Annotated in this window: 46 protein-coding genes; 9 read left to right on the forward strand and 37 right to left on the reverse strand. The window is 41.5% G+C overall.

Features of this window, described 5'->3' with window-relative positions:
* The first annotated feature begins 153 nt into the window (after window positions 1-153).
* On the forward strand, window positions 154-462 hold the full coding sequence (locus IEX94_RS07480; RefSeq protein WP_188856685.1) for a hypothetical protein: 309 nt from the start codon (window positions 154-156) through the stop codon (window positions 460-462).
* 374 nt (window positions 463-836) lie between these two features.
* Window positions 837-1,481 carry a GntR family transcriptional regulator gene (locus tag IEX94_RS07485; RefSeq protein WP_188856686.1) on the forward strand — a complete coding sequence of 215 codons (645 nt, stop codon included), beginning with the start codon at window positions 837-839 and terminating at the stop codon, window positions 1,479-1,481.
* 218 nt (window positions 1,482-1,699) lie between these two features.
* Here IEX94_RS07485 and brnQ read toward each other — a convergent pair whose 3' ends face one another.
* The 6 genes from brnQ to glgB all read right to left on the reverse strand — a co-directional run bounded on the left by brnQ (window position 1,700) and on the right by glgB (window position 11,940).
* The gene (gene brnQ, locus IEX94_RS07490; RefSeq protein ID WP_188856687.1) at window positions 1,700-3,061 is read right to left on the reverse strand and encodes a branched-chain amino acid transport system II carrier protein; all 1,362 of its coding nucleotides are present in this window, start codon (window positions 3,059-3,061) and stop codon (window positions 1,700-1,702) included.
* A 745-nt stretch (window positions 3,062-3,806) separates the two neighbouring features.
* Window positions 3,807-6,233, reverse strand: coding sequence for a glycogen/starch/alpha-glucan phosphorylase (locus tag IEX94_RS07495; protein WP_373290807.1), 2,427 nt, complete (start codon window positions 6,231-6,233; stop codon window positions 3,807-3,809).
* A 1-nt stretch (window position 6,234) separates the two neighbouring features.
* Complete coding sequence (locus IEX94_RS07500) at window positions 6,235-7,683, reverse strand: glycogen synthase (RefSeq protein ID WP_188856689.1); 1,449 nt, start codon at window positions 7,681-7,683, stop codon at window positions 6,235-6,237.
* Window positions 7,684-7,766: 83 nt separating this feature from the next.
* The gene (glgD, locus tag IEX94_RS07505; protein WP_156857102.1) at window positions 7,767-8,870 is read right to left on the reverse strand and encodes a glucose-1-phosphate adenylyltransferase subunit GlgD; all 1,104 of its coding nucleotides are present in this window, start codon (window positions 8,868-8,870) and stop codon (window positions 7,767-7,769) included.
* Complete coding sequence (locus IEX94_RS07510) at window positions 8,870-10,036, reverse strand: glucose-1-phosphate adenylyltransferase (protein WP_229782618.1); 1,167 nt, start codon at window positions 10,034-10,036, stop codon at window positions 8,870-8,872. The genes glgD and IEX94_RS07510 overlap by 1 nt, the downstream gene beginning before the upstream one ends.
* Window positions 10,033-11,940 (reverse strand): 1,4-alpha-glucan branching protein GlgB, encoded by a 1,908-nt coding sequence (glgB, locus tag IEX94_RS07515; protein ID WP_188856690.1) that lies wholly within the window; start codon window positions 11,938-11,940, stop codon window positions 10,033-10,035. The genes IEX94_RS07510 and glgB overlap by 4 nt, the downstream gene beginning before the upstream one ends.
* A 508-nt stretch (window positions 11,941-12,448) precedes the next feature.
* Here glgB and pulA point away from each other — a divergent pair.
* The 3 genes from pulA to IEX94_RS07525 all read left to right on the forward strand — a co-directional run bounded on the left by pulA (window position 12,449) and on the right by IEX94_RS07525 (window position 15,838).
* The gene (gene pulA / locus IEX94_RS07520; RefSeq protein WP_188856691.1) at window positions 12,449-14,545 is read left to right on the forward strand and encodes a type I pullulanase; all 2,097 of its coding nucleotides are present in this window, start codon (window positions 12,449-12,451) and stop codon (window positions 14,543-14,545) included.
* A gap of 70 nt (window positions 14,546-14,615) precedes the next feature.
* Window positions 14,616-14,750 (forward strand): hypothetical protein, encoded by a 135-nt coding sequence (locus IEX94_RS19990; protein WP_255454397.1) that lies wholly within the window; start codon window positions 14,616-14,618, stop codon window positions 14,748-14,750.
* Between the two features lie 101 nt (window positions 14,751-14,851).
* Window positions 14,852-15,838, forward strand: a complete 987-nt coding sequence (locus IEX94_RS07525; RefSeq protein WP_156857099.1) for a diaminopimelate dehydrogenase — start codon at window positions 14,852-14,854, stop codon at window positions 15,836-15,838.
* A 199-nt stretch (window positions 15,839-16,037) separates the two neighbouring features.
* Here the strand turns inward: IEX94_RS07525 and IEX94_RS07530 are convergent, their stop codons facing one another.
* From IEX94_RS07530 to IEX94_RS07555, 6 genes are all read right to left on the reverse strand, one after another.
* A complete protein-coding gene (locus tag IEX94_RS07530; RefSeq protein WP_229782619.1) occupies window positions 16,038-16,646 on the reverse strand; it encodes a class I SAM-dependent methyltransferase in 609 nt (202 codons plus the stop codon).
* Window positions 16,646-17,755, reverse strand: coding sequence for a 3-phosphoserine/phosphohydroxythreonine transaminase (gene serC, locus IEX94_RS07535; protein WP_156857098.1), 1,110 nt, complete (start codon window positions 17,753-17,755; stop codon window positions 16,646-16,648). The genes IEX94_RS07530 and serC overlap by 1 nt, the downstream gene beginning before the upstream one ends.
* A 138-nt stretch (window positions 17,756-17,893) precedes the next feature.
* Window positions 17,894-18,562 carry a uracil-DNA glycosylase gene (locus IEX94_RS07540; protein WP_156857097.1) on the reverse strand — a complete coding sequence of 223 codons (669 nt, stop codon included), beginning with the start codon at window positions 18,560-18,562 and terminating at the stop codon, window positions 17,894-17,896.
* Between the two features lie 14 nt (window positions 18,563-18,576).
* A complete protein-coding gene (locus tag IEX94_RS07545) occupies window positions 18,577-18,723 on the reverse strand; it encodes a hypothetical protein (RefSeq protein WP_156857096.1) in 147 nt (48 codons plus the stop codon).
* An 88-nt stretch (window positions 18,724-18,811) separates the two neighbouring features.
* Window positions 18,812-19,954, reverse strand: a complete 1,143-nt coding sequence (locus IEX94_RS07550) for an ABC transporter permease (protein ID WP_156857095.1) — start codon at window positions 19,952-19,954, stop codon at window positions 18,812-18,814.
* Window positions 19,944-20,645 (reverse strand): ABC transporter ATP-binding protein, encoded by a 702-nt coding sequence (locus IEX94_RS07555; RefSeq protein WP_156857094.1) that lies wholly within the window; start codon window positions 20,643-20,645, stop codon window positions 19,944-19,946. Before IEX94_RS07555 ends, IEX94_RS07550 begins: the two co-directional genes overlap by 11 nt.
* Window positions 20,646-20,759: 114 nt before the next feature.
* Here IEX94_RS07555 and IEX94_RS07560 point away from each other — a divergent pair, with 114 nt between their 5' ends.
* Complete coding sequence (locus IEX94_RS07560; protein WP_188856692.1) at window positions 20,760-21,071, forward strand: DMT family transporter; 312 nt, start codon at window positions 20,760-20,762, stop codon at window positions 21,069-21,071.
* Window positions 21,072-21,338: 267 nt separating this feature from the next.
* Entirely contained in the window at window positions 21,339-21,695 is a 357-nt protein-coding gene (locus IEX94_RS07565; RefSeq protein WP_156857115.1) for a DMT family transporter, read from the forward strand.
* Window positions 21,696-21,742: 47 nt separating this feature from the next.
* On the opposite strand, the gene IEX94_RS07570 is transcribed toward IEX94_RS07565, so the two are convergent.
* Entirely contained in the window at window positions 21,743-23,236 is a 1,494-nt protein-coding gene (locus IEX94_RS07570) for a peptide MFS transporter (protein WP_188856693.1), read from the reverse strand.
* Between the two features lie 45 nt (window positions 23,237-23,281).
* Entirely contained in the window at window positions 23,282-23,428 is a 147-nt protein-coding gene (locus tag IEX94_RS07575) for a hypothetical protein (RefSeq protein WP_188856694.1), read from the reverse strand.
* 191 nt (window positions 23,429-23,619) lie between these two features.
* Between IEX94_RS07575 and IEX94_RS07580 the strand changes: the two genes are divergently transcribed.
* Window positions 23,620-24,696 carry an NAD(P)H-dependent flavin oxidoreductase gene (locus tag IEX94_RS07580; protein WP_188856695.1) on the forward strand — a complete coding sequence of 359 codons (1,077 nt, stop codon included), beginning with the start codon at window positions 23,620-23,622 and terminating at the stop codon, window positions 24,694-24,696.
* Between the two features lie 40 nt (window positions 24,697-24,736).
* Here IEX94_RS07580 and IEX94_RS07585 read toward each other — a convergent pair whose 3' ends face one another.
* From IEX94_RS07585 to IEX94_RS07625, 9 genes are all read right to left on the reverse strand, one after another.
* Window positions 24,737-25,222 (reverse strand): competence protein ComK, encoded by a 486-nt coding sequence (locus tag IEX94_RS07585; RefSeq protein WP_188856696.1) that lies wholly within the window; start codon window positions 25,220-25,222, stop codon window positions 24,737-24,739.
* A gap of 158 nt (window positions 25,223-25,380) precedes the next feature.
* On the reverse strand, window positions 25,381-27,117 hold the full coding sequence (locus IEX94_RS07590) for an ABC transporter ATP-binding protein (RefSeq protein ID WP_188856697.1): 1,737 nt from the start codon (window positions 27,115-27,117) through the stop codon (window positions 25,381-25,383).
* Between the two features lie 41 nt (window positions 27,118-27,158).
* Window positions 27,159-27,959 carry a DUF4097 family beta strand repeat-containing protein gene (locus tag IEX94_RS07595; RefSeq protein ID WP_188856698.1) on the reverse strand — a complete coding sequence of 267 codons (801 nt, stop codon included), beginning with the start codon at window positions 27,957-27,959 and terminating at the stop codon, window positions 27,159-27,161.
* Window positions 27,952-28,515 carry an HAAS signaling domain-containing protein gene (locus IEX94_RS07600; RefSeq protein ID WP_229782620.1) on the reverse strand — a complete coding sequence of 188 codons (564 nt, stop codon included), beginning with the start codon at window positions 28,513-28,515 and terminating at the stop codon, window positions 27,952-27,954. The genes IEX94_RS07595 and IEX94_RS07600 overlap by 8 nt, the downstream gene beginning before the upstream one ends.
* Window positions 28,516-28,833, reverse strand: coding sequence for a PadR family transcriptional regulator (locus tag IEX94_RS07605; protein WP_188856699.1), 318 nt, complete (start codon window positions 28,831-28,833; stop codon window positions 28,516-28,518).
* Between the two features lie 302 nt (window positions 28,834-29,135).
* Complete coding sequence (gene htpX, locus IEX94_RS07610) at window positions 29,136-30,014, reverse strand: protease HtpX (protein ID WP_188856700.1); 879 nt, start codon at window positions 30,012-30,014, stop codon at window positions 29,136-29,138.
* 179 nt (window positions 30,015-30,193) lie between these two features.
* The gene (locus IEX94_RS07615) at window positions 30,194-30,742 is read right to left on the reverse strand and encodes a DUF1648 domain-containing protein (RefSeq protein WP_156857084.1); all 549 of its coding nucleotides are present in this window, start codon (window positions 30,740-30,742) and stop codon (window positions 30,194-30,196) included.
* Between the two features lie 110 nt (window positions 30,743-30,852).
* Entirely contained in the window at window positions 30,853-32,142 is a 1,290-nt protein-coding gene (locus tag IEX94_RS07620; protein ID WP_188856701.1) for a molybdopterin molybdotransferase MoeA, read from the reverse strand.
* 293 nt (window positions 32,143-32,435) lie between these two features.
* Entirely contained in the window at window positions 32,436-32,996 is a 561-nt protein-coding gene (locus IEX94_RS07625) for a hypothetical protein (RefSeq protein ID WP_188856702.1), read from the reverse strand.
* Window positions 32,997-33,153: 157 nt separating this feature from the next.
* Between IEX94_RS07625 and IEX94_RS07630 the strand changes: the two genes are divergently transcribed.
* The gene (locus tag IEX94_RS07630) at window positions 33,154-35,331 is read left to right on the forward strand and encodes a DNA topoisomerase III (RefSeq protein ID WP_188856703.1); all 2,178 of its coding nucleotides are present in this window, start codon (window positions 33,154-33,156) and stop codon (window positions 35,329-35,331) included.
* A gap of 282 nt (window positions 35,332-35,613) precedes the next feature.
* Here IEX94_RS07630 and mnhG read toward each other — a convergent pair whose 3' ends face one another.
* The 14 genes from mnhG to IEX94_RS07700 all read right to left on the reverse strand — a co-directional run bounded on the left by mnhG (window position 35,614) and on the right by IEX94_RS07700 (window position 47,190).
* Entirely contained in the window at window positions 35,614-35,982 is a 369-nt protein-coding gene (gene mnhG, locus IEX94_RS07635; RefSeq protein WP_308425589.1) for a monovalent cation/H(+) antiporter subunit G, read from the reverse strand.
* Entirely contained in the window at window positions 35,960-36,235 is a 276-nt protein-coding gene (locus tag IEX94_RS07640; RefSeq protein ID WP_188856705.1) for a Na(+)/H(+) antiporter subunit F1, read from the reverse strand. The genes mnhG and IEX94_RS07640 overlap by 23 nt, the downstream gene beginning before the upstream one ends.
* Window positions 36,235-36,717 carry a Na+/H+ antiporter subunit E gene (locus IEX94_RS07645; RefSeq protein ID WP_188856706.1) on the reverse strand — a complete coding sequence of 161 codons (483 nt, stop codon included), beginning with the start codon at window positions 36,715-36,717 and terminating at the stop codon, window positions 36,235-36,237. Before IEX94_RS07645 ends, IEX94_RS07640 begins: the two co-directional genes overlap by 1 nt.
* Before the next feature lie 5 nt (window positions 36,718-36,722).
* Window positions 36,723-38,207, reverse strand: a complete 1,485-nt coding sequence (locus IEX94_RS07650) for a Na+/H+ antiporter subunit D (RefSeq protein ID WP_188856707.1) — start codon at window positions 38,205-38,207, stop codon at window positions 36,723-36,725.
* Window positions 38,200-38,538 (reverse strand): Na(+)/H(+) antiporter subunit C, encoded by a 339-nt coding sequence (locus IEX94_RS07655; protein ID WP_188856708.1) that lies wholly within the window; start codon window positions 38,536-38,538, stop codon window positions 38,200-38,202. Before IEX94_RS07655 ends, IEX94_RS07650 begins: the two co-directional genes overlap by 8 nt.
* On the reverse strand, window positions 38,538-38,972 hold the full coding sequence (locus tag IEX94_RS07660; protein WP_188856709.1) for a Na(+)/H(+) antiporter subunit B: 435 nt from the start codon (window positions 38,970-38,972) through the stop codon (window positions 38,538-38,540). The genes IEX94_RS07655 and IEX94_RS07660 overlap by 1 nt, the downstream gene beginning before the upstream one ends.
* On the reverse strand, window positions 38,969-41,386 hold the full coding sequence (locus IEX94_RS07665) for a Na+/H+ antiporter subunit A (RefSeq protein ID WP_188856710.1): 2,418 nt from the start codon (window positions 41,384-41,386) through the stop codon (window positions 38,969-38,971). The genes IEX94_RS07660 and IEX94_RS07665 overlap by 4 nt, the downstream gene beginning before the upstream one ends.
* 398 nt (window positions 41,387-41,784) lie before the next feature.
* On the reverse strand, window positions 41,785-42,729 hold the full coding sequence (arcC, locus tag IEX94_RS07670; protein WP_188856711.1) for a carbamate kinase: 945 nt from the start codon (window positions 42,727-42,729) through the stop codon (window positions 41,785-41,787).
* Between the two features lie 361 nt (window positions 42,730-43,090).
* Window positions 43,091-43,741, reverse strand: a complete 651-nt coding sequence (locus IEX94_RS07675) for a B3/B4 domain-containing protein (protein ID WP_188856712.1) — start codon at window positions 43,739-43,741, stop codon at window positions 43,091-43,093.
* Window positions 43,742-43,900: 159 nt separating this feature from the next.
* The gene (locus tag IEX94_RS07680) at window positions 43,901-44,332 is read right to left on the reverse strand and encodes a VOC family protein (RefSeq protein ID WP_188856726.1); all 432 of its coding nucleotides are present in this window, start codon (window positions 44,330-44,332) and stop codon (window positions 43,901-43,903) included.
* A gap of 20 nt (window positions 44,333-44,352) precedes the next feature.
* Window positions 44,353-45,216, reverse strand: coding sequence for a putative RNA methyltransferase (locus IEX94_RS07685; RefSeq protein ID WP_188856713.1), 864 nt, complete (start codon window positions 45,214-45,216; stop codon window positions 44,353-44,355).
* A 153-nt stretch (window positions 45,217-45,369) separates the two neighbouring features.
* Window positions 45,370-46,233 (reverse strand): MBL fold metallo-hydrolase, encoded by an 864-nt coding sequence (locus IEX94_RS07690; protein ID WP_188856714.1) that lies wholly within the window; start codon window positions 46,231-46,233, stop codon window positions 45,370-45,372.
* 154 nt (window positions 46,234-46,387) lie between these two features.
* The gene (locus IEX94_RS07695; RefSeq protein WP_188856715.1) at window positions 46,388-47,032 is read right to left on the reverse strand and encodes a DsbA family oxidoreductase; all 645 of its coding nucleotides are present in this window, start codon (window positions 47,030-47,032) and stop codon (window positions 46,388-46,390) included.
* Window positions 47,032-47,190: a hypothetical protein gene (locus tag IEX94_RS07700; protein ID WP_188856716.1), complete on the reverse strand. Its 159-nt coding sequence runs from the start codon at window positions 47,188-47,190 to the stop codon at window positions 47,032-47,034. Before IEX94_RS07700 ends, IEX94_RS07695 begins: the two co-directional genes overlap by 1 nt.
* Window positions 47,191-47,583: the final 393 nt, after the last annotated feature.

Consider the following 47,583-nt stretch of genomic DNA (forward strand, 5'->3'; position numbering starts at 1 on the left):
TTTGATAGTATCCCCGACTCATTTGCTACCAGTCCCTTTATTGTTTCTTAACATCATCCTAATTCTTAAAAAGAAATATTCCCATCCGAAAAATGTCATCTTTTGTTCGTAGTATTTCATGCTATAATGAATTCAATCAGGGAGGTGATCAAGATGAATAAGGAAGAACAAATCATTGAAATGCTTGAAAAAATCATGGATAAGCAGGACGAGCACAGCCATATTTTAGAAAACCACGACTCTCAACTTAAGGAACACGGACAATTATTAACCGCGCTCCGTGCTGGCCAAGAACATTTAAAAGCAGAAATCGATGGTATGAAAATATCAAATGCTAAAGAATTCGGAGGCCTGAAAGAAGAAGTAAACACGTTCCTAATCAACCAGGAACTTTTACGTAATGAATCATGGGCAAATAAAGTCGATATCCAGCGTATTAAGAAAACGATGGGAATGGCCTAGTAAAATTCAGCTAATCTCCAGACATTCCCTCATTTTTTAACTCCATAGAATCTAACCTCAAAAAATAGGTCAGCATCCGTGTTTGACCTGTTTTCTTTTTATCTGCTAATTAAATTGCGTTCCTTACCTGGTATTCGTAAAATCAACTGAAAAGTCACCTGGCATTTCTGTAATTGTTTCAAATAACGGACCCGGGTAATTCATCGCTCGTCCGTTCACTCTAAATGGGGACTTCCATAAAAACACATTTCCCTCATTTGTTGCGTTTTCTGCTCTAACTGATATGATCCCTCCCGGAGCAATATATTGTATATTTCTTTTCTTCGTTCATTCCTATATACTAGTACTACTAGAATGTATAAGGGGGTAAAAGGATGCCGATACCTGAAAATCATTCCATATCGGTTCGTTTAACTGCGAAAGACCACGCTTACAATCAAATACAACAATGGATTATTGACGGTACCCTCCTGCCCGGGGAGAAAATAAATGATACCGAGCTCGCACAAGCCCTCGGTGTCAGCCGGACGCCAATTAGAGAAGCCTTGCAAATTCTTGAAACGGAAGGGTTTGTCAAGATGTTTCCCGGTAAAGCTACCCAAGTTACTGAAATTCATCGGGAATCCATTCATGAGCTGCTTCCCCCACTTGCATCTTTACAGGTTCTCGCAACAAAGCTTGTAAGTGAAGAGATTGAAGAGAATATAATTATGGAATTGGAAGACATCAATCAACGTTTCCAAGCGGCGATCGAGACGGAGAACTATTATTCTGCGCTCAAAATTGATGAATTGTTCCACCAAGTAATTGTCGATGCAGCTGACAATACATATATCAAGCAGCTTGTCCGCTCCTTGCAGGCGCATGTAAGAAGGCATTTCTTCCATAATGGAATCGTTCTTACCAAGGCTTCGATTGCCGACCACCGGAACATTATCCATTACCTTAAGAAGAAAAAACCGGAAGAGGCTGCAGATATAATGGAGAAAAATTGGTTGAGGACATTAGATATTCTATAGATTAATAAAAAAACTGAACCCCCGTATAAGTGCTTCATACGGGGGTTTGTTTGTTTATCACGCATTAACGGTCTGTAATACCCCCATCTCTAAACATAAGGGAAGCTCGAGACGAGAAGGTGGGGGATATACAGTCCGTCAATCCCTGATTCTGTTCAACTAACATTCAGTGGGGAGGTAAGGAACCCCCCTGAATGAAGTTTCACTTTATCAAGTTATTAATTTGTCTCTGTCGCTGCAGCACTGCCTGTAAACTTTGCAATAATTCCTGTAACGAGGATAACAATTAGCGCCGGGGCTAACCAGCCAAGTCCTTGATTATAAAGCGGTAAAAAGGACTCATAGAAATCGAGTACTGGTACCATAAATGCGAAATCGGCAATTTCAAGTGTATCTGTAAGAGTTTTTAAACCATCGAAAATACTGATTAAGAAAGTTACTCCGATTGTTGCCACGTATACAATACGGGCGTGATTAAATAGTGGTGATAAGAATGTTAAAATGATCAATACAATCGCTAATGGGTATAAGAACATCAACACCGGAACCGAAAAGGATATGATATTCGTTAAGCCAAAGTTCGCAACAATGAAGGTAATCGTTGAGAAAAAGACAACTAAAACTTTATAACTGATTTTCGGGAATAAAGTATTGAAATACTCCGCATTTGCAGTCACTAAGCCAATTGCCGTCGTTAAACAAGCAAGAATAATCATGACTGCGAGTAACAAGGAACCGACATTTCCAAAGTAATGGGACGCCGCACCACTTAATACCGGTCCTCCATTGTCAAATAAGCCTAATGAGCCAACCGAACCCGCACCTAAGATTGCAATTCCGATATAAATGGCTCCAAGTAGCGTGATCGCAATGAATCCAGATTTTGTAGCTGCAGATAATATTTGGCCTTTATCTTTAATGCCCAATGCTTTAATCGCATTAATTACAATAATAGCAAATACTAGTGACGCAAGGGCATCCATTGTATTATAACCTTCCAAAAATCCTGTAACAAATGCTCCCTCAATATATCCTTCCTGAGCCTCGCCAATTGCGCCCATTGGATTAAAGATTGCTACAATTAATAGTATTGCCAGCAATAGAACTAGAGCTGGAGCTAGAATTTTACCAACGTTATCTACTATTTTCGCTGGGTAAAGCGAGAATATTAAAGTAATTGCAAAGAAAATTAATGTAAAAATAAGAAGTCCAGTTTGTTCGGAACCATTCGGAACGAACGGCATAATTCCCACTTCATAAGCAACTGTACCTGTTCTCGGCGCTGCAAAGAATGGCCCAATCGTTAAATAAAGTAGTGCTGTAAAAAATACTCCATAAACTGGGTGTACCCTGCTCGATAGTTCTTGCAAGTTGGCACTTCCTGAAAAGGCAATTGCCACGACCCCTAAGAGCGGTAAACCAACTCCGGTAATCAAAAATCCGATAACGGCCGGCCATAAATTCTCTCCTGCATACTGTCCTAGCTGAGCTGGGAAAATTAAGTTCCCTGCTCCAAAGAATAATGCAAATAACATAAAACCTATTGCGACATATGCGGATACTGATATTTTATCTCTCATCTTTCTTCCTCCTAGATGTTCTTTAATTAATTCTTTAGTTAGTCCTTTTGATAGAATTATCAAACAATTTAATAGAGTTCGAGCTATATGCAATATATCGGCTGGAATCTACTATACTATCTTTTAATACAAAAAACAATAGCTAATCTACAAATTTTTCGACTTTTTCCGCTAAAAGGAAAATCTGGACAAGCGAGGATGTCTGGGGGTTATCTTGTCTGCGAACCTAGAAAGGCGATATGGAAGTTATGGGAGGACTAGTTAAAGCCTGAGGGAAGCGGAAGTAGAGACGTTCGTCGAATTAGAGGCCTTATTACCGATCGAAGCATGTGGAATTGTAGTTGTTTGGCCGATTAGAGAATCTCTATTATCAAACGAAGCTCATCAAGTTGAAGAATTTGAGTGATTAAAGGTGCGATAAACGACTGTAGCACACACGAGACCCCGCTAAGAGAAACCAAAAAGAAAGAGAGCAGAACATAACCTGATATTTTACAGTTATGTTCCACTCTTCTAAACTGGGACAGTGCCTCTGACCCCGATGTCCCACTCCCAAACCGAGACAGTGCCTCTGACCCCGATGTCCCGATCCTAAACTGGGACAGTGCCTCTGACCCCGATGTCCCGATTCTAAACCGGGACAGTGCCTCTGACCCCAATGTCCCGATCTCAAACCGGGACAGTGTCTCTAACCCCAATGTCCCGATCCTAAACTGGGACAGCGTCTCTGACCCCGATGTCCCACTCAGGTTGGGTTTATTTTCCATATGTCGTTTACATATTCTTGGATGGTGCGGTCGCTGGAGAATTTGCCGGAATGGGCGATGTTGATGAGGCTCATACGCTGCCATTTCATTTTATCCCTGTAGACACTTTCCGCGTATTCATGGGCTTCAATATATGGCTCGAAATCTTTCAAGACGAAATAGGGATCATTATGATAAAGAATATTGTAATAGATATCTTTAAATTCAATATCATGGGTACCAAATTCTCCATTATTCAACTGATCAAGAATGCGCCTTACTCGATCATCCTTGTTATAAATATCACGGGCATGGTACCCGCCGTGCTGATAATAATCCAGTACTTCCTCTGCTCTTAGCCCGAAGATAAACATGTTCTCTTCACCGACCAAATCGTAGATCTCCACATTTGCTCCATCCATCGTCCCCATCGTCAGGGCCCCGTTCATCATGAATTTCATGTTCCCTGTTCCGGAAGCTTCTTTGCTCGCTGTTGAAATCTGTTCACTAATCTCTGCGGCCGGTATGATTTTCTCCGCTAAGCTTACATTATAATTCTCTAGGAAGATCACTTTCAGCTTGCCCTTAGTATCTTTATCATAATTGACAATCGATGCGACTGTATTGATGAGCTTAATGACTTCCTTTGCTAAATGATAGCTAGGCGCAGCTTTGGCCCCGAAAATGAACGTCCGCGGTGTCATATCAAGATTCGGATTTTCCTTCAACTCATTGTAAAGGTAAATGATATGGAACACATTGAGCAACTGCCGTTTATATTCATGCAGCCGTTTAATTTGTACATCAAAGATCGATTGGTCGTCAACAGTTATCCCCATTTGCTGGTGGATAAAGTTGGCAAGTGCAAGCTTATTTTCATTTTTCACTTTCGCAAATTGTTCAAGTACATCCTTGTCATGTTGGAATCGGAGCAAGCTGATCAATTGTTTTGGCCGTTTGACCCATTGATCGCCAATTATGTCTTGGATGAGGGAGGTGAGTTTCGGATTCACCTGCATGAGCCAGCGCCTATGGGTAATTCCATTTGTCTTATTATTGAAGCGCTCCGGATAAAGCTCGTGGAATTCTTTCATTTCCTTTTTCTTCAAAATTTCTGTATGGATATTGGCGACCCCGTTCACACTAAAGCTTGCGACGATTGCGAGCCGTGCCATATGTACCTGTTCATCGGCAATAATTGCAAGCTCGGGAATTTTATCCCGTTTTTCCTTATGGTCAAACCATATCCCCTGACAAAAGCGTTCATTAATTTCATCGATGATCATATAAATCCTTGGAAGTAACTTCTGCATCATTGCTATTGGCCATGTTTCTAATGCTTCACTTAATGTTGTATGATTCGTGTAGGCAAATACTCGTGTCGTAATTTCCCACGCCTCATCCCAGCCAAGATCCTCTTCATCCATTAAAATACGCATCAACTCTGGAATACTTAAGCTTGGGTGGGTGTCGTTAATCTGAATGACTATCTTTTCCGGAAAATGTTTTGAGGAAAGCCGGTAATTTTTCTTAAACTGCTTGATCATATTCTGCACGCTTGCTGAGACAAGAAAGTATTGCTGCTTTAGCCGTAGCTCCTTTCCTTCATAACTGGAATCATCAGGGTAAAGAAAGCCTGAAAGCTGTTCAATCGAATGCTCGAAATCAAGATGATGATAAAATTCTTCTTGATCCCCGGAATTGTCCGGCGCCCCGGATACAGGTTCGGCACTCCAGAGCCGGAGCGTGTTCACCGTCTCATTCTCATATCCGATAACTGGAACATCATAAGGCACGGCTAAAACTTTATCTGTATGTTCATGATTGATTTCGAGTGAACCGTTACGCCTCTGATGCATTCGGACAATCCCCTGAAACTGGACAACACATGCTTCTTCCTCTCTCCGCACTTCCCATGGATAAGGTTTTTTCAGCCAATAGTCTGGGAGCTCGACCTGGTTTCCGTGGATAATGCGCTGCTCGAACAATCCGTAACGATACCTGATTCCGTAACCATGCCCAGGATAATTTAAAGAAGCGAGGGAATCAAGAAAACAAGCAGCTAGCCGGCCGAGACCGCCATTCCCGAGCGCAGCGTCTTGTTCCACTGTAAAGACGTCTTCTGCTTGGAAGCCAAGTTCTTGAAGCGCCTGATTTGCTTCCTTGAGCATACCGAGGTTCAGTAAATTACTTTCGATTAGTCTTCCAATTAAAAATTCCATGGAAAGGTAATAAACTTGTCTCGTTTGCTCCGATTTATAACGTTCATTTGTTTTATCCCAAAGCGGCTTCACCTGTTCATTGACGACAGCTGCTAAAGCGTAAAACACTTCTTCCTCCGTCGCTTCTTTTACATCAAGACGATATGTCGTGTTTATATACGTTGTCATGCGTGCTTTCAGGTCTTCTGCAGTTAACCGCTTCAAATTAATTCGCTCCCTGCTCATTTAACTGATTTGTCGGTGATACTATATCCTTATAAAGCTCTTTATACTGTTTCGCTGACTCCTTCCAAGTATAAGCACCTTTATTTACATTTTTAATAAGCTGCTTCCATTTTTCTGTATCACGATAGATTTCGAGGGAGTAATCGAGCACATGAAGCAGTTCATGGGCATTATAATTGGTGAAACTGAAGCCATTCCCTTCCCCTGTTTCCTTGTTGAAGGCGGTCACCGTATCTTTCAAGCCGCCCGTTTCTCTTACAATTGGAACGGTGCGGTATTGGAGTGCAATCAACTGGGATAACCCGCAAGGCTCAAACTTCGAAGGCATCAGTAAAAAGTCGGCACTCGCATAAATTCTCCGAGCGAGCTGTTCACTGAACGTAAGCAATGTTTTCACCTTATCTGGATATGCCCCTTCAAGATACGTAAAATAATCCTCAAACTCCTGCTCCCCGGTACCAAGAACAAGGAATTGAATATCTTTTTGTAAAAAATCATCTATGATCCGCTGAACGAGGTGAAGCCCTTTTTGTTCCACGAGCCTTGTCACCATCACATAAAGCGGCCGATCCGGGTGATAAGTGAAGCCAATTTCTTCCTGAAGCAGCTCGCGATTTCCAAGTTTTTTACTTCGAGCTGTCCGGTAATTAATTGGCAGATGCGGGTCTGTCAGTGGATGATATTCCGTGGTATCAATCCCGTTCAATATGCCGATGACATCCGCTTCCCGTTCGCGGATCATTTGATGCAGCCCTTCACCGTAGTACGGTTCTTTTATTTCTTCCGCATAGGTTGGGCTTACCGTTGTAATTTTATCCGCATGAAACAGAGCTGCCTTCAAGCTATTAATCATCCCGTCCCATTCCATCCCCGCTAAATGTCCGCGGTCTATTTGAAAGAAATCTTCGTAAACATCTGTTGGCATCAGCCCTTGATATTTTAAATTGTGGATGGTGAAAACTGTTTTTAAATTCGGCAACGGCTGCATGACTTTCGCTAACAGGACGGCAAGACCTGCTTGCCAGTCATGGGCGTGCAGAACGTCTGGTGTGAAATCAAGCAGGGGAAGCGCTGTAATCACCGCATGACTGAAAAAGACAAATCGCTCTCCGTCATCATAATAGCCGTAAATACCTTTTCGACTAAAATAATAGTCGTTTGAAATAAAATAATAGACACAGTTTTCATGGGTTAACGTATAAAGCGCAGCCTGCTGTTTTCTCCAGCCGACTTGGACGTCATACGTCGTAAGATATTCCATTTTCTCCTGCCATTCCTCACCGATCTCATCATAATAAGGTAACATCACCCGTACTTCCAGCTCCTCATGAGCTTGAAGCGCCTGTGGCAATGAACCAATTACGTCCGCCAGCCCCCCAGTCTTAACAAACGGCACACCCTCTGAAGCAACAAATAAAACCCTCTCCATTTGCACTTACCTCCTATCATTGGGACATGGGGTCAGAGCATTTGTCCCACCACTGGGACAAATGCTCTGACCCCAATGTCCCGCTAAACGATTTGTCTTTTTGCTACGACGTATGGTTTGTCGCTTGTGCCAATGATGCGTTGGCCTTTTTTCACATGGACGTCTTTATCTAAGATTACATTTTCAAGGTAGACATCTTCTTCAATTTTACAGCGCTGCATGATGATGGAATTTTTGATTGTAGAATGGTCACTTACTTCCACCCCACGGAAAAGGATACTGTTTTCCACCTGACCATTCACGATACAGCCATTTGCAATAATCGAATGATTAACGAGTGCCTGGGCTTGGTATTTCACAGGCGGGTTGCTTGATGCTTTCGTCCGGATGAACGGTTTCGCAAATAAATTAATGAAATTCTCTTCCGTCAATAGTTTCATATTTTCCCGGTAAAAGCTTTCAATCGTATTTATAAACGCATGATATCCATCATATTTATACGCCCGGACGTCCAATTCATGGAGCTGGTCTTTGATTCCATCGGCAAAAAGATTCTCCTTATGGTAAGCGATGCAATAATTGACGATCTCCATCAGTAAATCCTTCTTAATGATATAGACACCCGTGAATACATTAGGATTCTGCTCATCATTCGTTATGCCGATTACCCTAGCGTCTTCCCCTTCTTCAATCCGGAAATAAGCTTGATGCTCCGGTCGGATCTCATCAACCGGCGTATAAATTACCGTCACGTCCGCGTCCGTTTCAAGATGCTGGCTGAACGCTTCTTTATAATCCGTATTCGCAATGAACTGACTGCCGCTAACTAGGACATGGTTCGCCTTCCCCCGATTAAAATAATCTCGATTATTATGGAAAAAGCTCAAATCACCACGTGAGCGATCACTAGGATCATTCCAGTCCGGCGGTAAAATAAATAACCCGCCATGTCTCCGGTCGAGATCCCAACTTTCCCCCGACCCAAGATGATCGAGCAGGGAGCGATATTTATGCCGAACAAATACTGCCACTTCCTCCATTCCAGAATTGGTCATATTTGATAAAGCAAAATCGATCAGACGGTATCTTCCGGCAAATGGAATTGATGCATTATTGCGGAAGTAGGTGAGTTCATTGAAAACATGATATTCCTGATCAAGATTAATTAGCCCCATCATCCGGTCCATTAGTTCATACCCTCCATTTCACTAAAATGCTCCCTTATATTTTCCTGATTAAGGACTAATGGTTCTGCGTGCTTCGTCGCGTAAACCTGCACCCCGTCCGGAACCTCCGTATTTTCCATGACGATAACCCGTTCCAGGACGACATTTTCTCCGATAGTCACTCCAGGATGCAGGATCGATTGATGGATTGATGCATGCTGTTTTACGAGCACATTTCGGAAAAGGACGGAATTCGATACATCTCCATAGATAAAGCAGCCGGTATTAATGAACGAATTTGTCACCCGACCGGTTCCTCCAATATATTGCGGCGGGAAATTGGCTTCATTTGTATAGATTTGTTTACTCCGGTCTTCTCTTGCTACTGAAAGCGGACTACCGGAATCTTCGTCCAGTAAATCCATCGTAGCTTCCCAGTAACTCTGAATCGTGCCAACGTCTTTCCAGTATTCGGTAAATAAATAAGCGAAAAGCCGTTTATCCTGACCAAGCATTGCCGGAATAATATCTTTGCCAAAATCATGGCTGGAATCCGGATCAGTCGCATCTTCTATTAAAAATTCCCGGAGTGTTTCCCATGTGAATATATAAATCCCCATTGATGCAAGATTACTTTGCGGGTTAGCAGGTTTTTCTTCAAATTCATAGATTTCAAGTGTCTCGGTAGTATTTAAAATTCCAAACCGGGAAGCATCCTCCCACGGAACTTCAATGACCGAAATCGTTGCATCGGCATTCGTCGCTTTATGCTGCGCGAGGACAGATTGATAGTTCATTTGATAAATATGATCACCGGAAATAATGAGCACATATTTCGGATCATATTGATCGATGAAATGAATGTTCTGGTAAATTGCATCAGCAGTTCCAGAATACCAATCCCCTCCATGCTTGCCGGTTGCCGGCGAAAGCATCGTCACACCGCCATTCCTCCGGTCCATATCCCAAGCTTTGCCGTTACCGATATGCTGATTTAAATTGATTGGCGAGTATTGTGTCAATACGCCAAGTGTTTGAATCGAGGAATTTGCACAGTTGCTTAATGTGAAATCAATAATCCGGTACTTCCCGCCGAATGGAACAGCAGGCTTCGCGTTCTCATTCGTAAGTAAACCGAGGCGTTTCCCCTCTCCTCCTGCTAATAACATTCCAACACATTCTTTCAATTCGCATCCTCCTCGTCTCTTCTCTTAAAAATCATGACAGCAAGTGGGGCAACTTTTATTTTGATATGCTGCTCTAAGCCATGCCATTTCTTGGGAATACTGAAATGTTCATCATTATATTGACCCGAACCGCCGAAATTCTCTGCGTCCGAATTAAAAATCTCTTCATAAACGCCTGGTTCCGGCACTCCGATTTTATAATCATAATGGACATTCGGTGTAAAATTACAGACGATAACGAGTTCTTCCTTCTTACATTCCGCCCGTCTTCTAAAAGCAATTACGCTTTGATCAATCTGATGCGGGTCAATCCAAGCAAAGCCTTCCGGTTCATGGTCAAGCTCATACAATGCCGGCTCACCTTTAAACAGGCAGTGTAAAGCTTTGATATAATCGAACATTCCTTTATGTAATGGATAATCCAATAGATGCCAATCAAGCTCCTCTTTATCCTTCCATTCAGAATAGAGGGCAAGCTCTGCACCCATGAACAATAATTTTTTCCCCGGGTGGCTGAACATATAGCCGATGAGCAAACGTAATCCGGCGAATTGCTGCCACTGGTCGCCAGGCATTTTGGATAATAAAGATTTCTTTCCGTGGACGACTTCATCATGCGATAGTGGCAATAAGAAGTTTTCCGTGAATGTATACATGAAGGAGAATGTGACCAGATTATGATGCCACTTGCGGTAGATTGGATCCATCTCCATATATTCAAGCATGTCGTTCATCCAGCCCATATTCCATTTGAAATTAAAGCCGAGACCTCCAAGATAAGTCGGTGCGGTGATGAGCGGATAATCTGTACTGTCTTCCGCCATCATGAGCGCATTCGGCCGGTATTGGAAGACTGTTTTATTCAATTTACGAAGAAAGGCAGTTGCCTCGAGATTCTCTTCCCCCCCGTAAGAATTAAAGATTTTCCCCTCGTGCTCGGGCCGGTCAAAGTTAAGATAAAGCATACTTGCGACCGCATCGACACGGATTCCATCTATATGAAATTCCTCCAACCAGTAAATGGCATTCGAAACAAGGAAGCTCTGTACTTCTGGACGCCCGAAATCAAAGGCTAGGGTACCCCAGTTATGTTTCTCCGCTTTTTTCAAATCACGGTATTCATAGAGGGCTTCCCCGTCGAACTGACGTAAACCGAAATCATCTTTACAAAAATGTCCCGGAACCCAGTCCATAATGACACCGATTCCCGCCCTGTGGCAGGTATCAACGAACGCTTTGAATTCTTCCGGGGTGCCGTAACGGGATGTGATCGCATAATAGCCGGTTATCTGATAGCCCCATGATAAATCAAATGGATGCTCTGCTAGTGGCAAAAGTTCAATATGGGTAAATCCGAGATTTAATACATATGGAATAAGTGCTTCTGCAAGTTCTATGTAGGTTAGATGATCACCATTCTCCTTCAATTTCCATGAACCAAGATGCACTTCATAAATGGATATCGGAGAGGTATGAGGATTATAGGTCCGCATCTCTTTCAGCCAGGCAGTATCTTTCCACTCATAGACTTCTAGGGAAGGTGTCAATGAGGCAGTGCGTGGACGGACTTCCGCTTGCCGGGCATAGGGGTCTGCTTTTAGAATCATTTCGTTGTCTGCTGTAGTTATATGGTATTTATAAGCAGTGTTAGGAGGTATATCGCTGAAGAAACCTACCCAAATCCCTTCGTCATTCAAGCGCGTCAACTCATGAGTCTGTCCCTTCCATTCATTGAAATCGGCAGCAATAGCGACACGCCTTGCGTGAGGAGCCCAGACAGCAAATCGAAAGCCTTCCTCACCTTCCCATTCAATGAAATGGCAGCCAAGCAATTGATACACTTGATAATTCGTTCCTTGATGAAATAAATAAATTGCATCTTCATTCATGCCATACAACAACATTCACCTCCTTTATTACAACAGAAGATTATCACTAATTCAAGATAAAGGCAAGGAAGATTTTGAATATTTTTTATACATTTTTGTCGAAACCTAGCGAATCGATGAAAAAATATAAAATAATATTCGTTAATTCATAAAACCTAATCCCTTCACCGTTCGCATGATGTCTAATACTATAGTATAAATACGGTTATATGATTGACGAATATCAATATTTTTGGAAAGACAAAATAAATTTAACAAAGCTGTAACAAGTATTTTCACAGTTAACTGTCTATACTAAAAGGCATATATTTGTTTAACTGTTTATCACGTATTAACGGTCTGTAATACCCCATCCTCTAAACATGAGGGAAAACCAATATGTGAAGGGGGTAAACAGTCCGTAAATACCTGATTCTGTTCAACTAACATTCAGTGGAAAGGGAAGGATTCCCCACTGAATGAAGTTTCACTTTATTAAAAGGGTTACGATGCTGCTAAGGCGAGCGATAAAGGAGGCAGGTTCATGAGCAATTATACGGCATGGATGGATGACGTTCATCTCATTACAATTTCAGTTGATGAGCTGGACCCATTAAGAAAGAGGCTTGATACTCCACCGATCATCTATTGGGAGAAAGAACAAACCTATTTTCATACTGAGTTCCATCAAGCACCAAATCCACATACCCTACATTTCTCCCATCAAGAAGCACTTCCAATTGGCGAGGAATTGACCTTATTATGGGGAGAAGCGGAAATCCCTGTCTATCCTAGAGACATTGTCCGGAAAGAGGCTTTTGATGAAAGATATAGCGCACCCGACACGACATTGGGACCGATTTGTACGGAGGCTGAAGCAACTTTTCAACTATGGACTCCTGTTGCAACTACCGTGGAAGTAAATGTTGACGGTAAGTTGTACCCCATGAACCGGACCGAGAACTTCGTATGGACGCTTACATTAGCCGGCGATTGGCACGGTTCACCTTATCATTTCGAAGCATCCATCCACGGCAAAAGGGTACGTGTAAAAGACCCGTATGCAAAAGGCATGACCCCAGACAGTGAAACTTCTGTTTTGATCGACCTTTCCCGTACGATGCAATTGAAAAACACGAAACTTCCTGTTCAGTATCCGACAGACGCAATCATTTATGAACTTCATGTGAGGGATGCAACGATTCACCCGAACAGTGGTGTGAAAAATAAAGGCCGATTTTTAGGACTCACGGAGAAATATACGACAACGGAAAATGGATATTCAACCGGGTTATCCTATCTAAATGAATTGGGTGTGACCCATGTACAGCTTCTCCCTGTTAATGACTATGCCCGCGTTCCTGAAATGGAACCAGAATTAGGATATAACTGGGGATATGACCCGCTTTACTTTCAAGTACCTGAAGGCAGTTATTCCGTTCTTCCCGATCAGACACTTGCCCGAATTAATGAGCTGAAAAAGATGATTCAAGCATTCCATGAAGAAACAATTGGAGTCATTCTTGATGTTGTATTTAATCATGTCTTCGTTAGGGAAGAATCCGATTTCGAAAAATTAGTTCCTGGCTATTACTTCCGTTACGATAACGAAGGAAACCCGAGTAATGGAACCGGTGTCGGGAATGACTTTGCCTCGGAAAGGAAAATGGCAAGGAAATTTATTGTCGATACGATTGATTATTGGCTAACAGAATATAAAGTTGATGGGTTCCGTTTTGATTTAATGGGGAATATCGATATCGAAACAATTCGGCAAATTAAAGAACGCTGTCTGCAAGAAGAGCGAATGATTCTTTTACTCGGAGAAGGCTGGGATTTACCAACCGCACTAGATCGGGAGAAAAAAGCGATTACTGCCCATGCAGCTCAATTAAAAGGGATTGGCTTCTTTAATGATTATTTTCGAGATACTTTGAAAGGAAGGCTATTTGACACCGGGGACAAAGGCTTCATCAATGGATCCGGGCGTTTTCATGAACGACTCGGCGACCTTGTGAAAGCTGTGACGTTAACGGAAGGAATTAGTAACCACGAAATTCAGCAAAGCGTAAATTACGTAGAATGCCATGATAATCATACCCTTTGGGATCGGCTTGCCCTTACAAATAAAGAAGACTTTTCCACACGGAAGAAAATGCATCAACTGGGAACAGCACTCACATTGCTTAGCCAAGGTATTCCCTTCCTTCATGCCGGGCAAGAATTTTTCCGGACGAAATATGGAGTGGAGAATAGTTACCTGGCCGGAGATGCTATCAATGCAATGAATTGGACCCGTCGGGAAACAGAGAATGAAACAGTTGAGTTTGTTAAAAAACTGATTCAGTTGCGGAAAAATCATTCCGTATTTCGTATGCGCAGTCAAGAGGAAATCGCCCAGCGCCTGCACCTGTTAGAGGGACATAATCCATTATTTGGCTTCACCTTACTAGAAGATGGAAAAGATATTACCATCTTCATCAATCCTACTCGTGAAGTAAGGCATATACAGCTTCCAGCACCAGGCAATTGGAAAGTTACGGTTACGAATCACCAAGAGAGACCGGACAAAGTTGTTCAAGGTGACTTGTTCCACGTTTATGAGTATGAAGTTGCTGTACTGGAGAAAGACCGTTTTTAGAGTCAGCTGGTTTTTATTATACTACTGGAAATTGAAAGTATTAGAGAAATGAAAGATTAGAAGGTTTCATATGGTAATCGGCCTCGGAGCAATCGGGGCCGTTAAAAACGTAGAACTAGGGCGAGCGAATACTGAAATGCAGCATCATACCGGTCCGGATACGATTATTCTTTCCCTCCTAACGGTGTTTCCAGTGAAGAAATAATTGAGATAAGACTATTAATAAGATAAATTAATATTTGAGCTATATACTATTTTTCTGTATGATTAAATCTATACTATTTTGACAAAAAGAGGAGGATGTTCATGGATAACCCAATTAGAATAGGCATTTTAGGATACGGTAATTTAGGACGAGGTACAGTAAAAGCTGTTAAACAATCCTCCGACATGGAAATTGTAGCGGTATTCACAAGAAGAGATCCAGCAGATCTAGAGTTGGAGGATGCCTCCATTCCGGCATTACATATTGATGAAATAACCGATTATCAGGATAAGATTGATGTGATGATCCTCTGCGGTGGTTCAGCGACAGACTTGCCAGATCAAGGACCAGCATACGCTCAACTGTTTACGACCGTTGATAGTTATGATACCCATGCTAAGATTCCAGATTACTTTGAAGCTGTTGACGCAGCAGCGAAGGAAGGTGGCAATACTTCCATTATCGCAGTCGGCTGGGATCCGGGTCTATTTTCTATCAACCGGCTTGTAAGCGAATCAATCATACCAAATGGGGAAACGTATACGTTCTGGGGGAAAGGATTAAGTCAGGGACACTCCGACGCTGTCCGCCGCGTAGAAGGAGTTAAGGCTGGTGTCCAGTACACGATTCCGTCGGAAGATGCAATGGACCGCGTTCGCAGTGGAGAGAACCCGACATTGGAAACAGCAGAAAAGCACCGCCGTGTCTGCTATATCGTGCCAGAAACTGGCTATGATGAGGCAAAAATTGAGCATACGATTAAAACGATGCCGAACTATTTCGCAGATTTTGATACAGATGTTCACTTCATTACCGAAGAGCAACTGGCTAAAGAACATGCGAAAGCACCTCATGGCGGCTTCGTGATCCGCTCCGGACAGACTGGAGAAGACAATAACCAGCTAATCGAGTTCTCACTCAAACTGGACAGTAACCCGGAATTCACTTCAAGTGTGCTTGTCGCCTATGCCCGCGCAGCATACCGCTTGAACCAAGCAGGCACGACCGGAGCCAAAACCGTATTCGATATCGCACCAGGACTCCTCTCTCCACGCCCGGCAAGCGATTTAAGAAGAGATTTATTATAATATTGAGAGGCAAAATCCCAAGTCTTTGTTATGACTTGGGATTTTTTGTCACGCATTAACGGTCTGTAATATCCCCACTTCTAAACATAAAAGAAACCCAACATATGAAGATGGGGATAAACAGTCCGTAAATCTCTGATTCTGTTCAACTAACATTTCAGTGGGGGATAAGGAAACCCCCACTGAATGAAGTTTCACTTTATATTCGATAAATTAAGATACGATCGTCGGAATCATTTTTGTAGAAAATATCAATCGTTATTTCCTGAACTAATTCAAAGCTCGTATTCTTTTCCAGATAATAAATATATTCCGCATGCGGATAGTAAATCAGAAGATCGATCGAACGCGGATACTCCTCCACCGACTTTAAAATATTATGGACGACTTTTTGAAAAATCTTGACCGAAAATGGATTGAAAAAATAGAACCGATTATCCTCTGGTGCAATTTGATACTCTTGTGCCGGACAATTTAAAAATTCAATCCTTTTTAAACGATCCGGGTGCTGCATTTGATAGCCTGCTAAATTCTCAATTGCATCTGCCAATAAGTCATCCTCCATTTCCACACCTTTCACCGAAGCACCGGTAAAATGATGAAGATAGAAATTAATCCGCCCTTTCCCGCAACCGAAATCAACAAAACAATCATTCTCCGTTATTGGATAATGCTCAATCAACGTTTCCAATGTTTCATAAGATGTCGCTTCATATGGATTATTATGGTAGGAAACAGGGAGCTTTACAAACCTGTTCGCTCCCGTGCGGATCCCAAGTAATTTATCATACTTATATTGTTTCAACATTATCTTCCCTTTTCTACTTCTGCCGCTGAATCATGATGCTTCTTTTCAAATTCTCGCATTACATCGACCAGTAATTCTACCCCTTCCACCGGCATTGCGTTATAAATGCTCGCCCGCATACCGCCAACGGAACGATGACCTTTCAACGTTTCAAGTCCCGCCGCTTTTGCTTCTTCAATGAATGCAGCATCAAGCTCTTTGGATGGCGTGACAAAAGGAATATTCATAAAGGAGCGGCTTGCCTTGTCTACTGGAGTCGTGAAGAAATCAGACTCGTCCAGAAAATCATAGAGAAGTTGCGCCTTCTTTCGGTTCTTCGCCTCCATCGCTTCAATACCGCCAAGACCTTTTAACCATTCAAATACGAGGGATGCCATGTAAATGCCAAAGGTTGGTGGTGTATTATATAATGAATTGCTTTCGCTATGTGTCTTATAATCAAGCATAATTGGGCAATCCGCCTTCGCTTTACCGATTAGGTCTTCACGGATAATAACAATTGTAAGCCCAGCTGGACCAATATTTTTCTGAGCACCGGCATAGATGATACCGAACTTATTCACGTCAATTGCTTCAGATAAAATATTGGAAGACATATCAGCAACTAACGGAATGTTGCCTGTGTCCGGGATATCCGTAAAAGCGGTCCCTTCAATCGTATTGTTCGTCGTAATATGTATATAATCTAACTCCGGATCAAATTCCACCTCGTCAAGATTAGGGATATAGTTGAACCCGCGGTCTGCACTTGAAGCGATAACTTCCACTTCACCGAATTTCTCCGCTTCTTGGATCGCCTTTTTCGACCAGGAACCAGTATGGACAAAGCCCGCTTTCCCATTTTGCATCAAATTCAGCGGTACCATGGAAAACTGTAGCGTCGCCCCACCTTGGAGGAACAACACTTTGTAATTATCCGGTATATTCATTAATTCACGTAAATCTTGTTCTGCTTTCTCAATCACTTCTGTAAAAAGTTTAGACCGGTGACTAAGTTCCATAACTGACATTCCAGAATCCGCATAGCTTAATAATTCTTTTTGTGCTTTTTCCAAGACTTCTAACGGTAGGATGGAAGGCCCTGCTGAAAAGTTATAAACACGCTTCATTCGTTCTCGCCCCTAACTATTTTCATGTTCAACATTCGGATTTTTCAATATTAACCTTCATTATAATCAATGCCCTTGCATGTTGCAAGCGGGTAAACGAACGTTTTATAGCACAACTGATTTAACGTACGTAAACATTCACCTAATTTCCCAATCCACCGCAGCTCGTCCATTTGCACTCAAAAATTCATTCGTTTCCGAAAATGGTCTACTGCCGAAAAATCCCCGATTTGCTGAAAACGGACTCGGATGCGGCGATTTAATAATATGGTGGCGCTTATTCGTAAGGAATATTTCCTTTTCCTGGGCATGTTTTCCCCATAAAATAAACACGACCGGATCTGTCTTTTCATTGACGAGTTGGATTACTTTGTTCGTAAAATGCTCCCAACCTTTCCCGCGATGAGAAGCTGGCTGTTTTTCCCTTACCGTAAGTACCGTGTTCAACAACAACACCCCTTCATCAGCCCATTTTTTCAAGTAACCATGGGCTGGGGGTTCGATTCCTAAGTCACTTTGAAGTTCTTTATAGATATTTCGTAAAGAAGGGGGAATCGCTACACCCTTTTGCACAGAGAAACTTAAGCCATGGGCTTGATTCGGTCCATGATACGGATCTTGTCCAATCAGAACAACCCTCGTATTCTCGTAACTTGTGTAATGGAGGGCATTAAAAATATCGTCCATATCAGGATGAATCTTGTAATTCTTATATTCTTCTTTTAGAAACTCCCGTAATTCCAAGTAGTATTTTTTCTGAAATTCCCCTTCAAGCAAGGGGGCCCAATCATTTTTTAAAATTGTCATCAGCTAACCTCCTGTCAACTCCAATCAAAAAACCTTCGGAGCATCCGCCAGAATACACGCGGGATATATAGAAAAAACTCAACTATGAACATATACCAATCAAGCTGTTCGATACGCTCCTCGGCTTTTCTACTTTTCTTTTTTAATTCTTTCCCACTCATTACATACCCTCCATCTAATTTACCACGTATTAACGGTCTGTAATACCTCCACTTTTGAACGGGGACGGAAAATCCCAGTGAATGAGTTTCACTTTATCGTAACAAATGTCATCAGTACAGCAGTAAGACCGACTAGAATAACCGCTGGGATTATAAATATGCGTCTGAAGCGCAACCAAGCCGCGTCTCGAACAGTTTTCTCGATAGGTACGACACTGAAGAAATGTTCATCGAGCATTTTTTCATACAATCCTCTCAGCCAGGAATTATACGTCAAAAACAATGAGAACGTAATGAAAATCAACCATTTCAACCAGATAATTGGAAGTAACGTAATTGCAAATAAGGTGACGCCGATGATTTGGAAATAGCTTTTAAGATAGACTGTATGTCGCAGGAATCCTTTTAAGAGCATTTCCAGAAGGCCATTTTCCGGATTTGTTTCTTTAAAAATCCTTCTGCTATTTCTAAAGAGTAGAGGCCGTTTCCCGAAACGAATTGGAGGCTTCTCCACCTCTTTCGCCATTCCGAGCATTAACTTCGCATAGCGCATCCGCACCTTGACCTCGTTATTCACCTCTTCAAAAAAGTAGCGTTTTGCCGGAACCATAACGTAATAATTCCAGACGGTGAGAAAAATGACGCTAGCAGCACTTGCTATGAAAAGGATATCGAGCGATAGGTACATGACAAGATTGCTGATGAAAATAAAGAGAACAGCAAGCAAAATCCAACGCTTCACTGGGTGGCGAATGATTTTTTTCACGGTAGATATAAGCAATTGATAAGCTAGGAGAAAAACAAACAGAAAAAAGATTTGACGCACACCAAGCCCAATCAGCTGGATAAGCCACGGTAAGGTAATAACGAGTAATACCACGGCCAGCCCTATCCTCTGCAACACAGAATATGAAAAAGCCGTGGTCCGTAAACCACGATATAACTTGGGCCGGTCAAGTAAAAACAATTGATCTGCTTCTTTCATAAACATACGGAATTGGACAATCGTCAAGAGAAGTAACATCAACCAGATAATCACCGTTCCCGGCAATATTTCCGGCCAATAGGATGCGGTATCCTTCCAGATATCAATATAAAAAAGCACCCCGAATATAAGGAATGGAATAAAAGCATAGAACCAAACTATCCAATCGATGAACATTCCAAGTATCTTCCGCTGATATTTTATATCATCAATTAATCGTAATTTAAATAGTTTCCTACCGGTCATCTGCCTCACGCTCCGTCAATATATGAAAACAATCGAATAAAGACCCTCCCTGCAGTCCGCTCTTACGCTGGATGTATTCCAATGTACCGTCCGCAATCAGCTTTCCGTGTGAGATAAGCAAGAAGCGGTCACAAATCTTCTCCGCTGTATCAAGTACATGCGTCGACATTAAAATGCCGGCACCGCTCTCTTTTTCTTTTGCAATCATATCAAGGAGCTTCCGGACCACTTTCGGATCTAGCCCCATAAACGGTTCATCAATAATATGCATATTCGCTTCCTTTAAAAATGCGAGCATAATCATTGCCTTCTGCTGCATGCCTTTGGAGTAGCTTTCAGGATAATGATGCACCACATTTTCCAGTTCAAATTCTTTTAGCAATCCTTGCATTTTCCGAGTGAAATCCGCTTCGTCCGCTTCAATCGTAGCTAGAAGAAAATGAAAATGTTCCATTAGCGTCAAGCCAGGATAAAAAAAGGGGCGTTCCGGTATGTAAGCATAATTTTCAACTTCGATCTCCCCTTGCACGTAATCAATGACGCCGAGCAAGGATTTAATTGTTGTACTTTTCCCAGCTCCGTTCGGTCCGATTAATCCGACGAGCTCGCCTGGATGAACATTAAATGTAATATTTTTTAAAACTGGTTCATTTTTACTGTAACCCGCTTCTTGGATCTCGCATCGTAACATAAATGAAGCCGCTCCTTTCATTTCTATTAACTAGTACGGCTACTCATCGCTGAAAGTTTCATGCTTTTCACGTATAATTGAGGATATTGCAGTAAAAGAAAGGATGTTGCTCACATGAATGCTTTTGTACTTTTGGTTTTTGCAATTATAAGTGAAGTGTTCGGCAGCTCCTTTTTGAAGCTGACGAATGGCTTTAAAAAGATACTACCAACACTCGGGGTCATAATCGGATACGGAACCGCTTTTTACACTCTTTCTCTCACGCTAACCGAATTACCACTTGGCTTGGTTTACGCAATTTGGGCTGGGATGGGAACTGCGCTAACCGCCATAGTTGGAATAGTCGTTTATAAAGAAGTATTTAATATGAAAAAGTTAACAGGAATCCTGCTCATCATTGCCGGAGTTGTCCTATTGAATATTTGAAAGCAGGTATTAGGATTTTGAGCGAGGGATTGGCTTTTCATTGACCGAATGAATGAGGATCGTTGTCGTTCAAGGGATTAGGAAACTTCTAACTGACGGAACGAGGAAGAGTTGCTGTCGTTCGAGCGATTAGAAGGCCTTTAATCGACTGAATAAGGGAGATTCTCTGTGTTCCGGGGAATTAAAGATTACAAGCTACAAAAACAGAGCGGTCTAACTGGGACAATTGCTCTGACCCCAAAAAGAAAGTTGGTGTTAGATATGAATGTGAAGGGTTATAGTTTCCTTGTTGTTTCGATTGTTGCTGAGATCTTTGGTACGCTGATGCTGAAGCTCTCCAATGGTTTTACGTTGTTGTATCCATCGCTTGCAGTCATTTTCGGGTATGGGCTATCTTTTTATTTTCTCGCTCTTTGCCTGCGTTCCGTCCCGCTAAGTCTCGCTTATGCGATTTGGTCTGGAGCTGGAACTGCTTTAACTGCATTGATCGGCTTTCTTTTCTGGAATGAAGCATTCCACCTCGCCAAGCTACTCGGCATTATTCTCATTATTGGAGGTATCCTCGTCCTGAACACAAGTGACACAGCGCACAATAAAAATAAAACCAAAGAAAAAACTATTTAAAAAATGGGGCAATCAATGTACTGAACTTGATTGCCCCATTCCAATTTTTAATTAATTCCACGCATATATTTCTTCAATTTAGGTGCAAGGAATAATAAACAAATTCCTAACAGAATCGCAAAACCACCAATGGCTCCGAAATAAATTGCCTCTGTCTCTACTGAATAAAAACGTACTACTTGCGCGTTGATTGCCTGTGCGGAAGCGTTCGATAGATTCCAAAGACTCATCATCTGGGCCGCAAACGCAGCCGGCGCAAGTTTCGTGGATGCAGACAGTCCAACCGGAGATAATAATAATTCACCGATTACGACGAGGAAGAAACTCGCCACTAACCATAGCGGGCTAACGAGAGATTCTGTTCCGTTAAATATAGCTGGGAAAACCATAATAATAAAGGATAAACCAGCAAAAATTAACCCAAGTGAGAACTTCTGTGGTGTACTCGGTTGACGATCACCAAGTTTCACCCAGAGCCAAGCAAATACTGGAGCAAGTGCCACAATAAATAATGGGTTGAGTGATTGGAACCACGAAGATTTCAGTTCAAAACCTAAGAAACTTAACTGTGTCCGTTCGTTTGCATATGTTGCAAGAATATTCGAGCCTTGTTCCTGAATCGCCCAGAACATCATTGCAGCAAAAAATAGCGGAATATATGCCAATAACCGGGAACGCTCATCATCGGTTGTCTTCTTACTGCGGTACATTACAAAAATGTAAATAGCTGGAATAATAACACCTGAAATACTAATAAAGAATATGACACGTTCAATTGTTAACCAGCCACCGGAAAACCCTAACCAAAGAAACGCCGCGATGGCAACTCCACCAAATAAAAATCTGCGTGCAATGCTGCCTTTTTCAGTAGCAGATAAAGGGTTCGGTACTTGCATTCCCGCAAGACCCATATTCTTCTTCCGCGTGAATAAATAGACAACTAAGCCCGCGAACATACCTACGGCGGCTAAGCTAAATCCAAGGTGGAAACTATATTCCTGTCCAATTGTTCCGACAATTAATGGTGAAATGAATCCACCCATGTTAATTCCCATGTAATAGATACTAAAACCGGAATCACGGCGTGAGTCTGTCTTGCTGTAAAGTTCTCCAACCATTCCACCGACGTTCGGTTTCAATAAGCCTGTCCCAATAATGATAAAGAGCATGGATAATAGCAATGCGGTAAATCCACCAGGCAATGATAAAATAATATGACCAATCATAATCAGAACTCCACCGTAAAATACGGTCCGGTTCATTCCTAACAAGCGGTCGGCAATCCAACCACCAATTATTCCTGACATATATACTAAAGAACCGTAGATAGCCATAATCGAGTTAGCTGTTGTGCGGTCCAGTCCTAGGCCACCCTCGGTTATTTCATAGTACATATAGTAGAGTAGAATAGCGCGCATCCCGTAGTATGAGAACCGCTCCCAAAACTCGGTGAAAAATAATGTTGATAAACCTTTTGGATGCCCGAAAAAACCTTTTTGAGGCACGGTCTTCAATATCGCATCCCGTTCTTTAGAGTCCATTTGCTGTTAATCCTCCTCTAAGTTGTAAATATTTCTAAGACCCCTTCAGTTTTCTATCGGTACGTTATGATTGTTTTCTTTCTGAAATATCATCCGATACACCAATCCTTTATATTTTAAATCCAATAACAATGCAATCGCAAGCCCAACGAAGGCAATGCCGCGATACATATTTTTCCGTTCTGAATTCATCCTTTTCCCTACCTTTCACTTCAAGGCTGTCTTAGTAATATAACATTCCTATTTTATCATTTTTTATTTTTACTTACAATTGAGTAATTTTTGTAAATGTACTGGACTTTCCTACCTGCCTAATTTTTCAATTTACTCTAAACTGGCTTATACTACATATAGATTAAAAATAATGGAAGGGAGAAGGAAACATGATTTATGATAATTCAATTACAAAAAAACTTGGCATAGCCTATCCCATTATTCAAGCAGGCATGGCGGGAGGGATAACGACACCCGAGCTCGTTGCCAGTGTCGCAGAAACCGGTGCACTTGGTACGCTTGGAGCAGGTTACTTAACACCGGAAAAAACGAAAGAAGCCATCCAGAAGATCAAGCAGCTCACCCACAAACCGTTTGCGGTGAATTTATTTATTCCAGAACACCCGACTTTTTCCGATAAAAAAATTAAACAGGCCAATCAGTTACTTGCTCCTATTCGTAGGGATTTAAACATGGAAGAGCAAATACAACTACCTGAAATGAACAAGAATCTTTTTGAACAACAAATTGAAGTATTAATCGAAGAAAAGGTCCCAGTTTGTAGCTTTACCTTTGGACTGCCCCCTAAGAAAATTGTCCGTCGCTTAAAAAGCGAAGGAATAACATTAATCGGTACAGCAACAACGGTAAACGAAGCACTTGCCAATGAAGAACAAGGTCTTGATATAGTCGTTATGCAAGGGAGTGAGGCTGGCGGACATCGGGGGACATTTCTTGGTAATTTTCAATCCGCGATGATTGGGACGATGGCACTTGTTCCACAAGCAAAGGACCTGGTGAACATCCCGATAATTGCCGCCGGTGGGATTATGGACGGACGAGGGGTACTGGCCGCTCTCATTCTTGGTGCAGAAGCTGTACAGATGGGAACGGCATTTATCACAACCAAAGAGAGCGGCGCCCACCCCCTCTATAAACTAGCGATCCGTGAAAGCACTGAAGAGGCAACAACCGTGACAAAAGCCTTCAGTGGAAAACCTGCAAGAGGGATACGAAATACATTCATTCAAAGCCTTGAAAATAGGGAACATCATCTGCCGAATTATCCGATTCAGAACATGTTGACACAAGAGATTCGGAAAGAAGCAGCAAAGCGAAACCGTCCGGAATATTTAGCTCTATGGTCGGGTCAACACCCACGTTCCAGCACGGATAAACAAGCAGGGGACCTGATTCAATCCATCCTTTCACAAATTGAAGACCTTATGGGTAACTTAGGTCTCTAAGTAAGGAAAAAGAGGGCAGCTTTACGAAGCTGCCCTCTCTTTAATAACTCAATGCCTGTCCTGCATCAAATTTGTCGATACATTGCTGTGTACGCTTCATCTGCTTATCTAGGGAATAGCAAGATGTCGTAAGTGATAAAGACGTCCCGTCGACAAAATGTACGTTGGATTTATTCAACACAGACTCCTCACTGATATCCTCAATGCTCTCGATGCGATGATAAAATAGCCATATGCAGTCTGGGTGTGAAGGTGACATGGTAGGAATCGCATAGATACCGAGGGCTGTATTGATCGGGAGAGGTACTTTATATTTAAAACCTAATTTCTCTCGAATTAAATGAGTACTTCCTTCATAAGTTAAGAATGTTTTAGAGGCGCTTTCTTTAATAATGTCAAATGGGGGCTTTTTTACGTAGTGTTTCCCTTCAGAGGTTAAAACAATGGTGTCATAATGTGTGCTTCGCCCCGGAAGAAGTGCATTGTCATTTTGCGTAATGGTGTAGTTTAATAAAATTTTCTCCAATTGAATAACTCCCTTCCCGCCTAAATCATTAAGTACTTTAGGCTAGTTCTTATTGCATATTTGACACCAATTATATGAGTATTGGGAATTGTTTGCAAGCCAATTTATTTATTCCAAAAAAATAACCAGCCAAGATGCTTTTCTTAGCTGGTCTACGCTTATTCATTCAATTGTTGCTCAGCAAATTTCCGATATAAATCATGGGTTGCAATCAACTCTTCATGAGTGCCTAAACCGGTTATTTTTCCTTTTTCAATAAAAATAATTTTATCGGCGTTAACAATGGTAGATAACCTGTGGGCAATCACAAAGGTTGTGCGCCCTTCCATCAGACGGGAAAGAGCTCGCTGAACAGCGTGTTCCGACTGACTATCCAAGCTTGCTGTTGCTTCGTCAAGCATCAATATTTTTGGATCGCGCAGGAAAGCACGCGCAATATTAATCCGCTGCCTTTGCCCCCCAGAGAGCTTTACTCCGCGCTCCCCGACTTCCGTAGCAAGACCATCTGGAAAGCTACGGATGAACGTCGCTGCATAAGCCATCTCTGTGACCCGCCATAGACGATCATCTGGAATTTTCTCCGCATCATCCAAGCCATAGGTGAGATTATCACGGATTGTTCCAGCCATCATTGCACTTTCCTGGGATACATAACCGATCTGGCCCCGCCAAGATGCTAGAGAAAGCTCACGAATCGGGGTATTCCCAATTCGAATCTCACCGCGGACTGGTTCATAGAAACGCTCAAGCAAGCCGAATAACGTCGTTTTCCCACCGCCACTCGGACCAGCAAAAGCGATCATCTCTCCTGGATGTGCTTCAAACGTGACATCCGCTAGCACCACTTCTCCTTCGTCATATCCAAAGGAAACGTCATCAACGTAAATTGATTGCGTACTAATATCCCTCGTGATGCCAACCTGTCCTTCCTCTTCTTCCAAGTCCAGAATTGCAATAATCCGCTCCGTCGCACCTTTTGCCTTTTGAAGTTCTGTGAAAAACATCGCAAACGATGTAATCGGAAAGATGATTTGAAAAAGATAAAGTAGAAAAGCAACGAGCGAACCTGTTGACATCGTACCTTCCGAGACACGGATACCGCCATACCCGATAATCACGACAATGACAAACATCATAATCGTATAAATTAGCGGGCCTATCAAAGCAAATACTTTCGCTTCTCTTAACCCTAAGCTGTACAATTTACGAATCCCTGATTTACCTTGGTTTTCCTCCACTTCTTCCGCGGTGGATGATTTCATTAAGCGGACTTCACCTAACGTCTGCTGGATATTTCCGGTGAATGTCGCCGTCTCATCCTGCATCTTTTTTGAAATCTTCGCCATCCTTGAACCGAGCGGCATCATAATCAAGAATGTTATCGGAACTGCAAGCAGCATCAGCAAGGTCATCTTCCAATCCATAATAAGCAGAATAACAATCGCACCAATAATCGTAATGATACCCGTGATAAACTGCGGAAAATGGTTGGAGATTAAATCTTTTACTATTCCCGTATCATTTACGACCCGGCTTACCGATTCGCCGCTCGGTGTTTTATCAAAATAACGGACTGGCAAACGAAGCAGCTTAAACCACATCTTTTCCCGTAATCGAGCGACAATCCGCTGACCGACTGCGGCTAAAATATAAGTCGATAATCCATCTATAACCGCCTGGAGGATAAAAACGACTATGATTGTAATAATTAGCGTCGTACTAAGTGCCTCCAATGTAAATCCATCAACCAGCTTCCTTGTTAGGAGCGGAATGGCAAGGTTCACAAGCATCGTCAGCATACTTCCGATTAATCCTGCCACAAGTGCCCACTTTGAAATCTTCGTTGATAGGATTAGTTCTATAAATGGTTTGATTCCTGATTGTTTCTCTTTCATCTGCATTCTCCTTAATTGTTAGAAAATCACGGAGGAAATTTTTAATGATCCACGACTACTTTTCCATTTACCGTCTGGATCTTAATAAGATTTTCCCCATCTCCAAACGTACGATGCCGGCTACTACTCCCAAAGATAATTGCTTCTCCGTTGACCACTTCAACAATAATCTCTGCATTATCAGGTTCTTCCTCTACTTGAACATTGACCTTACCATTCACTGATTCGAGGTCAACCGGATGATCTAAGCTTTTTGCCTCTACATTGATCGTACCATTTGTGACTTCAGCCTTTAGTTCTCCCGATATATTCACTGCACTTATTTTCCCATTTTCAGACTGAATTGTCGCGGTTTGTGTATTAAGATTCTCTAAAGACATCTTACCATTTGTCGATTCGGCAGAAATGATATCACTGTTAAGATTTTCAATCCTTACTTTCCCGTTCGCAGTTTTTGCTTTCAAGGAATCATAATCCTTTTCCGGCAAGTAAACTCTTGTCACCGCTGATTTCAGCGAAAAGTCGAAACTAAAGAACTGAAGAACTTTCTCCTTTATAGTCACTTGAAGTATCCCGTCTTCCACTTCCGCCTTGTAACGATAACGAGAATTATTTTTCGTATCTTTTATAAATTCAACCTTTGTCACGTTGTCAGTTGTCGGTACGATTTCAATGGTCGAATTATCCGTCTCAATTACGACATCTGAAATGGTATCTGTGAAGGTCCTTTCCTCTTCAACCGTTTCGCCAGCACTAAGAGATGGATACGTGAACAATGCCCCGCCAAAGCCAATTACCAACAGTACTATCGCAATGAATGCGATTCTTCTGCGATTAAGCATACTTCATTCCACCTTTCACCATTCTGACGTTAAATTGAAAATATTTCACAAACCAATGCTTCATCCATCCCGTAACGGCGTACATACAGATTCCAATTAATAATCCTGCCCCTGTTAGTCCGATGGAAATGAATATATTGAATGGCTCGAATATCTCGGGATAAATAAGTGTGTTAATCAGAACACCGACTAGAGTAAGTGAGAAGGATACCGCAACAACCCAGCCCGCAAATAACAGAGACGCAAGTGCGATGAGTGGACCTGCAACAATCAACAGATTAAAGAAACTTAACGAGATGACTGCCCAAAATGCGCGGAAGAAATTTCTTGTCGTACCACTTTCCTGAACAGCGTCCACATAATATACCGCAGAAAGTTCTTTCCCGAGCTGTTCTGGTGAACCGAGTGAAGAACTGATTTCTTCTTCTGTTTTACCATCCGCAAGTCCATTTGAAAAATATTCCTCGTAATCATACAAAATATCATCCCGTTCATTTCGTGGAAGTGTTAGAATTGCTTTCTCCAACTTGCTTAAAAATTGTCTCTTATCCATCATTTATATCCCCTTTCCATCTATTAGGTAATTAACACCTTCCGTAAACATCCACCATTCCTCAAGTAATTCCTGAAGATACTTATTACCTTCTTTCGTTAACTTATAATACTTCCGAGGTGGCCCTTCTGATGACTCTTGTAAATATGTTGTTGTGTAACCTTCCTTTGTAAAGCGCCTTAACAAAGGATATACCGCACCTTCCGATAGTTCTATATGACGAGAAATATGTTGTACAAGTTCATAGCCATATTGATCTTTCTTATCTAAAAGAACGAGCACACATAGTTCCAGCACACCCTTTTTAAACTGTACATTCAACCCGCTCACTCCCTTGATGTATTTAGGTATTATATATTATATAATACTATATTGTATATGTTACTGTTCAACAAATAATAGCAATTAAAGTATAGCATTTCCCTTTTCACCTGTCACTAGACCTGAAGCATGATTTCCGCATACAACTTGAGACTTAGCAAAACAGAACGAAGAAAAAGCCAAGACAAGACCAGGTAAACTGCTCATATAACTGAACTTGATCATGTCATGGCTCTACTTTAACCAATATGGTGAACAAATAAAAAATGGCACATTCAGTTTTTCTGAACGTGCCACTCTAATTATTGCAAACGTCTTATTCTTTCTTCCAAATCCGGATGGGTCGAGAAGATGTTCGATTTTTTCTTGCCATTAATTTTGAGCGTGGCAATCGAAGTATCTTCTTCTGTTTTAATGCGGTCACTGTAAGCGCGCAATGACTCTAGCGCATGTCTCATTTTATCTTTCCCTGCAAGATCAGCCCCGCCCCGGTCCGCATGAAATTCTCTGTGGCGGGAGTAAGCGAAGACAACAAGACTTCCTAAAATAGAAAACACTAGCTGGAAAACAATAATCGCGATAAAATGGACGATCGGAGCAATTTCTTCTCTTGCAAAACGCGATGCGATAAAAGCCGCAATCCGAGCAAGGAAAACGACGAATGTGTTGACAACACCTTGAAGCAGGGTCATTGTCACCATATCTCCGTTTGCTATATGAGCGACCTCATGAGCAAGCACACCCTCGATTGCAACATCATCCATTTCTTCCAATAAACCGGTTGAAACAGCGACAAGTGAACGTTTCTTTGATGGTCCGGTCGCAAAAGCATTCACTTCTGGTGAATCATAAATCCCAACCTCAGGCATATAGGTTAAGCCTGCAGCTCGTGATAAACGATGAACTCTTTCAACAAGTTCCTGTTCATATTGAGTAGCCGGTTGATCAGGATTGATAATCCGAACACCCATCATTCTCTTTGCCATCCAGCGCGAGATTAACAGAGAAATAATGGAACCGGTAAACCCGATAATCGCACTTAAGATAAGTAGTGTACCGAAATCAATTCCACCTGTTGTATTTAAATAATTCAATCCACCTGGTATTAAGTTAACGATTATACTAATTGTAAGTAGGACTAAAACGTTCGTAAGTAAGAAGTAAAAAATCCGCTTCCCCATCTTCCACACCCTTTATCTTTGATTTTCTTTTCTCAATTATATAGGGGATCACGTGATGCTACAAGCAGGAAGTACAGATTTAAGCAGCTTTTTCCTGCCATACAAGTAATAATAGATTGGCAAAGCTAGAGAAGGGGAAAGACAGCATACGTGACGTCTTATCAAATTGAACGGTCCATTCAAGTGCGGTTCCTGAATGGACCAATTTTTAGGTTGCGATAAATTTTCAAAGTATAGTAGATAAAGGGAAAGAATACGAGAATAATCATCACTTCTACGCCGAAACCAAGCCCATTTTCTTTCCCTAGCCCATTTTGAATAATATCGTAGTAAACACTCGCAAACGTCAGACTGATTGCCAGGTTAGAAACTGCTAGCATTCTTGCAGTATTTCGTTTAACGGTATGGATCTCACCTTCCGTTAGCTCTTCCTTTTTCAAAAAGGGAATATTCATGAATTGCAGACTATCTGCTTTATCCGAACGAATGATTAAATAATAATTCAACACAAAGCAAAGCAGAACGGTATGGAAGTTAAGCAATATCAAGCCGAATAAAGTCCCCTTATGTCCCCAGCCATCCGCTTCTCCAGCCATATTAAAATGAATGGGAATCTCCGTCGGCAGCTTGCTATAAGAAATAGAAACATAAGTTATCATGCTGAACATCACAATGAATGTCAATAGATCAAGTACAGGCGAATAATACTGCCGAATATTTCTCCACATGAAATCAACCTTTCCTTATGTATATATCCAATTATACTACGAAATAGAGTCCGATTGAGTTTCATGCAAAAGGAACTGCTGATCCCTTTCATTTAGCATAAGTGAAACTTTCATCTGCCCCTCACTTTATCCGCGAAAAAATCTTCCATTGAAATACTTTCTTTAGAATCCAGTAAGATTACTTCTACCTGTTCTCCCTTCTTTGATTCTTTCCTTCCCTTTAAGAAAACAATCAAGCAGTCCGCTTCAGCAAGAGAAGAGACAACACCTGATTTATCCAACCCGCTCGGAGTAGCAAAGAGCGTTCCATGCTTCAGCTCGAGCTTGCCACGTACGAAACGGTCAAACGGATTCTTTTTTAGAAAGTCCGCCCCAAGAATAGCCGTTGTTCGCGGTGAGAAAGGGTGCCTAGCACCTAAAACCGCACGGATGAATGGACGCGCGAGGAGTTCAAAGCCGACGTAACAGGCAGATGGATTCCCTGACAAGGCAAAGATAAGCTTCCCGTTCTTTTCCGCCACTGTCGTCACACTTCCCGGACGCATTCCGATCTTATTAAAGAGCACATTGGCACCGAGTCGATTGAAAATCTCCGGCATAAAATCATAATCACCTACAGAAACTCCACCTGTGGTAATCAGGATATCCACCTTCTTCAAGTTTGTTGTGATACTTTCAAAGTTCGTTTCCAAGTCATCGCTTAGTTTCCCAAGATAAATTGGTTCTGCCCCAGCCCGGAGTGCTTGAGAATGAATCATGTAGCCGTTACTATTTCTTATTTTCCCTGGCTCTAGTGGGTCATCCAAATCCAACAATTCACTTCCCGTAACGAGAATACCTGTCGCCGGCCTCTTTCTAACGGGAACTTGCGTGTAACCGAATGTCGCAAGCAACGCAATAACACCCGGATTTATATACTTTCCAGCTTCAGCAACAACCGTCCCTTGCTGCACATCTTCCCCAGTAAAAGATATATTTTTGTTCGCCTTCATTGGTCTCCGAACTTGTATATGAAGATTATCGTCTATTTTGATTTCTCTCACAGCTTCAATCATAATAACTGCGTCACAGCCATCAGGAATTGCCGCACCGGTCATAATGCGGACAGCTTCTTTTTCCCCAACCGTTCCAGAAAATACTTGCCCCGCACCAATTTCTCCCACAACCTTGAGCACACTCGGATTATGGGTTGTTGCTCGAGCAGTATCGCTTGAACGTATAGCAAATCCATCATAGGGCGAGCGGTCGAACGGTGGAACCGGGTGATCGGCAACTAAGCCCTCCGCCAGATAAAAACCGGTTGCCTCAAGTGGAGAGAGGTATTCCATTTCACCCGGATTTGCAAACTTCATCAATCTTGTAACCGCTTCCTGTAATTGAATCGACTTTCTTTCAAACATTCCGACACCCCCGTTTCCTATAATTATAGCATACGCACTGAAAGCGTGGGACAGGGGGTCAGAGCATCTGTCCCACTTTTCGCTCTAATATAAGAAACTATAAAATAAAAGTGCTGCGATAACTTAGATATCCAGGGCAAGCCACGTCCGGCTCCAGCGCCCAGCAACTAGCAAACTTCACACTCCTCCAATCGATAAGTCAACATCAACTCACTATCGTTCGTTGTGTTTCCTTTATCTCATTCCGGAGTGCTCCAGTTTGTACGTTGCTAAACGGGCGCTTACGCCTTTGCTTACTCTTCCTCTTCCGCCCATACTTTAAAATCAACCTTTGCCTCAAGTTCCCTTTGGATGGTCCCATCAGAGAACGCTGTAGTAGCGGTCACCGTATAATATCCAGGTGGGAAATCCCGCCGTTTTTTAAAATCTTCAATAAATCCCGCATACTGCTCACCATCATCTTCAAAAGAAAAGACTCCTTGCTTTACATACTTCTCCCGGTACGGCTCCCCAGCTGCAAGCTTCGTCTCTATATGAATATCCTGCACAGCAAACGGAAGTTCATAGTCCCGTACCTGTTCCTTGATCTCAAATAATACCGCTGAAGAAGCATGGGCAATCTCGACTTCACCTTCACCGATATATATAATTTCTCCATATAATTCCACTTCTTCGCCCGCTTCATATTCCTCCTTGCCACTTACAAGCCGGAGCACAAAACGGTCTTCTATCGTTTCATCAAACGTTTGTTTAACTTCATAGCCCTCTAACCCTTCATTTGTCACTTCATTAGCTGCCCCGCAGCCTGCGAGTATAAAAAGGAAGCATAGTAACACAACTCTCATTTTCATCAAGCAAGCCCCTCCCCTGTAAAATTAAAATACATTACATAGTAAGACGGTTATAAGCCGAAATAGGTTTCATTCTTAGCTAACATCATAAGTAACCAACCACGCGTATATATGTTAAAGTAGAAAGAGACATCTTTTACGAGAAGAAAGGATTGTACAAATGAGTAAAACAGTAGTACTAGCTGAAAAACCTTCTGTCGGACGCGATATCGCTCGTGTTCTGCAATGTAATAAAAAAGGGAATGGGTACCTTGAAGGACCCAATTATATTGTAACTTGGGCCCTCGGTCATTTAATTACGCTCGCCGATCCGGAAGTGTATGATGATAAATATAAAACATGGAAGCTAGATGATCTTCCAATGCTTCCACCCCATTTGAAATTAGTTGTAATTAAGAAAACTGGAAAACAGTTCCAATCCGTTAAAAGCCAGTTGAACCGGAAAGATGTGAAGGACATCGTTATTGCAACGGATGCTGGGCGCGAGGGTGAACTTGTTGCCCGCTGGATCATCGATAAAGCAAGAGTCAATAAACCAATTAAAAGATTATGGATTTCCTCTGTCACAGATAAAGCGATTCGTGACGGATTCAAGAAACTGCAGCCAGGTGATAAATATAAAAATCTTTACGCCTCCGCTGTTGCTCGCTCTGAAGCAGATTGGTATGTTGGCCTGAACGCAACCCGTGCTCTTACAACGAAATTCAATGCTCAGCTATCCACAGGGCGGGTACAGACACCAACACTTGGCATGGTTGCTGCAAGGGAAAAAGAAATCAATGAATTTAAACCGAAAACCTACTACGGTCTGCAGGCGAAAGCTACTGGTGGAGTCACGTATACGTGGCGGGATGACAAAAATAATTCCCGTATTTTCCAAAAAGAAAAAGCAGACAAACTGTTCCAATCCTTAAAAGGTGAAACACTGACGATTGAACGAATCGATAAGGCTGCCAAGAAAAAATATGCTCCGCAACTTTATGATTTAACCGAGTTGCAGCGAGACGCAAACCGACTATTCGGATTTTCTGGTAAACAAACCTTGTCAATTATGCAAAGCCTTTACGAGCGTCATAAAGTGTTAACCTACCCAAGAACCGATTCAAGAGTAATCTCAACGGATATTGTTCCAACATTGAGCGAGCGGCTCGAAGCATGTGGAATTGACCAATATGCCCGAGAGGCTCAGATGATTCTTAGAAAAGGGATTAAAAAGCTCCCGAAGTCTGTCGTGGATAACTCGAAAGTAAGTGACCACCACGCCATAATCCCTACTGAAGAGCCGGTCTATTTGTCTAATCTTGATGCAAAAGAACGCCGCATTTATGATTTAGTCGTCAAACGTTTTTTAGCTGTCTTAATGGACCCTTATGAATATGAACAAACAACAATTCATGCAAGGATTTCCGGAGAAGCTTTTACAGCAAACGGGAGAATCATTAAAAACCAAGGCTGGAGAACACTTTACGATCGGAACTTTGATGAGGAAGATTTTGATAATCAATCCCTTCCAAATGTAAAACAAGGGGACACATTCACAAATTTCACCCTCAATCTAACGAACGGTGAAACAAAGCCACCGGAACGATTTACCGAAGGCGCCTTGTTACAAGCGATGGAAAATCCCGTCCGTTATATGGACGCAAATGAAAAACATCTTGCCGGCACGTTACAGAAATCAGGTGGGATCGGTACTGTCGCAACACGTGCGGATATTATCGATAAACTCTTTAACAGTGATTATACGGAATTAAGAGGTAAGCATATTTTCATTACGCCGAAAGGAAAACAATTGCTTGATCTCGCACCGGAAGATTTACGCTCCCCTGCTCTAACCGCTGAATGGGAACAGAAGCTGAGTCTTATTGCTGACGGGAAGCTGAATAAAAATAAATTCATCGCAGAGATCAAAGATTATACAAAAGAAATTATTCAGGAAATTAAAGCGAAGGATGCAACATTCAAACATGATAATATTACCGGAACGAAATGTCCGGATTGCGGTAAATTAATGCTTGAAGTGAGGAACAGACATGGTCGCATGCTCGTCTGTCAAGATCGTTCCTGCGGACATAAGAAGAACATCGCAAAACGCACCAATGCCCGCTGCCCGAATTGCCATAAACGCTTAGAACTGCGCGGGGAAGGCGAAGGTCAAATCTTCACCTGTTCTTGTGGTCACCGGGAAAAACTTTCCACCTTCAACAAAAGAAAGCAACAAGAGAAAAAACATAATGTATCGAAACGAGATGTCAACAAATATCTTAAAAACCAGGACGACGGCTTTAAAAATAACGCCCTCGCTGAACAACTCGCAAAGCTTAAAAATAAAAAATAGCACAACTGGCACAACAGCGCAGCCCCCTGTCAAACTACAATCGGGACAAGGGGTCAGTGCATTTGTCCCACTTTACGAAGAAAACCCCGTATTGGACTCTGCCAATACGGGGTTTATTTGAATAGCTATTTATAACGCATTAACAGTCTGTAATACCCCTACATCTAAATATGAGGAAAACCCAACATGTGAAGGTGGAGATAAACAGTCCGTAAATCCCTTCTGTTCAACTAACATTTTGTGGGGGGAGGTAAGGAAACCCCCACTAAATGAAGTTTCACTTTATTCACTGGACTCCTGTAACTCATCTTTATATACTTCTTTTAAATCATCTTGCACTGTATTTTTCTCCATTGCAACACCACTTCGATAAGCTGAACGATTAATCAGCAGAGCACCTAAAGGGGCTGTCATAAAGACGAATAATATCGCGAGTAAAATCTTAATATTAAAGATTCCTTTTGGAATGAAATAAACGAAGGTCGACAGCATAAGAAATATCATTCCAAATGTGGAGCTCTTGCCTGCAGCATGCACCCGACTATACACATCACGCAGCCGAATTACCCCAACTGCACTTAAAAAAGTGAAGAAAGCCCCTACCGCGAGAAATAAACTCGTAATGATTTCAATCGTCGTCAAATACAACACCCCTTTCAATAAACTTAGACATGGCAACCGTTCCGACAAATGAAAGGATACTTAGCACAAGAGCGACGTCGGAATAAGCGATTGTATCTTGCAAAATCATAATAACCCCAATAAAACCAACTAACGTCACACCTAAAGCATCAAGCCCAACAATCCGGTCACTGACTGTTGGACCAATGAAGATCCTGATTAAAAAGATAAGTAACGAAATCACAATGACGACAAGCGCGGTATATACAATAATTGTAAACATTACCTCATCACCTCCAAGATTGCCCGTTCAAAGCTATTATGAATATCTTTTCTCATCTCTTCCTTATCCGGAACATCGATGGCATGAATGTAAATCGTCTTATTATCGGGAGAAAAGTCCATCGAAACCGTTCCCGGCGTAAGTGAGATTAATGCAGCAAGCAGCGTAATTTCTACCTCTGTATTGAGCTTTGTACGTACAGCGACAATTCCAGGCTGGTGATCCATCCGCGGATTCAGCACTACTTTCACCATATCGATATTTGCTTTAGCTAGTTCAACGACAAACAAAAAGAATAACTTTACCAGAGCCCAAATCCTCACCTTGCGTAAATCAAATTTCACGATGAGAAACTTCCTCATCAAGTAAAGGATTAGAATTCCAATCAAATAGCCGAAAACAAAGGTCGCTGGTGTGAAACTGCTTTGTAAGAACATCCATAGCACTGCGATTAATATATTGAGTAAAATTTGTAATGCCATATTACCTACTCCTTCAGTACAGAGTCAACATAGATTTGTGGATCCATAATTTGCTCTGCTACCTCTAATGAATATTGGAACATCGGCTCCGCAGCTAACCCAAGGATAATTGTTAACGCAACAAGTGGCGCGATTGGTGCAAGTAATTTACCAATCTTGATATTCGCTTGCTCCTCGGTATGTTTCTGTTTACCCCAAAACACGTAACTAAAGATTTTCATCATCGAGAAAAGGGTTAGCAATCCAACTAATAAAGCTACTCCGGCAATGACATACTGTCCTTCCTGGAAACCAGCAAGTATGATCGGAAATTTACTAAAGAACCCACTAAACGGCGGGATCCCAGCAAGCGAAATGGCAGTGATAAAGAAGAGCCATGCGAGCCATGGATGGGTTTTTAGCAATCCACCCATTTGCTTTAAGTCACTTACGCCAGTTACACGCTTCGTCGCTCCTTCAAACAAGAAGAGTGCTGTTTTAACAATCATATGGTGTGCTATGTAATAAATCGCTCCCGCAACAGCAAGCGGAGTAAAAATCCCAAGCCCCATAACCATATAACCAACCTGGCTGATAATGTGGTACGAAAGGATTCGCTTGAAATCAAACTGTGAAACCGCACCAAGTACTCCGAGCAGCATCGTAAACCCAGCCGCAATTGTAATGATGGTCTTATGAGTGTAGCCAGCATCATGGTAAAAGATCAACGTAAACACACGAATGATAGCATAGATTCCGACTTTTGTTAAAAGGCCACCGAATAAAGCGGCAATTGCAGCAGGTGGACCGAAGTATGATTTCGGTAACCAGAAATAAAGTGGGAACAAGGCTCCCTTCGTTGCAAATACGATAAAGAGCATCATCGCAATCGTATTGACGACCCCTGTTTGTTCAAGCTCAGCAACCCGTTCCGAGAGATGTGCCATATTAAGCGTTCCTGTCACCGAATAAAGCCAAGCAACTGCAACCACAAATAACGCTGAAGTAAATACATTAATAATGACGTATTTGAATGACTCACGGAGCTGGTATTTCGTACCGCCGTGGACAATCAGTCCGTAAGATGCAAGTAACAATACTTCGAAAAAGACAAATAGGTTAAAAATATCTCCAGTTAAAAATGCCCCGTTTACTCCAACAAGCAGGAAAAAGTAAAATGGATAAAAATAAAATCTTTCTCTTTTTGGTGTAATTGTTTTAAAAGCAAAGAATAAACAAGCTATAGCAAGAATAGCCGTAAGTAATAGCATGAGGGTCGCAAACATATCCGCGACAAGCACGATTCCAAATGGCGCTGGCCAATCCCCTGCTTCCAGTACAATAATACCATCCATATAAACAAGAACCGCTAAATAAATAGCGAAAAGAAGTAAGATGATCGATGTCAACCCACTAATTACACGTTGGAGCTTGTGATGCTTAGCAAATATGATTAGTAAAGCCCCGACAATGAACGGAATAATGATCGGGAGTATGATTATGTTATTCATCAGCAGAACCCCTTAATTGATCTAAATCTTCAGTGTTATGTTCTTTATATGTCCGGTATCCCATCACAAGCAACATCGAAGTCACTCCAAATGCGATAACAATCGCTGTTAACACAAGCGCTTGCGGCAGGGGATCTGTGAAGTTTTCCTCCCCTATATTTAAAAGCGGCGGTGCACCCCGTTGCAATTCAGACATCGTAATTAAAAGCAGATGCACGCCATGTGAAATGGTCAATGTACCAAGGATAACCCGGATTAAATTTCTCGATAACAATAAATACACACTTATTGCAAAAACAATCCCAATAACAATTGACATGACGATTTCCATTATTCATCATCCCCCGCAATCACTAAAATAATTGACATCGCAGCTCCAACAACCACAAGATATACTCCCAGATCAAAGGATAATGCAGTTGTCAGTTCCACGTCACCGAAGAATGGAATAGGAAAATAATCGAAGAACTGAGTTAGAAATGGATAATCAAATAACATACTTGCAATACCAGTTCCTACTCCAAATAACAAACCAATCCCAATAAGAACCGTGAAATCAAATGGAATTACTTTTTTCATGATTTTTTTATCAAAGGCAAGATATAAGATTAAAAACGCACTTGCCGTCATTAAACCACCAATAAAGCCTCCACCCGGGGAATTATGCCCTGCAAAAAAAAGATAAAAAGAAAAAGCAAAGACGATAATGGTAATATATCGCATGGCCGTTTGGAGCATCATATTGTTTGCCGGGCTTTTTCTCATACGTCTTCACCTTCCTTTAGTCTAAGTTTAATAAATGAAATAACCCCTAATGCGGCAATGGCGAGCACAAGAATCTCAAGCATTGTATCCAGTCCACGGAAGTCAACAAGTATAACGTTAACAATGTTGTAACCACCCGCAAGTGCTTTCGAGTTTTCAATAAAGTATTCTCGAATCGACGAAAACCCTGTTTCACTACCAAATGCAAAGGCACTAATGGATACTAAGGTCATCATTACGCCAACCGATACCGACACAATTAAATTAACGATTTTCGTAGATGGCTTTATCTTATCTTTCTTCAATTTAGGTAAATGAACAAAGACGAGCATGAATAAAATAACGGACACCGTTTCAATCAGCAATTGGGTGAGTGCCAGGTCAGGTGCACGGAAAATCGTGAACATGATGGCGACAAGATAACCGGCTGCACCTGTTACAATGATTGCCGTCATCCGATTATTGATGAACGGTACAGCGACAATCGATGCAACAAAAGCAATGAGGACAAGCCACATATACGGTTCGATTGGTGATAAATTATCCGTACTCAACATAAATCCATCGTATTTGAACATCGTATAAAAAATGAGCAACACCATAAAAACGCACATATAAACAAAATAATCACGTAATCTACCTGTTATTTGCGCTCTTGTAATCACTTGTGAACCTTTAATCAGACCATCATACCCTTGGTCATAGACATAGTTGAAAATATCTTGCTCCGATCGGTAAAAACCCAATTTAGACCACCGATTCATTGTACGGTACAGTAGAATGCCGATCAGAAACACACCGAGCGTCATCCACAGTTCCAAATTAAATCCATGCCAATGCGTGATGTTTACTTCAAATCGTTCCCCGACAGATAATATTCCCGGCAAGATTGATTGCATGGCAGGATCAATAATGGAATAAGCCAAGATATTTGGGAATAACCCGAATACAATAACGAGTGTAATTAAAATAATTGGGCTGATCAGCATGCCAAATGGTGCTTCACGTACTTTACTGACATTGAGCTTTTCCAATTGGAGCTTGCCACGAAATGTTTTGAAAAATATAATAGCACAATAAAGAAACGTGAAAATACTTGCAATCCAAGCAATTATTGGGAGAAACATCCCCCACGTATCCAAGTTGAAAATTCCATATTGGGAAGCCTGAACCATTCCTGTAAAGAACAATTCTTTTGACAAGAAACCGTTTAGTGGAGGAATTCCTGCCATCGCTGCAAGACCAAACAAGGAAATTGTTGCCGTAATCGGCATGAAGGTCATCAACCCACCGAGTTTACGTATGTCTCTCGTTCCCGTTTGATGATCAACAATTCCTGCTGCCATAAATAAACTTCCTTTAAAGGTTGCATGGTTTATTAAATGAAATACCGCAGCAAGGATTGCTGTCGTATAAAGCAGATTATCACCATCGTTAAAGTAATAAGCAGCCGAACCAGCACCAAGCAGACTCATAATCATTCCAAGCTGACTGACTGTGGAAAATGCCAAAATTGATTTCAAGTCTTTTTGCCGTACTGCTTGTAAAGAACCCCAAATCAATGTAGTAAGCCCTGCCAGTGTAATGATCCAGAACCATGCTGCGCCACCACCAAAAATAGGAGTTACACGAGCAACGAGATAGATTCCCGCTTTAACCATTGTAGCGGAGTGCAAGTATGCACTGACTGGAGTTGGTGCCTCCATAGCATCAGGCAACCAGATGTGGAATGGAAACTGGGCTGATTTTGTAAACGCGCCAAGCAACACTAAGAGCATTGCTGGAATAAATAAGGAGCTTGCCGTGACAAGATCCACATTCGCGATAATTTCCCTAATACTGAACGTCCCGGTCATTACATAAATGAGCGAGAATCCACCAAGCATGCTTAAGCCGCCGAAAACAGTAATGAACATCGACTTTTGTGCTCCGTATATAGATTTCTCACGGTGGAACCAATAACTGATCAGAAGTGCGGAAGAGATACTCGTAGCTTCCCAGAATACATAAAGAACGATCAGGTTATCGGATAAGACGACCCCTAGCATCGCCCCCATAAATAAGAGAAGATAAACATAAAAGTTATTCAATCTCTCCTTCTTATCCGCTAAGTAATAAATCGAATATAAAACGACCAATACCCCAATTCCAGTTATCAATAAGGCAAATAAGAGACTTAAACCATCCACATATAAGTCAATGTTTATCCCAAGTGAAGGCACCCAGGGAACATATTCCATAACTGTTCCCCCGTCCCTTGTCACCGGCAGATAGTTAAGATAGTAAATAAATAGTACGAGCGGTAGGATAAGGACGAACCAACCTGTATGTATTTTTCGGAAATACTTATATAACAATGGAATAAATATTGCTAACAAAAAGGGAGAAATAGTAGCCCAATGTAAGAGTGTCAAATAAATTCCTCCTTTTCTTCTACAGAGTTTTAATAAATTTTCATTCAGACACCGTATTCTAGTAATTCTAAGATATCATACTACTCATTTGAAAACGTACCCTTTATTACGCTCCCACATACTATTATCTCTACTCCCCCTTTCACCTATACCGAATAAAAAAAGAGTCTGGAAAAAGGCATAATTCGCCCTTTGTTGACAGACTCCTCCATGGTGGTGCACTTATCTACTTTTTGATTACTAATAGTTTAACTTAATTCACCAAAAAAATAAAGGTTGAACCGTTTATTTATTCGTAAAACTTATCTTTATACTGAAATATAATCTATCTCTACGTTATGTGTGTTTCCTTTATCTTCCTACACCGCGGTCCAGTTCAGACGCTCCTAAACGCGTGCTTACGCTTTTGGTTTTATATGTGTTCCTATTTTTCCTTGCATGGCTTGGTCGGCTTGATCAAGGGAGCAGATGATGGCGCGTTTTCCGGTTTGGGCGAATTTGATTGCTGCTTCCATTTTAGGCCCCATGCTGCCTGCTGAGAAGTGTCCTTCACTTACATATTTATTCGCTTCTTCCAACGTAACTTCGGTAAGTATTTCTTGATTAGGTTTCCCGTAATTGATATATACATTCTCTACATCCGTTAAAATCATGAACAAATCTGCATTGATTTCTTCTGCTAACTTAAAGGCGCTGCGATCTTTATCGATAACAGCATCGATCCCTTCATACGTTCCATCATCTTCTTTTACAACAGGAACACCACCGCCACCACTCGCAACGACGATTGTTCCCATTTCCGATAATTGCTGGATTGTATTAGATCCGATAATCGACTTCGGTTCTGGTGAGGCTACCACTCTTCTCCAACCTCTTCCCGCATCTTCTTTTACCGTCCAGCCTTTGTCCGCGCTTAACTGTTTCGCTTCCTCTTCCGAATAGAAGACACCAATTGGTTTAGATGGATCGTCGAAGTCTGGATCATCAATTGAAACTTCCGTCTGGGTTAACATGACTGTAACCGGAGTTTCATTATTTAATTTTAGCAGTTCGTTTCTTAATGCCTGTTCAAGCATATAACCTATAAATCCTTGAGATTCCGCACTGCAGATAACGAGTGGCATAGATGGAACAACATGCTTTGCTTCCTCATTCTGCCTCAAAATGTTACCTACCTGGGGACCATTCCCGTGCGTAACGACGACCGTATGTCCTTTATTAATAATTCCTGCGATGACTTCCGCACTTCTACGAACGTTTTCAAACTGTGTTTCAAAGGTTGCTTCTTGCCCAGGTTGTAAGATTGCATTTCCACCTAACGCAATAACGATTCTTTCTCCCATTGTGTTTCCTCCTTAACGCCAAGAGACCAAGCAGGATAAAAAACTTATGTATCAAAATCCGAACTGTGACCCATTGACCATGCTAATTGATTTTAGTTTATACCCCGAATTTTGTCAGAGGATTTTTCCTTTAAGATATAGAATATCATAAATTTCCTTAATGCTTAATAATTTTTTTGGATTTTTTATGGAAAAAGGAATAGTTGGTTGGAATGGAAGTACGAAGGTGGAAATGTTTCGAACAAAAAATCCGCAAGCTCTTGAATCAATACAATCAAAGTCATAAGGTGTATGGAAAATGATATCCGTTTAGTGGACAAAGAAAGAGAGGTCAATCTGTAGAACCTCTCTTTTTAATTTTTTATTTACTTGTCATAATAATTTCCGTCTGGATTGCTGTTGCATCTGTAAACTGCTCAAGTAACTTTCGATATTCCGCTAACCACTTTTCCAATTCTTCTTGTTCCAGGTGGAAAGCATAGATTACACTCATAACCTCCCGCTTTCCCTCCTGAATCATTGCCCGTTTACTATCGCTCGTAGGATTGCCAAAGGCTCCCTCTTCATCAAATAACACGGGCAGGTTTTCAATATTAAGGTTAGATTTTCCAATCCCTTCATAGCGTTCACCTGCTGGAGCCGGACGCAATTCAATCTCTCCTTTAAGAGCGTGTTTATCATAGGAACCAACAGAATATCCAGTGCGAATGGAAATTAAATTATTGATTTCCACTACATTATTAATTTTATATAAGCCATTACCTTTCACAATCCGGCGCAGCATCGCTTCAGCCGCATTACGGTACTGAGAAGGAGATTTTCCTAAAGCTTTGTAAGCTTCCCGCGTCTCCCGAATATGAGGAATCTCGGCAATCTCGCTCATCTCATAGCGCGAGCCAATCTCCTTCACTGTCTTATCAAAATAACCAAGTAACCTCTCATCACTCTTCTTCACATCAACAACATAACGAACAACCCCAAGCATCGCCCCAGGAATCAAAACCCTCACCATCTCACCCCCCCTATTGGGACAGAGGGTCAGAGCCTTTGTCCCATTTTTACCTCTAGTTCTTATATTGCCATAAGTTCCTGGAGCAAGACAAGGGGTCAGAGCAACTGTCCCACCAAAAGTGGGACAAGTGCTCTGACCCCAATGTCCCGATGTGTATTCTTAAAATTGTTCTTCTTCCCAGAAATCTAGGCTTTCATCATGACTAACTTCCTGTTTCATCTGATGAATCATCCATTGGTACCCGTATGGATCAATAAATATGGCATTGGTGATACCGTAATCCGGGAGTTCAGTCACTGGCTGTATTTCAGTACAGCCCGCTTCCAATGCTTTCTTATATGTTGCTTGAATATCTTCAACTAATACATTAAACCAGATTGTCCGCGGATCATCCGGTGTCGGGGCTTTCAACTCGAAGGTCGGATTTTCATCCAACATATGAAAGTGGACGTCATAGAGACTGAAGACAACCTCATTCTCTCCTTTAGGAAAATCAGATATTTCAATCGGTTCCACATCAAAAACCTTTTCATACAACTCCAATGCCTTCAGACTATCTGTCACGACCATATCAATTTCTACGCCGCCAATCATACTGCACCCACTCCTTCTTATCTGTTCTTACCAATTAAAATAGATAAATCAATCGTTATTTCAAATTGTTCCCGTTTTCGTAAATTATTAATCGATTCTTTGTCTGCATTCCAAGAAAGAGGTGACATTTTAATTAGATCATTGAGTTCCGATTTGTTTAGCGCCTTCGTATATGTCAGTTCCTCCGTCTTCACATCAGAAAAATGCTGCTTGAAAAGTGAAATCGTCTCTTCATTCGTAAAGGAATGCTTTCGCTCATCTAAAATCGCCTCACGCAGTTCAATTAAATAGTTCTTACCTGGGACCACTTTGATCATTAATCCATTCTCTGCTAATACCCGTTTAAATTCCTGATAATTCGCTGGAGACAATATATTTATAATGGCATGAAGGGCATCATTCTTGATCGGTATGTTTGCCAAATCACCAACAAGCCACATCACCGTATCACATTTACTTGCAGCGAGCCGAATCCCTTCTTTGGAAATATCGATGCCAATTCCAGTCACTGAGCCCTCCTTTTGATCTAAAGTTTTCGTTAAATGGGACCCCTCTCCAGCTCCCGCGTCAAGCAGAAGGGCATGCGAATGACGTTCAGTTTCTGCCTGGATTACCTCTAACAACCTTCTATGTAAGGGATCGTATAAATTATGCTTCATGATGATGCGCTGCCTAGCCCCAAATAATTCCTTATCATAATTAACCTTCATCGAACGGGTCAGCATATTGATATACCCTTGCTTGGCAAAGTCAAACGTATGCCGATTCGAACAAATCATACTTTTATGCTCTACAACTTCTACCTTTCCTCCACATACTGGGCAAATAAATATATTCGCATGCTCATTTAATAATAACGCAGCATTTTCTTTACGGGACAATCATACTCCTCCTATAGAAAGGCAGTCATTTTCTAAATTTAGTTCACGTTTAACCTGTCCTAACATATTTTTTGAACTTGAAAACCCGCGGGTTTAGACGCGGGGGGTTCAAGGTTATTATAATGATAAACACTTTTTACTGTCAAACAACTTCTAATGTTCACCATCCACATATCTTCCGTAATCAGGTATCGCAATTTTATCAAAGTCACTCACTAAACGCGCCAGTCCTTCTGTTAGTTCCTGTCCCTCAACAGGGACTCCATGACCTGTCACTGCGACAGAAGGATTTAATTCTTGAAGCTTTTTCACAGATTCCCACGCTGCATTCCAATCCGTCGTTAAATATCTTGGAGGGCCATTGATTTCCAATTCTTGCGTCATTACCTTATATAAGGATTCTTGTTTCACCGTGACAAAGGTATCTGCTGCAATAAGTGCGCGATCTTCTTCCCGGAACAGTGCAATTTGTCCCGGTGCGTGACCTGGAGTATGCACCCATCTCCATTCCCGCATATGTGGAACTGTACCGTCTGAAGGTAAGGCTTCTACATGACTGCCTAAATCTACAGGGTCCGTTGGGAACATAGGTGACATTTTTGCAACAAGCCCACCCTCCACCGTCCCGTCCGGATCCGGATAGCTTTGTTTACCTGTTAAAAATGGCAACTCCTTCTCGTGAGCATATACTTTCACATCCCATTTCTCTACTAAATCAACAACAGCCCCAACATGGTCAAAATGCCCATGTGTCAAAATAATTGCTTTCGGCTTACTGTCCGCACCGAAACGCTCTTCTATTGCCTCGATTATACGGCCTGATGATTCAGGCATCCCGGTATCAATCAATACAAAATCATCCGCACTGTCACCAACCAAACAAATATTTACGATCTGGTTTGTATAACAATATAAATCAGGTAGAACTTTAACTCCTACTCCGCTTGCTATGGAATACATGGGAAGAAATTTATTCTCCATCGCATCGTACATATCATTTTCGCGATATCCGCTCATCAAACCACCACTCTCCTGAAATGTTCCGGTTTCTCGCTACTCGAAACCGCCATGATTATTATTTGTGCAGACAAAAAAATTATGTATAGTGACGATATCTTTATAAGCTAAAAGAAACGAAAAACTCGTAGCTTTTCGTTTCTTTTCTCCTTATTTATTGTTCGTTCTCTTCCTGCCAGACTTGTTCCAGCACTTGTTTAAACTGAGCAACAGGCTGTGCACCCGACACCCCATATTTATTGTTGAACACATAAAATGGAACACCTTGAACACCAACTTGACCGGCTTCTTGGATATCCTGATTTATTTTTTGCGTATAGCTTTGATCCTGAATGCTCTCGCGTGCCGCTTTTGCGTCAACACCGACTTCAGCAGCTAAGCGCCCAATCGTATCTTCATCACTAAGCAGTTCCGCTTCAGCAAAATGCGCTTTATAGAAGCGTTTGAAAAATTCATTCCCTTTCCCTTGTTCTTTCGCATATTGGAAAGCATGGTGAGCTGGAATAGTACTTGAAAATTTCGCAGTATCATAATCAATGACAATCCCAGCATCATTTGCCATGTTTACAACGTTTTCAAACATTCCTTTCGTCTGCTCAACAGACGTCCCCTTTAAATCAGCAAAAGTCTCATGATAATTCTTATCAGGATTGTGAGCTGCGTCTGGTGAGAGAAGGAAGCTCTTATATTCGATTTCAACTTCATCCTTGTGTTCAAATGCTTCCAATGCTTTTTCTAAATGTGCCTCACCGATATAACAAAATGGACACATGAAATCAGACCAAATCGTAATCTTCATTATTTCTTCTCCTTCTCTTTATTCACCGGACCGCATATTCCAGTTTCCATATCACAGACGTATCCACCCGAGGCACCAAGCTCAAACCCTTCTAATTCTTCAAGCGGCTTCAACTCAATTGGCTTTAATTTTGGCGTTTCCGTTACTTTTTTATCCAATGCTTCCCCTCCATTGATTTATTAGACATTTAATAATTGTTCAAGCATGAGTTTTAATGTTCTACTTTTAGTATAGATTAAGTTCGCCAGGGAGATACAGTAATGCGCTCAAAAAAGCTTGCCATGGGTTAACTGCAAGCTTTTATTAAATGTGATTTTTTCTAATTTCCATACCATCTTGGTTATAAAGTGGTGCTTTGTTTAAAATCATTAACTTTGATTCTACATTTTCAGTCTAACGATACTTCCAATCGGTAAAATATCTATTTATAAATTACTCCTTTTTTATCTTCCATTTATATATATGTCAAGACTTATGGCGTTTTTATTTTATACTTATTTCATTGCTTCATTGTAAAATGAAATGCAACAGCTAAATAAATAGAAAGCCAT

Source organism: Oceanobacillus indicireducens (assembly GCF_014647195.1).
In the GTDB taxonomy this organism is placed as follows: domain Bacteria; phylum Bacillota; class Bacilli; order Bacillales; family Amphibacillaceae; genus Oceanobacillus; species Oceanobacillus indicireducens.

Excerpts from the sequence above, each read along its gene's own strand:
- IEX94_RS07690 (WP_188856714.1), bottom strand. The coding sequence starts at position 46,233 with ATGAGCGGATATCGCGAAAATGATATGTACGATGCGATGGAGAATAAA.
- IEX94_RS07590 (WP_188856697.1), bottom strand. The coding sequence starts at position 27,117 with ATGAAAGAGAAACAATCAGGAATCAAACCATTTATAGAACTAATCCTA.
- IEX94_RS07640 (WP_188856705.1), bottom strand. The coding sequence starts at position 36,235 with ATGTTTACAATTATTGTATATACCGCGCTTGTCGTCATTGTGATTTCG.
- IEX94_RS07500 (WP_188856689.1), bottom strand. The coding sequence starts at position 7,683 with ATGGAGAGGGTTTTATTTGTTGCTTCAGAGGGTGTGCCGTTTGTTAAG.
- IEX94_RS07540 (WP_156857097.1), bottom strand. The coding sequence starts at position 18,562 with ATGACAATTTTAAAAAATGATTGGGCCCCCTTGCTTGAAGGGGAATTT.
- IEX94_RS07620 (WP_188856701.1), bottom strand. The coding sequence starts at position 32,142 with ATGTTTGAAAGAAAGTCGATTCAATTACAGGAAGCGGTTACAAGATTG.
- IEX94_RS07695 (WP_188856715.1), bottom strand. The coding sequence starts at position 47,032 with ATGAAGATTACGATTTGGTCTGATTTCATGTGTCCATTTTGTTATATC.
- brnQ (WP_188856687.1), bottom strand. The coding sequence starts at position 3,061 with ATGAGAGATAAAATATCAGTATCCGCATATGTCGCAATAGGTTTTATG.
- IEX94_RS07530 (WP_229782619.1), bottom strand. The coding sequence starts at position 16,646 with ATGTTGAAACAATATAAGTATGATAAATTACTTGGGATCCGCACGGGA.
- IEX94_RS07645 (WP_188856706.1), bottom strand. The coding sequence starts at position 36,717 with ATGGCATTACAAATTTTACTCAATATATTAATCGCAGTGCTATGGATG.
- IEX94_RS07595 (WP_188856698.1), bottom strand. The coding sequence starts at position 27,959 with ATGCTTAATCGCAGAAGAATCGCATTCATTGCGATAGTACTGTTGGTA.
- IEX94_RS07630 (WP_188856703.1), top strand. The coding sequence starts at position 33,154 with ATGAGTAAAACAGTAGTACTAGCTGAAAAACCTTCTGTCGGACGCGAT.
- IEX94_RS07600 (WP_229782620.1), bottom strand. The coding sequence starts at position 28,515 with ATGATGGATAAGAGACAATTTTTAAGCAAGTTGGAGAAAGCAATTCTA.
- IEX94_RS07545 (WP_156857096.1), bottom strand. The coding sequence starts at position 18,723 with ATGAGTGGGAAAGAATTAAAAAAGAAAAGTAGAAAAGCCGAGGAGCGT.
- IEX94_RS07675 (WP_188856712.1), bottom strand. The coding sequence starts at position 43,741 with ATGGTGAGGGTTTTGATTCCTGGGGCGATGCTTGGGGTTGTTCGTTAT.
- IEX94_RS07655 (WP_188856708.1), bottom strand. The coding sequence starts at position 38,538 with ATGGAAATCGTCATGTCAATTGTTATTGGGATTGTTTTTGCAATAAGT.
- IEX94_RS07525 (WP_156857099.1), top strand. The coding sequence starts at position 14,852 with ATGGATAACCCAATTAGAATAGGCATTTTAGGATACGGTAATTTAGGA.
- arcC (WP_188856711.1), bottom strand. The coding sequence starts at position 42,729 with ATGGGAGAAAGAATCGTTATTGCGTTAGGTGGAAATGCAATCTTACAA.
- IEX94_RS07485 (WP_188856686.1), top strand. The coding sequence starts at position 837 with ATGCCGATACCTGAAAATCATTCCATATCGGTTCGTTTAACTGCGAAA.
- IEX94_RS07660 (WP_188856709.1), bottom strand. The coding sequence starts at position 38,972 with ATGAGAAAAAGCCCGGCAAACAATATGATGCTCCAAACGGCCATGCGA.
- glgD (WP_156857102.1), bottom strand. The coding sequence starts at position 8,870 with ATGGACCGGATGATGGGGCTAATTAATCTTGATCAGGAATATCATGTT.
- IEX94_RS07570 (WP_188856693.1), bottom strand. The coding sequence starts at position 23,236 with ATGGACTCTAAAGAACGGGATGCGATATTGAAGACCGTGCCTCAAAAA.
- IEX94_RS07555 (WP_156857094.1), bottom strand. The coding sequence starts at position 20,645 with ATGTTACGATGCGAGATCCAAGAAGCGGGTTACAGTAAAAATGAACCA.
- IEX94_RS19990 (WP_255454397.1), top strand. The coding sequence starts at position 14,616 with ATGGTAATCGGCCTCGGAGCAATCGGGGCCGTTAAAAACGTAGAACTA.
- IEX94_RS07550 (WP_156857095.1), bottom strand. The coding sequence starts at position 19,954 with ATGACCGGTAGGAAACTATTTAAATTACGATTAATTGATGATATAAAA.
- IEX94_RS07560 (WP_188856692.1), top strand. The coding sequence starts at position 20,760 with ATGAATGCTTTTGTACTTTTGGTTTTTGCAATTATAAGTGAAGTGTTC.
- pulA (WP_188856691.1), top strand. The coding sequence starts at position 12,449 with ATGAGCAATTATACGGCATGGATGGATGACGTTCATCTCATTACAATT.
- htpX (WP_188856700.1), bottom strand. The coding sequence starts at position 30,014 with ATGGGGAAGCGGATTTTTTACTTCTTACTTACGAACGTTTTAGTCCTA.
- IEX94_RS07480 (WP_188856685.1), top strand. The coding sequence starts at position 154 with ATGAATAAGGAAGAACAAATCATTGAAATGCTTGAAAAAATCATGGAT.
- glgB (WP_188856690.1), bottom strand. The coding sequence starts at position 11,940 with ATGTTGTTGTATGGCATGAATGAAGATGCAATTTATTTATTTCATCAA.
- serC (WP_156857098.1), bottom strand. The coding sequence starts at position 17,755 with ATGAAGCGTGTTTATAACTTTTCAGCAGGGCCTTCCATCCTACCGTTA.
- IEX94_RS07615 (WP_156857084.1), bottom strand. The coding sequence starts at position 30,742 with ATGTGGAGAAATATTCGGCAGTATTATTCGCCTGTACTTGATCTATTG.
- IEX94_RS07650 (WP_188856707.1), bottom strand. The coding sequence starts at position 38,207 with ATGAATAACATAATCATACTCCCGATCATTATTCCGTTCATTGTCGGG.
- IEX94_RS07575 (WP_188856694.1), bottom strand. The coding sequence starts at position 23,428 with ATGAATTCAGAACGGAAAAATATGTATCGCGGCATTGCCTTCGTTGGG.
- IEX94_RS07580 (WP_188856695.1), top strand. The coding sequence starts at position 23,620 with ATGATTTATGATAATTCAATTACAAAAAAACTTGGCATAGCCTATCCC.